The organism is Poritiphilus flavus (assembly GCF_009901585.1).
Taxonomy (GTDB): Bacteria; Bacteroidota; Bacteroidia; order Flavobacteriales; family Flavobacteriaceae; genus Poritiphilus; species Poritiphilus flavus.
Genome location: NZ_WXYO01000002.1, coordinates 634386 through 692056 on the forward strand (window position 1 = coordinate 634386; position 57671 = coordinate 692056).

Annotated in this window: 55 protein-coding genes (2 of these 55 cut by a window edge); 35 read left to right on the top strand and 20 right to left on the bottom strand. The window is 44.6% G+C overall.

Annotation, left to right across the window (positions count from 1 at the left end; translation table 11 throughout):
• From GTQ38_RS06075 to GTQ38_RS06090, 4 genes are all read right to left on the bottom strand, one after another.
• Positions 1 to 327: the beginning of a PspC domain-containing protein gene (locus GTQ38_RS06075; protein ID WP_161434581.1), read on the bottom strand. The gene continues 1461 nt to the left of window position 1, outside the view; the window shows 327 of its 1788 coding nt (coding positions 1-327); its start codon is at positions 325 to 327; its stop codon lies off the left edge, out of view.
• A gap of 2 nt (positions 328 to 329) precedes the next feature.
• On the bottom strand, positions 330 to 665 hold the full coding sequence (locus GTQ38_RS06080) for a PadR family transcriptional regulator (protein WP_161434582.1): 336 nt from the start codon (positions 663 to 665) through the stop codon (positions 330 to 332).
• A gap of 155 nt (positions 666 to 820) precedes the next feature.
• Complete coding sequence (locus tag GTQ38_RS06085; RefSeq protein WP_161434583.1) at positions 821 to 1348, bottom strand: nuclear transport factor 2 family protein; 528 nt, start codon at positions 1346 to 1348, stop codon at positions 821 to 823.
• On the bottom strand, positions 1348 to 1818 hold the full coding sequence (locus tag GTQ38_RS06090; protein ID WP_161434584.1) for a DUF4870 domain-containing protein: 471 nt from the start codon (positions 1816 to 1818) through the stop codon (positions 1348 to 1350). The genes GTQ38_RS06085 and GTQ38_RS06090 overlap by 1 nt, the downstream gene beginning before the upstream one ends.
• Before the next feature lie 165 nt (positions 1819 to 1983).
• On the opposite strand from GTQ38_RS06090, the gene GTQ38_RS06095 reads away from it, so the two are divergent.
• From GTQ38_RS06095 to GTQ38_RS06115, 5 genes are all read left to right on the top strand, one after another.
• On the top strand, positions 1984 to 2439 hold the full coding sequence (locus GTQ38_RS06095) for a DUF4442 domain-containing protein (protein WP_161434585.1): 456 nt from the start codon (positions 1984 to 1986) through the stop codon (positions 2437 to 2439).
• Between the two features lie 249 nt (positions 2440 to 2688).
• Positions 2689 to 3489: a TIGR00266 family protein gene (locus GTQ38_RS06100; RefSeq protein WP_161434586.1), complete on the top strand. Its 801-nt coding sequence runs from the start codon at positions 2689 to 2691 to the stop codon at positions 3487 to 3489.
• Between the two features lie 585 nt (positions 3490 to 4074).
• The gene (locus GTQ38_RS06105; protein WP_161434587.1) at positions 4075 to 4728 is read left to right on the top strand and encodes a DUF2461 domain-containing protein; all 654 of its coding nucleotides are present in this window, start codon (positions 4075 to 4077) and stop codon (positions 4726 to 4728) included.
• Between the two features lie 157 nt (positions 4729 to 4885).
• Positions 4886 to 5470, top strand: a complete 585-nt coding sequence (nudK, locus tag GTQ38_RS06110; RefSeq protein WP_161434588.1) for a GDP-mannose pyrophosphatase NudK — start codon at positions 4886 to 4888, stop codon at positions 5468 to 5470.
• Between the two features lie 21 nt (positions 5471 to 5491).
• Positions 5492 to 5998, top strand: coding sequence for a peptide-methionine (S)-S-oxide reductase (locus GTQ38_RS06115; RefSeq protein ID WP_161434589.1), 507 nt, complete (start codon positions 5492 to 5494; stop codon positions 5996 to 5998).
• Here the strand turns inward: GTQ38_RS06115 and GTQ38_RS06120 are convergent.
• Positions 5992 to 7242, bottom strand: a complete 1251-nt coding sequence (locus tag GTQ38_RS06120) for a D-alanyl-D-alanine carboxypeptidase/D-alanyl-D-alanine-endopeptidase (RefSeq protein ID WP_317169044.1) — start codon at positions 7240 to 7242, stop codon at positions 5992 to 5994. The two genes, GTQ38_RS06115 and GTQ38_RS06120, sit on opposite strands and share 7 nt — an antisense overlap.
• 172 nt (positions 7243 to 7414) lie before the next feature.
• Between GTQ38_RS06120 and GTQ38_RS06125 the strand changes: the two genes are divergently transcribed.
• Positions 7415 to 7612: a hypothetical protein gene (locus GTQ38_RS06125; protein ID WP_161434591.1), complete on the top strand. Its 198-nt coding sequence runs from the start codon at positions 7415 to 7417 to the stop codon at positions 7610 to 7612.
• A gap of 81 nt (positions 7613 to 7693) precedes the next feature.
• On the top strand, positions 7694 to 8107 hold the full coding sequence (locus GTQ38_RS06130; RefSeq protein WP_161434592.1) for a lipocalin family protein: 414 nt from the start codon (positions 7694 to 7696) through the stop codon (positions 8105 to 8107).
• A 3-nt stretch (positions 8108 to 8110) separates the two neighbouring features.
• On the opposite strand, the gene GTQ38_RS06135 is transcribed toward GTQ38_RS06130, so the two are convergent.
• Positions 8111 to 9052 (bottom strand): LysR substrate-binding domain-containing protein, encoded by a 942-nt coding sequence (locus GTQ38_RS06135; protein WP_161434593.1) that lies wholly within the window; start codon positions 9050 to 9052, stop codon positions 8111 to 8113.
• A 98-nt stretch (positions 9053 to 9150) separates the two neighbouring features.
• Between GTQ38_RS06135 and GTQ38_RS06140 the strand changes: the two genes are divergently transcribed.
• The 4 genes from GTQ38_RS06140 (at position 9151) to GTQ38_RS06155 (ending at position 15835) form a co-directional block, all read left to right on the top strand.
• The gene (locus GTQ38_RS06140) at positions 9151 to 9630 is read left to right on the top strand and encodes a Dps family protein (protein WP_161434594.1); all 480 of its coding nucleotides are present in this window, start codon (positions 9151 to 9153) and stop codon (positions 9628 to 9630) included.
• Positions 9631 to 9710: 80 nt separating this feature from the next.
• Positions 9711 to 11549 carry a sigma 54-interacting transcriptional regulator gene (locus GTQ38_RS21105; protein ID WP_161434595.1) on the top strand — a complete coding sequence of 613 codons (1839 nt, stop codon included), beginning with the start codon at positions 9711 to 9713 and terminating at the stop codon, positions 11547 to 11549.
• Positions 11550 to 11723: 174 nt separating this feature from the next.
• Positions 11724 to 12275 carry an OsmC family protein gene (locus GTQ38_RS06150; RefSeq protein WP_238857811.1) on the top strand — a complete coding sequence of 184 codons (552 nt, stop codon included), beginning with the start codon at positions 11724 to 11726 and terminating at the stop codon, positions 12273 to 12275.
• An 83-nt stretch (positions 12276 to 12358) separates the two neighbouring features.
• The gene (locus GTQ38_RS06155; protein ID WP_161434596.1) at positions 12359 to 15835 is read left to right on the top strand and encodes a 4Fe-4S binding protein; all 3477 of its coding nucleotides are present in this window, start codon (positions 12359 to 12361) and stop codon (positions 15833 to 15835) included.
• A 5-nt stretch (positions 15836 to 15840) separates the two neighbouring features.
• On the opposite strand, the gene GTQ38_RS06160 is transcribed toward GTQ38_RS06155, so the two are convergent.
• Complete coding sequence (locus GTQ38_RS06160) at positions 15841 to 19218, bottom strand: tetratricopeptide repeat protein (RefSeq protein WP_161434597.1); 3378 nt, start codon at positions 19216 to 19218, stop codon at positions 15841 to 15843.
• 127 nt (positions 19219 to 19345) lie between these two features.
• Entirely contained in the window at positions 19346 to 19765 is a 420-nt protein-coding gene (locus GTQ38_RS06165; RefSeq protein WP_161434598.1) for a DUF2141 domain-containing protein, read from the bottom strand.
• A gap of 208 nt (positions 19766 to 19973) precedes the next feature.
• Here GTQ38_RS06165 and GTQ38_RS06170 point away from each other — a divergent pair, with 208 nt between their 5' ends.
• The 7 genes from GTQ38_RS06170 (at position 19974) to GTQ38_RS06200 (ending at position 28804) form a co-directional block, all read left to right on the top strand.
• On the top strand, positions 19974 to 22133 hold the full coding sequence (locus GTQ38_RS06170) for a TonB-dependent receptor (protein WP_161434599.1): 2160 nt from the start codon (positions 19974 to 19976) through the stop codon (positions 22131 to 22133).
• A gap of 71 nt (positions 22134 to 22204) precedes the next feature.
• Positions 22205 to 23095 carry an AAA family ATPase gene (locus GTQ38_RS06175; RefSeq protein WP_161434600.1) on the top strand — a complete coding sequence of 297 codons (891 nt, stop codon included), beginning with the start codon at positions 22205 to 22207 and terminating at the stop codon, positions 23093 to 23095.
• 149 nt (positions 23096 to 23244) lie between these two features.
• Positions 23245 to 23616 carry a four helix bundle protein gene (locus GTQ38_RS06180; protein ID WP_161434601.1) on the top strand — a complete coding sequence of 124 codons (372 nt, stop codon included), beginning with the start codon at positions 23245 to 23247 and terminating at the stop codon, positions 23614 to 23616.
• A 157-nt stretch (positions 23617 to 23773) separates the two neighbouring features.
• Entirely contained in the window at positions 23774 to 24967 is a 1194-nt protein-coding gene (locus tag GTQ38_RS06185) for a vWA domain-containing protein (protein WP_161434602.1), read from the top strand.
• 189 nt (positions 24968 to 25156) lie between these two features.
• On the top strand, positions 25157 to 25621 hold the full coding sequence (locus tag GTQ38_RS06190; RefSeq protein WP_161434603.1) for a (2Fe-2S)-binding protein: 465 nt from the start codon (positions 25157 to 25159) through the stop codon (positions 25619 to 25621).
• 3 nt (positions 25622 to 25624) lie between these two features.
• Positions 25625 to 27991, top strand: a complete 2367-nt coding sequence (locus tag GTQ38_RS06195) for a xanthine dehydrogenase family protein molybdopterin-binding subunit (protein WP_161434604.1) — start codon at positions 25625 to 25627, stop codon at positions 27989 to 27991.
• 12 nt (positions 27992 to 28003) lie between these two features.
• Positions 28004 to 28804: an FAD binding domain-containing protein gene (locus GTQ38_RS06200; RefSeq protein WP_161434605.1), complete on the top strand. Its 801-nt coding sequence runs from the start codon at positions 28004 to 28006 to the stop codon at positions 28802 to 28804.
• Here the strand turns inward: GTQ38_RS06200 and GTQ38_RS06205 are convergent.
• A complete protein-coding gene (locus GTQ38_RS06205) occupies positions 28801 to 29478 on the bottom strand; it encodes a haloacid dehalogenase type II (protein ID WP_161434606.1) in 678 nt (225 codons plus the stop codon). The genes GTQ38_RS06200 and GTQ38_RS06205 overlap by 4 nt on opposite strands.
• 45 nt (positions 29479 to 29523) lie before the next feature.
• A complete protein-coding gene (locus GTQ38_RS06210) occupies positions 29524 to 30480 on the bottom strand; it encodes a bifunctional helix-turn-helix transcriptional regulator/GNAT family N-acetyltransferase (RefSeq protein WP_161434607.1) in 957 nt (318 codons plus the stop codon).
• 173 nt (positions 30481 to 30653) lie between these two features.
• On the opposite strand from GTQ38_RS06210, the gene GTQ38_RS06215 reads away from it, so the two are divergent.
• Both GTQ38_RS06215 and GTQ38_RS06220 read left to right on the top strand, forming a co-directional pair.
• Positions 30654 to 31766 carry a glycoside hydrolase family 26 protein gene (locus tag GTQ38_RS06215; RefSeq protein ID WP_161434608.1) on the top strand — a complete coding sequence of 371 codons (1113 nt, stop codon included), beginning with the start codon at positions 30654 to 30656 and terminating at the stop codon, positions 31764 to 31766.
• 30 nt (positions 31767 to 31796) lie between these two features.
• Positions 31797 to 32891 (top strand): adenylate/guanylate cyclase domain-containing protein, encoded by a 1095-nt coding sequence (locus GTQ38_RS06220; RefSeq protein WP_161434609.1) that lies wholly within the window; start codon positions 31797 to 31799, stop codon positions 32889 to 32891.
• A gap of 9 nt (positions 32892 to 32900) precedes the next feature.
• Here the strand turns inward: GTQ38_RS06220 and GTQ38_RS06225 are convergent, their stop codons facing one another.
• The 6 genes from GTQ38_RS06225 to GTQ38_RS06250 form a co-directional block, all read right to left on the bottom strand.
• Positions 32901 to 33851: a sugar phosphate isomerase/epimerase family protein gene (locus tag GTQ38_RS06225; RefSeq protein WP_161434610.1), complete on the bottom strand. Its 951-nt coding sequence runs from the start codon at positions 33849 to 33851 to the stop codon at positions 32901 to 32903.
• Between the two features lie 2 nt (positions 33852 to 33853).
• Positions 33854 to 34243 carry a hypothetical protein gene (locus tag GTQ38_RS06230; RefSeq protein WP_161434611.1) on the bottom strand — a complete coding sequence of 130 codons (390 nt, stop codon included), beginning with the start codon at positions 34241 to 34243 and terminating at the stop codon, positions 33854 to 33856.
• A 44-nt stretch (positions 34244 to 34287) separates the two neighbouring features.
• Positions 34288 to 36315, bottom strand: coding sequence for a S9 family peptidase (locus GTQ38_RS06235; RefSeq protein ID WP_161434612.1), 2028 nt, complete (start codon positions 36313 to 36315; stop codon positions 34288 to 34290).
• A 141-nt stretch (positions 36316 to 36456) separates the two neighbouring features.
• Positions 36457 to 37224: a hypothetical protein gene (locus tag GTQ38_RS06240; protein ID WP_238857812.1), complete on the bottom strand. Its 768-nt coding sequence runs from the start codon at positions 37222 to 37224 to the stop codon at positions 36457 to 36459.
• 26 nt (positions 37225 to 37250) lie between these two features.
• Positions 37251 to 38021: a hypothetical protein gene (locus tag GTQ38_RS06245; RefSeq protein WP_161434613.1), complete on the bottom strand. Its 771-nt coding sequence runs from the start codon at positions 38019 to 38021 to the stop codon at positions 37251 to 37253.
• 231 nt (positions 38022 to 38252) lie between these two features.
• Positions 38253 to 38867 (bottom strand): FMN-binding negative transcriptional regulator, encoded by a 615-nt coding sequence (locus tag GTQ38_RS06250; protein ID WP_161434614.1) that lies wholly within the window; start codon positions 38865 to 38867, stop codon positions 38253 to 38255.
• 171 nt (positions 38868 to 39038) lie between these two features.
• On the opposite strand from GTQ38_RS06250, the gene GTQ38_RS06255 reads away from it, so the two are divergent.
• The 7 genes from GTQ38_RS06255 (at position 39039) to GTQ38_RS06285 (ending at position 43266) form a co-directional block, all read left to right on the top strand.
• Complete coding sequence (locus GTQ38_RS06255; RefSeq protein WP_161434615.1) at positions 39039 to 39665, top strand: hypothetical protein; 627 nt, start codon at positions 39039 to 39041, stop codon at positions 39663 to 39665.
• A 20-nt stretch (positions 39666 to 39685) separates the two neighbouring features.
• Complete coding sequence (locus tag GTQ38_RS06260; RefSeq protein ID WP_317169045.1) at positions 39686 to 41026, top strand: 2TM domain-containing protein; 1341 nt, start codon at positions 39686 to 39688, stop codon at positions 41024 to 41026.
• A 126-nt stretch (positions 41027 to 41152) separates the two neighbouring features.
• Positions 41153 to 41434, top strand: a complete 282-nt coding sequence (locus tag GTQ38_RS06265) for a 2TM domain-containing protein (RefSeq protein WP_161434616.1) — start codon at positions 41153 to 41155, stop codon at positions 41432 to 41434.
• A 49-nt stretch (positions 41435 to 41483) separates the two neighbouring features.
• Positions 41484 to 41786 carry a 2TM domain-containing protein gene (locus GTQ38_RS06270; protein WP_161434617.1) on the top strand — a complete coding sequence of 101 codons (303 nt, stop codon included), beginning with the start codon at positions 41484 to 41486 and terminating at the stop codon, positions 41784 to 41786.
• The gene (locus GTQ38_RS06275; RefSeq protein ID WP_238857813.1) at positions 41777 to 42130 is read left to right on the top strand and encodes a 2TM domain-containing protein; all 354 of its coding nucleotides are present in this window, start codon (positions 41777 to 41779) and stop codon (positions 42128 to 42130) included. The genes GTQ38_RS06270 and GTQ38_RS06275 overlap by 10 nt, the downstream gene beginning before the upstream one ends.
• A 10-nt stretch (positions 42131 to 42140) precedes the next feature.
• Complete coding sequence (locus GTQ38_RS06280; RefSeq protein ID WP_161434618.1) at positions 42141 to 42470, top strand: 2TM domain-containing protein; 330 nt, start codon at positions 42141 to 42143, stop codon at positions 42468 to 42470.
• Between the two features lie 40 nt (positions 42471 to 42510).
• Positions 42511 to 43266 (top strand): LytR/AlgR family response regulator transcription factor, encoded by a 756-nt coding sequence (locus tag GTQ38_RS06285; RefSeq protein ID WP_161434619.1) that lies wholly within the window; start codon positions 42511 to 42513, stop codon positions 43264 to 43266.
• A gap of 75 nt (positions 43267 to 43341) precedes the next feature.
• On the opposite strand, the gene GTQ38_RS06290 is transcribed toward GTQ38_RS06285, so the two are convergent.
• Positions 43342 to 44535, bottom strand: coding sequence for an LETM1-related biofilm-associated protein (locus tag GTQ38_RS06290; RefSeq protein ID WP_161434620.1), 1194 nt, complete (start codon positions 44533 to 44535; stop codon positions 43342 to 43344).
• A 168-nt stretch (positions 44536 to 44703) separates the two neighbouring features.
• Between GTQ38_RS06290 and GTQ38_RS06295 the strand changes: the two genes are divergently transcribed.
• The 3 genes from GTQ38_RS06295 (at position 44704) to GTQ38_RS06305 (ending at position 47837) form a co-directional block, all read left to right on the top strand.
• A complete protein-coding gene (locus GTQ38_RS06295) occupies positions 44704 to 45381 on the top strand; it encodes a DUF4331 family protein (protein WP_161434621.1) in 678 nt (225 codons plus the stop codon).
• Between the two features lie 294 nt (positions 45382 to 45675).
• Positions 45676 to 46464, top strand: a complete 789-nt coding sequence (locus tag GTQ38_RS06300) for a DUF4331 domain-containing protein (protein WP_238857814.1) — start codon at positions 45676 to 45678, stop codon at positions 46462 to 46464.
• Positions 46465 to 46556: 92 nt separating this feature from the next.
• A complete protein-coding gene (locus GTQ38_RS06305) occupies positions 46557 to 47837 on the top strand; it encodes a tetratricopeptide repeat protein (protein WP_161434622.1) in 1281 nt (426 codons plus the stop codon).
• A 486-nt stretch (positions 47838 to 48323) separates the two neighbouring features.
• On the opposite strand, the gene GTQ38_RS06310 is transcribed toward GTQ38_RS06305, so the two are convergent.
• Both GTQ38_RS06310 and GTQ38_RS06315 read right to left on the bottom strand, forming a co-directional pair.
• Complete coding sequence (locus GTQ38_RS06310) at positions 48324 to 49676, bottom strand: sensor histidine kinase (RefSeq protein WP_161434623.1); 1353 nt, start codon at positions 49674 to 49676, stop codon at positions 48324 to 48326.
• On the bottom strand, positions 49673 to 51040 hold the full coding sequence (locus GTQ38_RS06315) for a sigma-54-dependent transcriptional regulator (protein WP_161434624.1): 1368 nt from the start codon (positions 51038 to 51040) through the stop codon (positions 49673 to 49675). Before GTQ38_RS06315 ends, GTQ38_RS06310 begins: the two co-directional genes overlap by 4 nt.
• Before the next feature lie 204 nt (positions 51041 to 51244).
• Here GTQ38_RS06315 and GTQ38_RS06320 point away from each other — a divergent pair, with 204 nt between their 5' ends.
• The 3 genes from GTQ38_RS06320 (at position 51245) to GTQ38_RS06330 (ending at position 54606) form a co-directional block, all read left to right on the top strand.
• Entirely contained in the window at positions 51245 to 52582 is a 1338-nt protein-coding gene (locus tag GTQ38_RS06320; protein ID WP_238857815.1) for a TolC family protein, read from the top strand.
• 14 nt (positions 52583 to 52596) lie between these two features.
• Complete coding sequence (locus tag GTQ38_RS06325) at positions 52597 to 53847, top strand: efflux RND transporter periplasmic adaptor subunit (protein WP_161434625.1); 1251 nt, start codon at positions 52597 to 52599, stop codon at positions 53845 to 53847.
• Positions 53848 to 53910: 63 nt separating this feature from the next.
• Entirely contained in the window at positions 53911 to 54606 is a 696-nt protein-coding gene (locus GTQ38_RS06330) for an ABC transporter ATP-binding protein (RefSeq protein WP_161434626.1), read from the top strand.
• Here the strand turns inward: GTQ38_RS06330 and GTQ38_RS06335 are convergent.
• Positions 54603 to 54758 carry a hypothetical protein gene (locus GTQ38_RS06335; RefSeq protein ID WP_161434627.1) on the bottom strand — a complete coding sequence of 52 codons (156 nt, stop codon included), beginning with the start codon at positions 54756 to 54758 and terminating at the stop codon, positions 54603 to 54605. The genes GTQ38_RS06330 and GTQ38_RS06335 overlap by 4 nt on opposite strands.
• Here GTQ38_RS06335 and GTQ38_RS06340 point away from each other — a divergent pair.
• Together GTQ38_RS06340 and GTQ38_RS06345 are read left to right on the top strand one after the other, a co-directional pair.
• Positions 54757 to 57189: an ABC transporter permease gene (locus GTQ38_RS06340; protein WP_161434628.1), complete on the top strand. Its 2433-nt coding sequence runs from the start codon at positions 54757 to 54759 to the stop codon at positions 57187 to 57189. The genes GTQ38_RS06335 and GTQ38_RS06340 overlap by 2 nt on opposite strands.
• Before the next feature lie 24 nt (positions 57190 to 57213).
• Positions 57214 to 57671, top strand: the 5' end (the start) of a protein-coding gene (locus tag GTQ38_RS06345) for an ABC transporter permease (protein ID WP_161434629.1). The gene runs 1942 nt beyond the window's last position; 458 of the gene's 2400 nt are visible here — the first part of the coding sequence; its start codon is at positions 57214 to 57216; its stop codon lies off the right edge, out of view.

A 57671-nucleotide genomic window follows, 5' to 3' on the forward strand; every position in this document is an offset into this window, starting at 1 on the left:
TTTCTTTACTTTTGGGCGATTGGCGCCTGTTTTTGGTCTGGGCTCATCCTCAAAGATGTCCTCGTCTACCATATAGTCTTCAGGCTGCCCCATGATGTTAATCACTTCGTCTACCTCTTTCAAGGTTACAACCTGTCTTTCGTTTTCCATTTTCTCATGGAAGAGCTCAGCGATTCTGGCTTCTATATCTGCGATGATCTCATCACTTCCGGCGGTCCCTGCAAAGGATTTTTTGATCACTTCCAGGTAACGCTGAAGTTTGTTATACGCCTTCTCATCAATGTGAAAGAGTATATTAGCGAGATTTATATTGACTGTCTTGTTCATTATTAGTTGTTTTTAGCATTGGTAACCAAATTCACTGCATTTCGTAGCTCGTCCCAGGTGGTATTCAGTTCTTTTAAGAACAATGCTCCTGTCTCTGTTAAGGCATAATATTTTCGGGGAGGTCCGGAGGTGGATTCTTCCCATCGATACGTGAGCAATCCCGCATTCTTCAGTCTTGTAAGCAGAGGATATATGGTGCCTTCTACTACAAGCATTTTAGCGTCTTTGAGGGAGCCCAAAATTTCGGAGGCATACTTATCCTCTCCGGAGAGGATGGATAGGATGCAATACTCCAAAACCCCTTTGCGCATCTGTGCTTTTGTGTTTTCTACATTCATAATTTTTAATTCTACTGTACCTGTCTCGATTTTAATGAGCTACGGCACTTGGTTAACTGTTCGTTTTTTGGTAGTCCATTTGATTTTGATTGATGAATAAACTCCGATTTTGGTTGATGAATAACTCCATGTAATCAGTGTGATGAGTACTGATCTTATTTTGAATTTTGTGATTGATGATCATAACTTAACTCTCTTCTTATTTTCCAGTCTCCGTTCTCCAGTATCCATACATGCGTAAATTTCGCAATGTCTCCCTGCTGGTATTCCTGGTTCTCGTCCAGGAACTCAAAGCGGTGAATCCCGTGTTGAATAGCTCCATAAAGGGCTCCCTGCCGATACAGTGGGAAAACCTCAAGACTGTTTGGGATAAGGATGCGTTTTGCCGGTTGCGGCGCACCTGCTTGTCTTTGCGCGCAGCCTTCTTCTACCGGAGACATAAAATTGCCTCGGCCTTCTGTTAGCCCTCCTTTGTCGTGATAGAACTCAAAGTCTTCTGTAAAGAACGACTCCAACACGGCGGGTTCACAAGTATTGAAGGCCGCATTGAACAGTGTGCTGTCTTTTTCCTTCAGGGTTTGATAAAGCTCCGAATCCGTAGATTCCTGACCGTATACCACGCTGATGAAAAGTGATAATATCAAAAAGATCAAAGTGCTTACTATTTCGCCTAACCTGCTCATTACTTTATGAAATTTATAGTGAATGGATATTGGTAACGTTCGCCGTTACCACCTTTTATGGCGGCAAGAATGGTACAAACTACATCGAGTACCAGAAGTCCAAGCCCAAAAATGCCAGCCAGGACCATAACAATAATATGTATTCCGAAACCGGAATAGTGATGTCCGAATTCCGAAAGATCGTGCTCATTGATATCCAGGATGTTGATGAATCCCACAAAATCAAAAGCGAATATTAAAAACATTACAGCGGTGACCACAGCCAGCAGCAATCCGTATAACAAAATGCTGATCTGAAAATTAAGGGCCTGCTTTCCGTTGTAGTCTACAAATTCGTGATCGTTCTTATTGCTCAACCACAACACTAAGGGAACAAGAAAATTCCCAAAAGGAATAAAGTACTTGCTAAAGGTGGACGCATGTATTATGGCCGACAAGTTTCGTTCGTGTTTGGTAATTGCTTCTGCCATGATATTAATTTGTTTACTACAATTCTATGATTAACATAATAACTTCCAATGCAAATATATGGCTAAAAAAAGGTAGTATGCAAAACATAGTACTACAAATTAACATAAAATTAACATTTTAGGTTTCGGCTATTTTCGATATTTTTGGGTCAAACAAAGCTTAGAATGGCAACGAATACGGGCAAATTCAACACTTTTACATTTTTTAAGCTCCCCTCGGCCTGGTGGTGCGGGGTTCGCTTAAGGGAATTGAATGAAAGCAGGGCGGTGGTCACTGTAAAGCATCGCTGGTTCAATCAAAACCCTTTTAATTCCATGTTTTGGGCTGTTCAGGGGATGGCAGCGGAGCTGAGTACAGGGGCCATGGTCATAGATCAGATCCGGAATAGTGGCAAGCGTATTTCCATGCTGGTAGCCAATAACAATGCCACTTTTACCAAAAAAGCGACGGGCAGAATTACCTTTACCTGCGAAGACGGAGGAAAGATCGGGGAAGCGATACAGAAGACCATAGCTACCGGCGAGGGACAAACCTTTTGGATGAGATCCATAGGCGTAAACGAGGCAGGCGTAGCGGTAAGTACCTTTAATTTTGAATGGACGGTCCGTTTAAAACAGTAATTCGCTACAGCATTGAGGAGATAAGGAGTAGATGCGTTGATGTGTTTATTTGTTTAATTACACTGTTCACCAATGAACGGCTTCATAAACCGTGGTATTATTCCAATTCAAAGTATTTTGTAACAAATCACAAAAATGATTTACATATAGGTGTGAGCATAGAATACGCGTTACATCTGCCATAACTCTGGCGCACAAATCCATAAACAAATAATCAAATAAACCCATAAACTTTTAAAACCCACTTTTATGAATGCACATGAAATAGACTACGAGATCTTCGGAGAAGAAATGCAATATGTAGAAATAGAATTAGATCCTCAGGAGGCTGTTGTAGCTGAGGCCGGCAGCTTTATGATGATGGATACGGATATAAAAATGGACACCATCTTCGGAGACGGCTCTAACCAGGACAACAGCGTACTGGGCAAGATATTCTCGGCCGGGAAACGGATCTTAACCGGCGAAAGCCTTTTTATGACCGCTTTCCTAAACATTGGCCAGGGCAAAAAGCAGGTGAGTTTCGCCTCTCCCTATCCGGGAAAGATAGTACCCATCGACCTATCTGAGACCCAGGGTAAATTCATATGTCAGAAAGACGCCTTTCTTTGCGCCGCAAAAGGGGTTTCCGTTGGGATAGAATTTTCAAAAAGACTAGGCAGAGGTTTGTTTGGCGGCGAAGGTTTTATTATGCAGAAGCTGGAAGGTGACGGCATGGCTTTCGTTCACGCCGGTGGAACCCTGGCCAGGAAAGAACTCGCTCCCGGGGAAGTTCTCAAGGTAGATACGGGTTGCATCGTTGGATTTACCAAGGACGTGGATTACGATATAGAGTTTATAGGAGGGATCAAAAATACGATCTTCGGAGGGGAAGGCCTGTTCTTTGCCACCCTGAGAGGTCCTGGAACCGTTTACATTCAGTCCTTACCATTTAGCAGACTGGCTGGCCGTGTTTGGGCGGCAGCGCCACGAGGCGGAGGAAAAGATAAAGGTGAAGGCAGTATCTTAGGTGGCCTGGGTGACCTGCTGGATGGGGATAATAGGTTTTAGTTCAGTGAACAGTCCTCCTTCGCTAAAGCTTCGGAGGATAAATTCAGTGGGCAGTACGTATTGTCAGGTCGAGCGCAGTCGAGGGGGCAATTAATTGGAGTGAACAGTAATCAGTAAACAGTTTGCAGTTCGCGGTTGGCAGTCCTCCTTCGCTGAAGCTTCGGAGGATAAATATTGGACAATGTCTCCCCGAGCGCAGTCGAGACCTCCTACACTAAGGCTTCGGAGGATAAATTCAGTAAACAGTTTGCAGTTAATAGTCGCTGGTTAATAGTCTTCGTAAAACATAAAATCAATTAAGAATTACTACATACGAAATACGAAGATGATGTCGAATTTTTATATTTGGTAAAAAACCATCTGTCTAAAAATCCAATAGTCCAAACGTCCAACAATCTATTAGTCTAAAAATCCAATAGTCTAACCGTCCAAAAATCCATAAGTCTAAAAATCCAATAGTCTAACCGTCCAAAAATCCATAAGTCTAAAAATCCAATAATCGAACCGTCCAACAATCTAATCCTCCAATTAAACTTAAACTTGATCTTAAACTTAATCTTATACTTAAACTTGTACTTCTAACCCATGAACTTTAAAGAACTTCTCCGATTCCTGGGAGAGCTGCAACAAAACAATTCCAAGGAATGGATGGATGCCAACCGCAAACGGTATCAGCAGTTACGTAAGGAATTTATAGCCTGGCTGGATGACATAGACAGAAGCCTGGCCGAAATAGATGATGGGTATTACCCTACGCCTGGTAAGAAAGGCATCAATCGCATCAATAACAATCTGATGTTCCATCCGAATAAACCGATATATAAGGATCATTTTGCTGCAGGTTTAGACAAGGCTCCGGGAACAGGCGATTTTTATGTGGAAATTGGACTACAGGGCTCCCTTTTCGCTGGCGGAATATGGCGACCGGAACCCAAAACCCTCAGAAGTATACGGGAAGCAATAGATTATGATGGGGAAGAGTTTCAGAAGATCCTCAACAAAAGATCCTTCAAGGCGTTGTTCGGGGATTTGTACGAAGACGAAAAACTGACGACCGCCCCGAAAGGCTTTCAGAAGGACCATCCGTACATTGATTTGCTGCGGAATAAATCCTTTGGGGTAGTTCATCGTTTTTCGAATGAGGAGGTCTTTCAACCGGATTTCAAGGATAAGCTGATTAAGGTCTACCTGGAAATGCTGCCGTTCCGGCGTTATCTGAACAAAGCTATTACGGTTTAAAATTTACGGGGTATCGAGATCGATGTTCTATTAGCCTGAAGATGTATAGCACATTTTTTCAAGGCTATGTCCAGCTCATTTTGGCAATTGTTGGTATCTTCATACCTTATTCCCAAAGCTAACAGGATATTTATCTGAATCCATAATTCCAATTGATTTGAAAGACGATAGAGTGCGAAACATCCGGAAAGAACTACTCTCGGATAACTGGTACGTTTTAAACAAATTCAGCTATGAATACCGAAAGGACGACGGCAGTTGGGAAACCCAGCACAGGGAGGCCTATGATAGGGGTAACGGCGCTGCAATTTTGCTTTATAACAAAGAGAAGGGAACAGTGGTGCTTACCCGGCAGTTTCGTATGCCTACTTATGTAAACGGGAATACTGATGGGATGATGATCGAGGTGTGCGCCGGACTCCTGGACGGTGATAACCCTGAGGATTGCATCCGAAAAGAAGTGGAGGAGGAAACGGGTTATAAGATCAGCGAAGTTCAGAAAGTTATGGAATCTTATATGTCTCCGGGTTCAGTAACAGAGATCCTTTATTTCTTTGTCGGCGCCTATGAAGATAGGATGAAAGTTGGGAAGGGTGGTGGAGTCGAAGATGAGACCGAAAACATTGAAGTGCTCGAGATCCCATTCCGCGAGGCCAGGGAAATGATAAGCTCTGGCGAAATCTGCGATGCAAAATCTATCATGTTATTGCAGTATGCCGAGATCAATCGGTTATTTGACTGAGCTGCTTACGACTAATGTGGTATGGCTTTAGAGAAAATTGCTTTTGGAGGCGGCTGTCATTGGTGTACAGAAGCCGTATTTCAATCACTGAGAGGCGTCCATAGCGTGGAGCAGGGTTTTGTATCTCCGGATAGTACGGACCGTAGTTTTTCGGAAGCTGTGATCGTGACATACGATTCCGAGATGATAACGCTTAAAGATCTGAGCCTAATCCATTTGTTTACGCACGAAAGCACCTCTAAGCATTCCATGCGGACCAAGTACCGCTCTGCTATCTATACCTTTAATAAAATGGACGAAGAATTTCTGTTTCAAATCTGGGATGAACTGCAGGCGGAGTTTCAGAGCAAACTGATCACGCAAATATTGCCTTTCAAGGAATTCAGGGCCTCTGATGAACAATTCCAGAATTATTATCGCAAGGATCCCGGGAAACCATTCTGCAAAAGATATATCCACCCTAAACTGGAGCTGCTTAGAAGGCTGTTCTCATCTCATTTGGATACGCGTACATCCGTTACTCAATAGCTGTCCCTCATCGTCTCCAGTACCTTCTGCATACGGTGCTTTATTTCCCCATTGGACAGGCGGAAATGGTTGTTCATAAAACTAAAGATCAAGGTCTTCCCGGATTTTGTGATCAAATATCCGCTTAGGCAATGATTGTTTCCCAGGGTTCCGGTCTTCGCAAAGACATAGGGTCCCTGAACTCCCGGGTACCATTCCTTTAGTGTTCCGGAAATACCGCCAGCCGGAAAAAAATGTAAAAGTCTTTCCCTGGGAACCTCGTGGTATAAGCGGTTCAGCACATATACCATAGACTCAGGAGTAAATAGATTGTAACGGGACAGACCCGAACCATCTACCCATCTTGGCGGTTGTTTTAGGTCCACCAGAAAGCCGTCCATGACATGATTCCTGGCTTTGGCGGAGCTAAGTGTATCTGAAAGGGTGGAGGAGGAGAGGATGAGCAACTGTTCAGCTAAAAAATTGTCGCTGAGGTGCATCATTCGTTTCAGAACAGAATCCAACCGCATACCTGAAAGTACTTTTTTTGGTGTTGGTGCCATGCCGCTGTCAATGCGGATCTCCTTGCCCAGCATCTTCTCCAGCAAACCTTTGGTTGTCAAATTTGCTGTACGATAGGGTATTTCAACAGTATCTGCCGCGTTTATATCATAATAGAACTGATTTCTATCTGGCTCACGGTTTCTTGCTTCCCTAAAGGTGCTAATGCTGTCCCTGAAATAGTCAGGGCTAACTCTTACAGAATCCTGCTGATATAGGGTGGCTACGTTCCCGTACAAGGGCAAACCGGACCTTTCCGGGGAGTAGTACCAATCATAATCCTCCCAGGCCCAACCCGGACCAAACTTGTCTTCCTGAAAATTGGCCGGATATAGCGTGATATTGGAATAACCATTTAGGAATTTGATCAGGGTACTATCCTGAAAATGGGGGTGAAGCGCGGTGGGGTCTCCGGTGCCTTCTATACGAAGCGTATCATTGGAAAACTGATATTTTAGAGCTGGTATATGGTCCGGAAGTAATTTAAGGGAAGTATATAAAGTGAAGATCTTGGTATTACTTGCCGGGGTAAAGTATTTGTTGCTGTTTTTACTGAAAATCGTGTCTTTGGAAGCAGGATCATAGAAAAATATGCCCGTAAAGTGTTTGTCAGAAGTTTCTTCCCCAAGGATTTGGTTGACGGACCTTGCAATTCGCGGATATTTTTGACTTGCACAACTGCCTAAAAGTATGATTATCAGCACATAAAATAAACATAATTTTGTATCTTTGCCCCCCATGCAGATCAGTTGGTTTTTGGTTGTTTGTCGATTTTAACATGAAATTATCCAATTTTTAACTGATCTCATACAATAATGGTTACCTTTTTTTGGTTAACTTTGATAACAACAGTCTAACTTAAAACATTCTGATAATATGGCTAGAGCGATGCTGGAGTACTACAAAACAGTACTCCAAAAAGTAAGTTTTGATGCAAAATTGTTTAGCAAAGAACTTAAAAAAGCAGTTTCCCGACTCTTACCCAACGAAATCGAAGAACTCAAACACTGGTTACAACAGTTCATTACGGATAAACCGGAACTGAGACCCAGCTTAATTTATTTAAAAGCATAAGATAAGCCACCTTCGGGTGGCTTTTTTATTTCGTATTCACGCAACCTAACGATCCCAAGTCCGTCTTCCAATAAAACTATCATGAGATTTTTGGCCATCATTTCCATTGCATTTGTCCTGGCCTGCAATTCCGATGACAGCTTTTCAGATCTTCCGGAAAATGCTGAGGATATCAAATCATCCGAATTAGTGGGTAAATGGGTGCTTGAAGCTACAAGAATTAGCCCGGGTGGCGTAGTGGACTGGACCGAAGATAACAGCGGTTCCAATATAATTTTTGATCTAAACCGTTCCTTTATCTGGGATTACAACAACGGTACCGACCCACTGGAGGGAACCTTCGCGGTTGAGGATAATTTGCTCAGTCTGACTTATCCGGATAACCTGGGTGGAGAAATAGAAAGACAATACTACCTAAGTATAGAAGGCAGCATTTTTCAGATCAATTATATAGGCTGCATAGAAAGCTGCACCTTGCAATTCAGGAGGCAGTAAGGATCAGTTCTTGTTCACAGGGCTGATGATCTTTACATCCTGAAAAGCGATCGCCCCTCTTACAATTCCGGAAATTACTTCCTTAAGCGCTTCGGTGATCTGGATCTTCAACTCCTTTTTGTGATAGATAAGGCTTACTTCCCTGGCCGGTGGCGGATTATTGAAGAATTTCAGGTTCTTCCGTTTTTTCTCGTCCAATTCCAGGGTGTTTAAAAAGGGCAGGAGGGTCATTCCAAGATCCTCGTCGGCCAGGTTGATCAGCGTTTCAAAACTCCCGCTTTGTAATTGAAAATGCTCATCCGGATAACTCTTGCTCGTTTTGCAGAGATTGATCACCCCATCCCTGAAACAGTGCCCGTCCTGCAACAATAAGATGTCATTAATGTCCAGATCTGCCGGGTTTAACTGTACCTCCTTGTTTAAGCGGTGATTCTTGGGGACATAACCAACAAAGGGTTCGTAATACAGAGGTCGCTCCTTGATAAACTCAATTTCCAAAGGAGTCGCCGCAATCCCGGCATCAAGATGCCCATCCTGAATATTTCGTATTAAACTCTCGGTGCTCTGTTCTTTTATGATCAGATTGACCTTGGGATAGCGATTGATAAAAGCTTTCAGGAACATAGGCAAGAGCGTTGGCATTACGGTCGGGATAATACCCAGCACATATTCTCCTCCGATAAACCCCTTTTCCTGGTCAACAATGTCCCTGATCCTTTCTGCCTCATTGACAATGTTTTTCGCCTGAGCCACGATCTTCATTCCGGCATCGGTTATGGAAATTGGCTTTTTGCTGCGATCGAAAATCAGTACGTCCAACTCATCCTCAAGCTTCTGAACCTGCATGCTTAGGGTAGGTTGTGTAACAAAACTTTTCTCTGCAGCCAATGTAAAGTTTTTGTACTCGGCGACCGCGAGCACATACTGCAATTGGGTGATAGTCATCAATACAAGTTTTGAACTATAAAGGTATAAAAACTATCGATAAAATTTATGCAAATTAGCATTTATATTTGATAATTTTATATTAAAATTTAAGAGATATGGAACTTAACAGTATAGGATTAAAAGCAAAAGAGTCGATAGATCTGGCCAAGGGACTCAATGAATTACTGGCCAATTTTCAACAGTACTATATGAACCTTAGGGGGATACACTGGAATATCAAGGGAAAACAGTTTTTTGATCTTCATCAGAAATTTGAGGAATTGTATACAGATACAAATCAAAAAGTAGACGAGATCGCCGAGCGTATACTAACGCTGGGAGGTGTTCCCTACCATACTTTTGAGGACTACCTCGGAAATTCACAAATTTCAGTTGGGAAAAACATTACCGGGGACGAAGAGGCGGTGCAACTGATCGTTGATTCGCTAAAGCAACTTCTGATTCTGGAAAGACGAATTTTGGTCGCCTCCGATGAAGCCAATGACGAGGGTACCAATGCTATGATGAGTGATTTTATCACGGAACAGGAAAAAACCGTCTGGATGATGAAGGCCTGGCTTTCCGAAGAGATATAGGTTCTCCCGGTATCGGCTAAGTCCGGGGGCGTTGTACATCAAATGCGTATATTTATTACGCAGATTGGTAAATACGCTCAATGGACGAGGCTAAGCTTAAGGAAATTACCGGCTTTCTTACTCAGGTACCTTTTTTTGTTGAGGTCGACAAGGCTTCCCTGATCAGACTTTGCAAGGATCTGGAGATCATTAGTTATTACCGCAATGACACCATTTTCAGCAAAGGGGATCAGGGAAGCTCTATGTATGTCATTTATCGCGGCGCCGTAAGGGTCCACGAAGATGAGCATCAGTTCGGTACGCTTGGCAGGGGTGAGTGTTTTGGTGAATATGCGGTAATTGACAATGAAGTAAGATCGGCTTCGGTTACGGCTATTGAAGAAACCCAATTATTGGAGATACCGCAACGGTCTTTTTTAGATCTGATGAAAAAGGACAGCGGTTTCGCCCAGGGAATACTGGGGGTAATGATCAGGCGTCATCGGGAGCTGGATACTATACAGGAGCGGCTTGCCAGTTCCAAGAAGCAATTAGAACTGGCCAATAGCAAAATGAGCGGATTGATCAATGGTGCCATGGACGCCATTATTATGTTCAACCAGGATTTCCGTATCATCCTTACTAACCCTTCGGCAAATGAATTGCTGGAAAATGAAGACGTCCTCCAGCGTAATGTCCTCTTCTTTTTAGACGATACCAGTGCTCAACTCCTGGAATCCCTGGTGGAATCGGTAAAAGCGGAGCACGCCAAATTCCTTCCCCAGCCGATTCGCGTCATCGGATCGGAGGAAACCACTTCACTGAACGAGGGTACTTTAAGCAAATATGGAGTTGGGGAACAGACCTTCTACACCCTTATTTTGAGAAATATCGAGGCAAGGCTGAAAGCCCAGGATACCATTGATCTCCTGACCCAGCAGACCGAATACCTTGAGGAGGAATTGATGGAACTGACCGATAGTTACGGAATTATAGCTGAGGACATCCGAATGCAAAATGTTCTGGAACTGGTGGAGCAGGTAGCGGTAACGGATGCGACTGTGCTGATCAGTGGAGAGACCGGTACAGGTAAGGAATTAGTGGCAAGGGCGATTCACAAGGCGAGCAAGCGAAATGATAAAGCGCTCATCCGCATAAATTGTGGAGCCATACCGGCGAACCTGATAGAGAGTGAACTTTTCGGTCACGAAAAAGGAGCTTTTACAGGAGCTACCGCCAGCAGAAAAGGCCGTTTTTTGCTTGCAGACAAAGGGACCATATTTTTAGATGAGATTGGGGAATTACCTCTGGAACTGCAGCCTAAACTGTTAAGGGTTATTCAGGAAGGAGAATTTGATCCGGTGGGTAGCTCAGAGACCCTAAGGGTAGATGTCCGCATCATTGCAGCGACGCATCGGGATCTTCTCGATTTATCCAAAAAGGGTAAATTCCGCGAAGACCTTTACTACCGGCTAAATGTATTTCCCATTCAGGTTCCGCCACTTCGCGAGCGGGGGAGTGACATCCATTTGATCGCAGGACAAATGCTGCAGCAATACGCTGCTAAGCTCAACAAGACGGTAAAAAAACTTTCAGAAGCGGATAAGGCCATACTTTCCGGCTACCCTTGGCCAGGCAATGTCAGGGAGCTTCAGAATACCATAGAACGCGCCGTGATCCTCAGCCCTAAAGGTGCTATAGACTGGAGGACTTTTGTGCCGGACTCCCGGACTGGTCCGGCAGAAGGGCTACAACCCCCTCAACCCAACATCCTTACCTCGGAAGAATTGGCGGATCTGGAAAGGGAAAACATCAAACGGGCCTTGAAAAAAACCTCCTGGAAAGTTTCCGGAAAGAACGGGGCTGCTGCATTACTTAAACTACCTCCCACCACCCTGGCTTCCAAGATCAAGGCCCTGGGCATATCCCGCCCTGTATAATTCACGAAATTTCGTAAAATTATTAACGACAATTCGTAAATATACGATATATCGTAATAAATTCAATTGTGGTTTACTCACTTAAATAACTGATAATAAGATAGTTGTGATCTTTGGCACAGCAACTGCTTATAGTAAGTCAACAAAAATCGTTTAACATTAAAAATTATCAAAATGACTACAACAGAAAACATTAAGAACGGAGTAAACGTAGACCAACTAATGGGAACAATCGAAGCGGTTCAGGGTAAGCCGGAACTGGCTAAGTTCGAGTTCAGAGCCAAGACCAACTGGATTGAAGGCGGACACTGTGTAACCAGTGCTAAGAGCTTCTACGGAGTATGTGAAGAAGACACTACACGTAAAGAGACCTTTACCATGGAAGCAGACCACCCTGAAGTGCTTTTAGGAAAAGACCTTGCTGCTACACCAGCGGAGATAGTACTTCACGCTTTGGGCTCCTGCCTTACCGGCGCGATGACTTATCACGCTGCTGCTCAAGGTATAGAGATAGAGGGAATGGAGTCTAGCCTTGACGGCGATGTGGATCTTCACGGATTCCTTGGATTGAATCCTGAAGTTCGTAAGGGATTCAAAGGGATCAGAGTGAAATTCAAAGTAAAATCAGATGCTTCTGAGGAGCAACTAAGAGCTTTGTCTCAGTTCTCCCCTGTGTTTGACATCATCACAAATCCTACTCCTGTTTCGATAGAATTCGAAAAGTAGAATTTCCTTCAAAGACCGTCCCCGGGTACAAAAACATCCCTGGGACGGTTTTTCAATTTTCCGGCAACCTTTTAATCAGACCAATGACAACAAGACACAGACTTCTTATGAATGGCAACCAGGCAACTGTAGATGTGGCCTACCGAACCAATGAGCTCTGCGCCATCTATCCGATAACACCTGCATCGGAAATGTCTGAATTAGCGGAAGAATGGCATGCCGGCAAACGAGAAAATATTTATGGTAGTGTACCTGCAGTTGTTGAGATGCAGAGTGAATCTGGTGTAGCCGGAGCTTTGCATGGAGCTTTACAGACCGGGTCTTTGGCTACCACTTTTACAGCCTCACAGGGATTGCTCTTGATGATGCCCAATATGTTTAGGATGGCCGGGGAGCTTTCTCCCCACGTGGTCCATGTTGCCACAAGATCTGTAGCCACCCACGCCCTATCCGTATTTGGGGATCACAGCGATATTATGGCCGTCCGAAATACCGGCTACGCCTTTCTCGCCGCCGCATCGGTGCAGGAGGCTGCCGATATGGCCTTGATATCGCAGGCGGCCACCCTCGCTTCCCGCATCCCCTTTGTTCACTTTTTTGACGGTTTTCGCACCTCTCATGAGATGAGCACCATTGAGCGTATTCCGGACGAGGTAATCCACGCCATGATACAGACAGACTGGATAACAGCACATCGGGAAAGAGCCCTTAATCCGGACAAGCCTTTCATTAGGGGTACTGCCCAAGCCGCGGATGTGTTCTTTCAAAGCAGGGAAGCGGTTAACAGCTTTTACCAGGCATGTCCCGGGATTGTTCAAGACCAAATGGAAAAATTCTCCAGGCTCAGCGGCCGGTCTTATAAACTCTTCGACTATGTAGGTCATCCTGAAGCCGAATACGTGTTGGTGGCAATGGCCTCCGCTACCCAGACACTGGAAGAGACTATTCGTCATCTAAATGCGGTTGGTGAAAAGATTGGTCTTGTCAAAGTAAGACTGTTCAGGCCTTTCAGTCCAAAGCATCTACTGGAGGCGATTCCGGCTAGCTGTAAAGCCATAGCCGTGTTGGACAGGACCAAGGAACCCGGAGCCTCAGGAGAACCCCTTTATCTGGATACTGTTAATGCTGTAGTTCAGGGAACTCAAAAGTTTAACTGCCTTCCTAAGGTAATTGGAGGGAGATACGGACTATCTTCAAAGGAGTTCACACCGGAAATGGCCGAGGCGGTTATACAAAACCTAAAACAGGAAGATCCAATAAACAGTTTTACCATCGGGATCCATGACGATGTTACCCATTTGAGCCTTCCTTATGTTGATAAGGAAACCCCATTGCATACTGCGGACTACCAGGCGATTTTTTATCAAAACAAATCAGAAAAAACGCTAAACAGCTTCAACCGAATGCTTCAAAACTTTTCCTCGAGTTTGCAGGTTCAGGGATATACGGAATGCGATTATAAGAAATCCGCTTCACGAGCCGTTTCACATCTGCGCCTTAGCTCGGACGCTATTAAAGCCCCTTACCTGGTGAGGAATGCGGATTATATCAGTTTGGATTCCGCGAAATTCCTGGAGCAGGAAGACATACTGTCCAGGCTTAATGCATCCGGAACTTTACTAATTAATTCGGACTGCGACCCCTTGGAATTTTGGAATGCCTTGCCCGGCTTAAAAAGAAAATATATACGGGAAAAAGACATTGCACTTTACCTGGTGAACAACAAAGAACTTGGAAGTCAATATGTAGTGGGGGAATATGCGGTTTCCGGCTTACACGCTTGTTTTTTGGCTATTAAGAACAACAAAATTCAGGACGAATCCATGCTGGAATTAAGACGCTATTTGTCCAGGGTGGATACTTCGGTTCTGGTTGAATATTCATCTTCCGAAGCGGAGACCTCTCAGGCTTTTGACGAAACATTTTTGGGAAAACTACTCCGCGACGAAGGAAATGAGATCCCGGTTAGCCAATGCCCTCCCGACGGGACTTACCCGAGTAATACTTCAGGTTTGCTAATGGCTTATACCCAAAACGAACTTCCAATTTGGGATTACGACGCCTGTACTCAATGCGGTGCCTGCAGTATGGCCTGCCCACAGGCCGCTATCCGTATAAAAGTGTACGATGAGGAATATTCGACAACCGCACCGAATAGCTTTGAAACTGTAAAAGCCCTGGAACCCGAATGGGCCATGGACCTTTTAAATTATACCCTACAGGTAAATCCGGATCAATGCAACGGCTGTGCGAATTGCATAGAAGCCTGTCCGGTACAGGCCCTTACCATGGTTAAGGGGGAGACGTTGAAAGACGAAATGACCGCCAACTGGAATCATTTTCAACAGATTCCCGAAATGGATCGGGGCAGGATAAGCTTAAAAAAGATTTCCCAGCAACAGTTAATGGAGCCCTTGTTTAAATATTCAACCGGTGTTATGGGTTGTGGTGAAGCCCCATATCTAAAATTGCTTTCCCAGCTTTTTGGAGATCGCGCGCTGATAGCCAATGCCACAGGTGCAAGTTCCATTTTTGGTGGAGCACTTCCTACTACTCCCTGGTCTAAAAATGAGGAGGGTAGGGGACCCGCCTGGTCCAATTCGCTGTTTGAGGACAACGCGGAATTTGGATTGGGATTTCGACTTTCCCACGATCAGAAAAAAGCACAGGCAAAAAACCTTTTGAGAGCGTTGGAAGCCCGGTTGGATACAAAGTTGGTCCATGGACTGCTTCATGCCAAACAAGGATCGGAATCGGAGATCAGCCAACAGCGGGAACGTGTGGTCCGGCTAAAAAGAGTGTTGGAACTACTGGATGATCAGGATGGCAAGCGATTGCAGACGCTCGCGGACGAGCTCGTAAACCGCAGTGTCTGGATCGTTGGTGGAGATGGTTGGGCTTATGATATCGGATACGGTGGCCTGGACCATGTGCTGGCATCCGGAGAGAATGTCAATATTCTGGTGATGGACAACGAGGTCTATTCCAATACCGGAGGGCAAATGTCTAAAGCAACACCTTCGGGTGCCTCCGCTAAGTTCGCACATCACGGGAAGGCAAAACAGAAAAAGGATCTGGGTTTGCTGGCAATGACCTACGACGATGTCTATGTCGCTTCCGTTGCCATTGGAGCCGATCAGCAACATACTTTAGAAACCTTTTTGGAAGCGGAAAGCTTTGATGGCCCTTCCCTTATAATCGCTTACTGCCACAGTCCGGCTCACGGAATAGACATGAAGCGCCCACAAGGGTATCACAAGGCGGCGGTAAATTCAGGTCAGTGGTTATTGTATAGAAATGATCCACGACGCATTCTACATGGGTTAAACCCCCTGCAGCTAGATTCAAAGGCCCCTTCGCTATCCTTAGAGGAATACCTGAAATGTGAAAAGCGCTTTTCAAATCTCTTTAGATCTACTGATGAAGCCTCGGCCAGGACCATATCTCAATTGCAACACCAGGTAAACAGAAGGTATTTCAAATATCTGCAGATGGCATCGGCAAAAATGTACGGCTCAGCTTTGCAGCCTACTGAAGTTTCGGACTTAGCTATAAATTGAGGTCACTATTTTTGGTCCATGGTATTAATGGCCTCCCAGTCTCCGGGTACGCCGGCGATGGTGTATTCCGCGGACTTGGTCATGAAATACCTGGCTACCCCATCTTCAGGGTTCTTGGAGAGGACCTTGTCGAAGACGGCAGACGCCTTGGGAAATTCATTATTGAGGAAATGATTTAATCCTTTATTGAAATCGGATAATGTCTTTTGTTTAATGGTGATATGCCCTTGCGGATCACCGTCAAAGCACTCGTAAATACCCACTATTTTATCCTTGCCTTTGACCTTTACTTTCCCCAGGGGTCTGAGGCCGTAAGACTTCGGATTTTGCAGGCTTTCAAAGCTGCTTTCGCTTATGATGATGCGTGCACCGTAATACTTGGTTACCCCTTCCATACGCGAGGCGGTGTTTACCGTATCAGCGATGATGGCTGTATCGTTTCTGTTAACATCTCCTATAATGCCCATAACCAGTGGCCCGGTATGCAATCCAATGCCAACTGAAATTGGAATGTTTCCCTCTTTGACCCTTCGTTCGTTATAAGCTTCTATTTCTTTTTGCATACCGATGGCCGCTTTTAGGGCATCTTCGGAAGAGTCCGGGAATAAGGCCATGATCCCGTCGCCCAGATATTGGTTCACAAAGCCTTTGTTTTGCTGAACGATCGGCCCCATTTTGCCCACATAGGAATTCACGAACTTAAAGTTCTGCCTCGGGGTCATACTCTCTGCCAGGTGAGTGTACTCCCGGATATCGCTGAAGAGCACTGTGACTTCCTTTTCCACGTGGTCTCCCAGTTCTACCTCTGTGATCTCATCCCGACCCACGGATTTAATGAATTCGGTGGGCACAAATCTACTTGCCGCCTTGTGGATTCCCTGTAAATTCAGATGGGTTTTAATCCTGCTCAGTAATTCGTTCTTTGAAAAGGGTTTGGTAAGGTAATCGTTAGCCCCTGCGTTAAAGCCGGTGACCAGATCGCTAACCCGGTTTTTGGCTGTTAAAAGTACTACGGGTAATTCACTGGTGAGATAGCGTTCTCTGATCTTTTCACAAACTTCGTACCCCGACAAACCCGGCATCATTACATCGAGTAGGACCAGATCGATCTTCTCGCCCTCTTCCAGCAATTTTAGTGCCTCTTCGCCGTTCGAGACCTCCTTTACTCCATATCCCGAAACCGTCAGATGGTTTTGTAACACTCTTCGGTTAACCGGTTCGTCATCCACAATCAGTATTGTCGTTTCATTTTGGCCACCTTGTACAACGACAGATTCGCCATCTTCCGAGGATTCCTGTTCTATTTGTTGAACTTTTTCGGATGGGTTGATATCCTTTTCCTTTAATTCAGATCGCTTGATCTTGCTCAGCGGCAAAGTAAATACGAATGAGGAACCCTGGCCTTCAACTGAATTCACACTTATGGACCCATGATGTAGTTCTACCAACTGTCTGCTTATGGACAATCCGAGACCTGTTCCTCCATATCGTCTTTCCGTGGAGCCATCAGCTTGTTCAAAAGATTTGAATATAGTCTCAAACTTTTCTTGCGGAATACCTATACCTGTGTCACTTACGGAAATGGCAAGCTGTTTCCCGGATACCTCGGCGCTCACTACAATTTCTCCTTTCTCACTGAATTTAATCGCATTACCTACAAGGTTATACAGGATCTGTTGTACTCTGTTCTCATCTGCTTCAACTATGGCTACATCAGTAGGAACGGAATTGATCAGCCGTAATTTTTTGGTCCCAACCAGCGGCTTGGAGAGTTTTAAAACGATATCAGCTGTAGCGTGAATATCCACAGGCCGCAATACCAGTTTGAGGTCTTTGTTCTTAAGCTTGGAAAAATCCAGGATATCATTCACCAAATGAGTGAGCCTTTTCCCACTGCTTGATATCATATCCAGGTTCTCAATTGCCTTTTGAGACATTTTTCCGGCTACCCCATCTTTAAGGGATTCCGTTAATCCGATAATGCCATTAAGAGGTGTGCGCAACTCATGGGAAGTATTGGCCAGGAACTGATCCTTCAACTGGTCTATTTGCTTTAGTCGGTTGACCATGGTACGCTCCCGCTCCAGTTTTTTACTTTTTTGCCTTGATCCCCAGTAAATACCCAGTATCAGAAGAAGCCCTATGCCACCAAATACCACCAGGTTAAACAGATTTCGCTGTCGGTTCAGGTCTTTCTCAAACAGCAATTCCTGTTCCGCCTTTTGCTTTGTATAGGCAATACTGTCTGCCAGTTGTTGTTTTTCAAACTGATAGCGCATCTCGCGCTGGGTGATCTCTTTGGCCTTTTCGTCATTGAAGAGCGAATCCTTAGCGGCAAATGCTCTTTTGAAATATTGTAGTGATCTTGAAGTGTTTCCCAGTCCTTCCCAGGCTTCACTCAGGCACTCACAATTTCCTAATTCCATGAGTTTGGCTCCCATTTCTTCGGCTAAACTCAAACCTACATTACAATCCCGTATGGCTTGCCGGTAGTTATTCAGGCCCAGGTAGGCCATTCCACGGTAGTAATGCGCTGTTATTAGGCCTTCGCGATCGCCGATCTCATTTTTGATCTGAACGCTTTGATTGAGGTAATTCAGTGCTTCTTCATGCTCGCCCTCCCAGCTATAAGCCTTTCCCAGATTGCTATAGGCCCTGGTCATTGCTCTCATATTGCCTGCTCCTTCGGCTAACTCGGCGCTCTTTAAAAGATTTTCCAAAGCGAGATCATGGTTTTTGAGTTCTATATGACTCAGACCAATGTTGTTGTAGGCATTGGCAAGCGTATTGGGGTTACCTACCTCTTTCTTAAGCTCCAGGCTGTAGGTGTAGTATTCCAGGGCTTTTGCATAATCCTGTTGCCCCACATATACATTACCTATATTATTGGTTACACGTGATAATCCTACTTTATCATCGAGTTCTTCGGAGAGTTTTAAACCTGTTAACAGGTTTTTTAAGGCTTCGGGATAGTTGCCAAGCTCATAGTGCACAGTACCCAGATTACTAAGGGTTGTAGCCATGCCTTTCTTATCGTTCAGGCTGCGGTTCAATTCGTAGCTTTCCTCAAAAGCCTTCAACGCTTCCCTGAAATTGCCCTGAATAGCATAGGTATTTCCGATACGCCTGATCACTGTTGATTCCCAGGCCGGGTTTTTTCTATCCCTGGAGAATTCCAGGATCTCATAACCAAAAGCCCTGGCACTATCCAGATCTTTTCTGAATTTGAGCATGAATAATTCCAAGCCGGCATGGTACCTAAGAGAGTCTATCGCTGCGTTGTCTTGCCAGACATTCTTCAGACTATCCGCTTTAGAGCTTTGCCCTATAATCGAACAGAAGAATGCACTTCCTAAAAACAGGATGTAAAAAAGGTGTCTCATTTTCTAGGGCGGGAGAGCTTTGATCTATCGGTTATCCGGTACTTAAATTTAAGATATAATGCCTAAATCACAAAAAAAGGCCTGCGGTTTAGCAGGCCCTGATTGTTTTTTGATTGATGAGTTTCGCTTAAAAGCGGATTCGAAATTCCAGGTCTTCACCATTCACTTCGAATTTGGCTGATTCAAAATTCGGAGGTCCCATGGCCATTTCATTCCCACTCATTCCAAAGCTTTCCTTAGGCATTCCATTGTCCTGAAAATCCATTCGCTGGTTGTCATTGGCATCCTGCATCACCATTATGGCATAGGTGCCCGGCTTTACGTTTTCAAAGGTCATACTGAGTTCCCCGGCCTTGCTTTTCTCCTTAAGACTTACCAGCCCGGGGCCTTTCATAAATGTCTCCGAACTGTGCAGGGAGGCTAGAATATGCCCTTCGTCCGACAGCACATTTTCAATAGTCACCTTTACGGTTACGCCCTCAGCTTCCTGAGCTTTTAGGACGATACTGCTTAAGAATACGGATAAAATAACTGCTAGTGTTTTCATTGAATATAAGTTTTGTTGTTAACGATGCCCCAAAATTCCGGACTCAGTTCATCAGACTGAAATCAAGTTGCCTGAATTGTCGGTTTTAGCTACCGAATTGTCAAAGGAAAAACGGATTGCGATTCGTCCCTGGAATTCGACAATTCGGTCCATTCGTTTAGGCAATCGCCTCTCAGCTGTAGAATTTTGTACCATCAAAACGCTAAAAATGAAACAGCTACTAACCACAACTTTTTTCATGTTAACTGCCTTGGGCTTTGCTCAAAATGAGGTTTCAGGTACGATTACTGATGAGAAGGGATTACCCTTATCAGGAGCGAATATTTACCTGGAAGGCACTTATGATGGTGCCTCCTCAGATGAAAATGGAAATTTCTCTTTTGAAACCACGGAAACAGGTACCCAAACCCTGGTAGTATCCATGCTGGGTTACGACAGCCATTTAGAGGCTGGGGATGTTTCATACTTTAAAGGACTGAGCATTTCACTTTCAGAAGCCATAAACACCCTGAGCGGGGTCACCCTTACGGCAGGTACCTTTGAGGCTGGAGACAATTCCAAAGCTTCCGTACTGAAACCACTTGATATTGTTACAACGGCTGGTGCGGCCGGAGACTTTGTAGCGGCGCTCCAGACCTTGCCGGGAACCACCACTGTAAATGAAGACGGACGCCTTTTCGTTCGCGGTGGTACAGCAGGTGAGACCCAGGTTTTTATAGATGGCCTCAGAGTCTTTCAACCCTTCAATGCCACGGCCAATAACATCCCTACCCGTGGGCGTTTTTCACCCTTTCTTTTTAAGGGGATCACCTTCAGTACTGGAGGTTATTCCGCCGAGTACGGCCAGGCACTTTCCAGTGTATTGTTGTTAAATACGACCGATATACCGGACCAGGAGAAGACGGACATTTCTATGATGTCTGTAGGTGGCGGACTGGGCCATACAGAGATATGGGGCGATGAATCCTTGAGTATCAATACGTTCTACATCAACCTGGCGCCCTATGAATCGCTGATCCCCTCTACTCAAGGGGTTCGATGGAATAGCCCCTATGAATCCGCTTCAGGTGAGGCGGTATTTAGAAGCAAAGGAGAAAAGAACCTTTTTAAACTCTATACTGGCTTCACACATGCCAACCTGGATATCGAACAGCAGGATATCAATTTTGAGGAATTCGTTCCTTTCAATTTAAAGAATAACAATCTTTACTTTAACGCTTCCTACAAGCACTTTTTTGAAAACGAGTGGACCCTGAACACTGGTGCCAGTATCTCTTTTGACACCAATGATATTGGACTTTTTGAGGATGAAATAGACGGTAAAGAAACGGCATCTCACCTCAAATTGAAACTCAAAAAAAACTTTAGCAGCCGTTTTAACCTGGCATTCGGCGCGGAGTATTTCCTCATCAATTACGACGAGTCTTTTAGGTCCGGGCAGGCAATGGCCTTTGATTACGGTTTTGAAGATCAGTTAGGTGCGGTTTTTACCGAAGCCGACATTTTCTTTAGTAACAAGCTGGCTATGAAACTGGGCTCACGATTGGAGTATTCAGAGCTTACCGGAGATTACCAATTGTCACCTAGGGCCTCTTTCGCTTTCAAGAGCAGTGAGAAAGGACAGTTTTCACTGGCCTATGGGGATTTTTACCAAAATCCGATCACGGAGTACCTCAAATTTGATCAGGATCTAAAGGCTCAGAAGACGACTCACTATATCCTTAATTATCAGTTCCTGGGCGATGGCAAGACACTAAGAGCAGAAGGCTACTACAAACACTATGACCGCCTGGTGAAATTCAATACCGAATTACCGCAGTTTAATTCCGTATATAACAACGACGGCGAGGGATACGCGGCTGGGCTTGATCTCTTTTGGCGGGACAACAAAAGTATTAAATACCTGGACTACTGGATCTCGTATTCTTACCTGGATACCGAACGCGATTTCCGGAATTTTAGAGAGGCTGCTACCCCGAACTTTGCACCAAAACACAACTTTTCTTTGGTTACCAAGTATTGGATGGATAAATGGCGTTCACAAATAGGGTTTTCCTATAGCTACGGTTCGGGCAGACCTTACGACAATCCGAATACGGCGGATTTTATGGCTGAAAAGACCAGGGCCTTTAACAACCTGAGTTTTAACTGGGCCTATTTGATAGACCAGCAAAAGATCCTTTACTTTTCGGTAAACAACGTCTTGGGATTCAATAATATCAATAACTACCAATACTCCCGTACACCCAATGCTAATGGAGTTTTTGAACGACAAGCGCTAAGGCCTGCGGCGGATAGTTTCTTCTTTGTCGGCTTCTTCTGGACCATCAGTACGGACAACAAAAGCAATCAGTTGGATAACCTTTAGGAATCTCCTGTCAAAATTTGCAACAGGCGGCCATTTTGGGTATCTTAAACATCGAATTTGATAATGTTTTTATGCCGCAAAAAGAGTTGGCCGAAATTCAGGAAATGTTCCGGGAACAGGGCTATATCAGTGATGATGCCATTGCGATGTCCGTTTACCTGGCGATGAAGCTGGAAAAACCGCTTCTTGTTGAAGGACCGGCCGGGGTTGGAAAAACTGAGATCGGGAAAGTAATGGCCAAAGCAATGGAAGCAGATTTTATTCGACTTCAATGCTACGAAGGCCTGGACAGTACTCACGCACTATACGAATGGAACTACCAGCACCAACTGCTTCACTTAAAGATGCAGGAGCAAAAAGGACTGGATCCCAAGCAGCTTGAAGCTACCATCTTCGCAGATAAATTTCTTCTTAAGCGACCTGTCTTACAGGCAATTACCCATCCAAAGAAAGCAGTATTACTCATAGATGAAATTGACCGTGCAGACGAGGAGTTCGAGAGCTTTTTGCTTGAGGTACTATCAGATTGGCAGGTTACCATACCTGAGATTGGGACTATTAGCGCCACCCATAAACCTCAGACAATACTCACCGGGAATCGCACCAGGGAACTTTCTGAGGCCCTGAGAAGAAGATGCCTCTATCTCTGGATCGACTATCCGGATTTTGCTAAGGAATTGGCAATCGTAAGGAGTAAAGTGCCCGAAGCCGATGAGAATCTGGGCAAACAGGTCTGTGCCTTTATGCAGGAACTGCGGCAGATGAAACTGGAAAAGACCCCTGGTGTATCAGAAACTATAGACTGGGCCAGGGCTCTTGCTTCCATGCATTTGAAGCATTTAGACAAACAGTTGGTAGAAGACACCCTTGGGGTGGTACTCAAAGACTGGCAGGACATCAGGAAAACCCAGGACGCATTATCTGAACTTCTGGAAAAAACAGGAGTGGAATCGAGATTGTGAAAATGTAGAATTGAGGAATTGAAGAATTGAGGAATCGTGAAATTGTGAAGATTTGAAAATGAGGAATTGAGGAATCGTGAAACAGTAAAAGTGTAAGGATATTGCAGTGTAGGAGAGTACTTTAGTAAGCCAAGCTAAAGGTATGATCTATGTATAAGTATTACTTCGAAAAACTTGATGTATGGAAGTTAAGTCTTAAAGCCTGTCTTGAGATATATGGGCTTACTAAGAGCTTTCCAGATACCGAAAAATTTGGATTGATATCCCAGCTAAGGAGATCCATACTTTCTGTTTCTACGAATTTGGCCGAAGGATTGAGCAGGGCTTCTTATAAAGATCAGGCTCGTTTTACCTCAATTTCCTATGGTAGCCTGATGGAGAGCCTTAACCTAATCATTGTTGCCTACCATTTAGGGTATATAGAAGAACAATCCTATAGTGATTTAAGGAGTAAAATAAATGTAATTTCTAATAAACTTAATGCTTTCCGAAAAACACAAATTAAGAGGATTCCAGAATGATAGTGAAGCTTAAGGAAAAATGAATAACTAGATAAAAACCATGCATTGATCCTAATTTCAGAGTTTTACAATTTCACAATTTTACAATTTCACAGCTTTACAATTTCACACAGCAATCCCCTAATCAATTAACAGAATTACTTTAAACTAAAACCCTTTGCCTCCAGAACTCCATACATATCAAACCTCTCTTTCGGCGAACATCATACAGTTCGGCAGGTTTCTGAGATCAAAAGGTTATTCCATTGGACCCCAGGAGGAATCAGATGCCCTAAACGCCTTGGGTTTTTTGAGTATGCGCAAGGAGGATCTTTTCAGACAGGCCCTGAAGACCGTTTTTTCCAAGAATTTCTATCAGTTCGCTCAGTTTGAGGATTTGTACCGTGAATTCTGGTCTGAACTGGATAGGGCCCAGGATTCTAAGCTCAAAAAAAAACAGGATAAAAAGACACTACAGCAGAGTAGTCTGAGAAAAGAACTGAAGTTCCAGGCACTAAAAGACTGGCTGAACTTAAACCCATCTGAAGAAGAGCAGCCGACTGCTTCTTATAGCGACCTTGAGGTGCTCAGCAGAAAGAACTTCTCTGATCTGAGTCCGGACGAAATGGAACTTATCCTTTCAGCGCTTAAACGGATTGCCAAAAGGTTAGCGCATCAGAAGAGTAGACTTCGCAAAAGAACCAAAAAGAGCTCCCATTTGGATATGAAACAAACCGTACGTCTAAACATGCGCACTGGTGGAGAGATACAGCGGCTGGTCTTCAGTGAAAAAAAGGAACGTAAGTTAAAACTGGTATTGCTCTGCGATGTAAGCCGCTCCATGGAGTTATACAGCAGGTTTTTTGTTCACCTTATATACGCCTTTCAAAATGCTTATGACAAAATTGAAACTTTTGTTTTTAGCACTGCTTTGCACCAGGTAAGTGAGATCCTTAAGAACCATGAATTTGGCAAGGCATTTGCCATGATCTCTGAGCGGGTTCCGCAGTGGTCCGGAGGTACCACCATAGGGAGCTGTCTTATGGATTTTACAACTACCCATGCCCATAATTTGTTAGATAAAAAGACCATTGTCTTTATCCTAAGTGATGGTTGGGACACCGGTGATCATCAGTCAATGGAGAATGCCATGTCTGTGATCTACAAAAAAAGCAAGAAAGTGATCTGGCTCAACCCGCTTGCCGGTAGTCCGAATTTTAGTCCTGAAGTGTTGGGTATGAAAACCGCCCTGCCTTATCTCGATCTGCTGGCCCCTGCACATAACCTTAAAAGCCTAAAACAGGCCCTGTATCTGGCTCAAAGGCGAAGGAATTTGACAACTTCTCCGGTTTTTAGCCAGAATTTTCACTAAACCGGATTTTATGAGGGCTTTTCTTGAAGAAAGTTAAAAAAACAAGGGTTTTTCTATCATTTTTTAGCGGTTATTTTTTTATCTTAAGAATCCAAAATTTTAGACTGTTCACTTTAGCCTGATGGCTTAAACAGGTTCCTGCTGAAATTTTAAGAATACGAATATTTCAACTCATTAAATCGTAGAAAAATGAAAATTTCTATTAAGGTCAATGGCGTTTCACATTCGCATGACATTGAGCCCAGAATAAGTCTTGCGCAATATTTAAGAGAGGAGCTTCAGCTTACCGGCACCCATATTGGTTGCGATACAAGTGGTTGCGGATCTTGTACCATATTAATTGACGGCGATGCGGTTAAATCGTGTACTGTACTTGCGGTGCAGGCAGATGGCTGTGAAGTTACTACTATAGAAGGGATGGCTAACGGAAGTGGGATGCATCCTATCCAGGAAGCGTTTAAGGAACATCACGGTTTACAATGCGGTTTCTGCACTCCAGGTATGGTAATGACTGCCGCAGAGATCATTAAAGCCAACCCAAATCCGACGGAAGCGGAGATCCGGGATGGACTCAAAGGAAATTTTTGCCGTTGCACGGGATATCACAACATAGTCAAATCCATTCAGCATGCTGCTGAACAAATCCAAAGTTAGGTTATGGGAGCATTTGTAGGTAAACCAATAAAGAGAAGAGAAGACGCCCGGTTTCTTAAAGGTGCCGGAAAATATACGGACGACCTTAAGCTGCACGGGATGACGCAGTTGGCCTTTGTTCGAAGTCCGTTCGCACATGCTAAGATCCTTTCCGTGGATACTTCCAAGGCCCTTCAAGCGAAAGGCGTGGTAGCGGTCTATACTGCAGCTGACGGCTGTGGGGAGTTTGGGGTGCCATGTGGCTGGCAGGTAGATTTTAAAAATGGGGAGACCATGCGAGAACCCGTTCACCCCTTGCTGGCGAAAGACAAGATCAGGCATGTAGGAGAAGCGGTGGCGGCTGTTGTGGCTGAGACCCTGGAGGAAGCCAGAGACGCTGCAGAACTGGTAGAAGTAGATTACGATCCACTTCCGGCCGTAACAGATCCTGAGAAAGCCATGAGTAAGGACGCGCCTCTTGTACACGATCAGTGGGAAGACAATGCCGCATTCGACTGGTGCATTGGAAATGACAGGGCGGAAGTTGAGGCAGCCCTGGCAGGAGCGCATCATGTGACGGAGATGGAATTCCGAAATCAAAGGCTTGCGCCTAACGCTATAGAACCCAGAAGCTATATTTCGGACTACGATGTAAATGCAGATAAGTGGACCTTATATACCAGCACCCAAAATCCTCACCTCATACGTTTGCTGTTATGCGCCTTTGTTCTTGGGATACCAGAACACAAAGTTCGCGTGGTAAGCCACGATGTTGGAGGAGGTTTTGGAAGTAAGATATATCATTATACGGAAGAGGCCCTGGTAACCTGGATCTCCAGGGAGATCGGAAGGCCGGTCAAATGGACCGCTGATAGAAGTGAGGCCTTCCTTACCGATGCCCATGGCCGCGATCATATGGTAAGGGCAAAAATGGGCTTTGACAAAGAAGGCAAGATCCTGGGCATTCTCAGTGATGAGTATTGCGCCATGGGGGCTTATCTGTCTACCTTTGCTCCTGCGGTACCCACCTATTTGCACGGGACCTTGTTCCAGGGGGTATATACCACCCCGCTTATTCACCTGAACGTTACGGCACCTTTTACGCATACAGTTCCGGTAGACGCCTATAGGGGAGCGGGAAGACCGGAAGCGACCTATTTGCTGGAGCGCATTATCTCCAAAGGAGCACAGGAAATGGGTATAGATGCGGCAGAAATACGTTTCAAAAATTTCATTCCACCCTTCGATGGTGTGAATCAGGAAGGTTATCAGACCCAGGTGGCTTTGCAATACGACAGTGGTAACTACGAAGCTACTTTAAAGCGAGGCCTGGAAATGCTCGGATACGAAGACTTCCGAAAAGAACAGGAGAAAGCCAGGAACAATGGCAATGGTAAACTTCTTGGAGTAGGGATCTCTACCTATATTGAAGGTTGCGGGATAGCACCTTCTGCCGTGGTTGGAGCCCTTGGAGCACGGGCAGGCCTTTACGAGGTAGGGCAGGTTCGTGTACAACCAACAGGAAAAGTTTCCGTATATACCGGGGCGCATTCTCATGGACAGGGGCATGAAACCGTTTTTGCCCAATTTGTTGCCGATGCACTGGGTATTCCAATGGACGATGTGGAAATAGAGCACGGGGATACCGAGCAGGTAGCCTTTGGTATGGGTACTTATGGTTCGCGCAGCCTCGCGGTAGGAGGGAGTGCTATCATCAAGAGTATAGAAAAGATACTGGAAAAAGGTGCAAAAATTGCCGCGCATAAATTAGAAGCCTCTGAAGCCGATCTGGAATATGCGGATGGAAAGTGGACGGTTAAGGGAACGGATAAATCCATTTCGTTTGGAGACGTATCCCTAACGGCCTACGTACCCCATGATTATCCGGAGGGCCTGGAACCTGGGCTGGACTTCTCCAGTTTCTACGATCCTACCAATTTTACCTATCCCTTCGGAACCCATATTGCCGTAGTTGAGGTTGATAAGGAAACAGGAAAGGTGGATCTCAAGCGATTTGTGGCTTGTGATGACGTAGGAAATGTTATGAACCCAATGATTGTGGATGGGCAGATCCACGGTGGTATCGCGCAGGGAGTAGGCCAGGCACTTCTGGAAGAAGTGATCTATGATGATCAGGGACAGATGATAAGCGGGTCTTATATGGACTATGCCTTGCCGCGTGCAGACGATCTGCCTATGATAGAGACGGACAGAACGGTAACACCATGCCCGCATAACCCACTTGGGGTAAAAGGAGCTGGGGAGGCCGGAGCAATAGGCTCAACCCCGGCGGTTGTCAATGCCGTCGTTGATGCCTTATCGCATCTCGGAGTAACCGATATTCAGATGCCACTAACCCCTCAACGCGTTTGGAAAGCAATGCAGAACTAAAACAGAATAAACATGATACCATCAAAATTTGACTATATAAAAGCATCTTCCGTAGATCAGGCCATTGAGCTTCTGGATCAACACGGTTGGGAGGCCAAAATCCTGGCCGGTGGCCATAGCCTGATCCCCGCAATGAAACTGCGATTAAATAATCCGTCCATCCTAATTGACATTTCAGGTATTGGAGAACTGAACAGCATCACGGAACAGGGAGATGAAATTCATATTGGTGCAAACTGCACTCATAAAGCCATTGCAAACTCCGATCTCGTGCAAAAGCACCTGGGTTTGCTGGCCGATGCCGCCAATACTATTGGTGATATTCAGATCCGAAATCGGGGTACACTTGGGGGAAGTTTAGCCCACGCGGACCCATCGGCAGACTACCCGGCAGTGGTACTTGCCTGCGATGCTACCATAGAGGTGCAGGGCAAGAACGGCGTCAGGTCAGTAGCTGCAACGGATTTTTTTCAAGGCACGTTTACCACGGCACTGGAAGGAGATGAGATCATTACTTCTATTCGCTTCCCAAAAGTGAGCCAGGGGAATTATCAAAAATTCTACCAATCCGCTTCCAGGTTTGCAGTGGTCGGGGTGGCTGTTGTTAAAGACGGAAACGACGTAAGGGTAGGGGTCACCGGGGTTTCTGATGCCCCATACCGCGCTACTGCGGTTGAAGAAGCCTATACCGGAAATGCCGATGCCGCGGAACACGCCGTAGATGGAGTAGAGGTTATGAGTGATCACTTTGCCGATTCCGACTATCGAGCACATCTCGCCAGGGTATTCGTCAGGAGGGCTTTAGAGGCTTAAGTATAGCCTTTAAGGACTGAAGAGAGTTCGGTGAGTGAATTGATCTGCTCTGTAGGCTCCATAGCCCAGGGATCAAGAATCGCGGATTCGCTCCGCTTTACCCAAACGGCCTTCATCCCGTAATTAATGGCTCCGAAGACATCAAAAGCGTTGCCGGAAATAAGCCATGAAGTTTCTTTTTCGGAAGTGGCCCGGTGTGCAAAATATTCGTACACCTTAGGATCAGGCTTAAAGGTCTGTACAGATTTGGCGCTAACAACACCCTGGAAGAAGTTATGGATATTGTTGCTTTCCAAAAGAGTAAGCACAGCTTCTTTACTCCCATTGGAAAAAGCGTAAAGCGTATGTCCCTCCTCCTGCAATTCCCGGAGAGCCTTCCCCACATCCTCAAATACAGGCAATTTGGTATAAGCTGCCATCAGTCTGTCTTTTGCCTGTGGGGTTAAATCCTCGTCGAATTTTAGGCAGCAGTATTCCAAAGCTTCCCGGGTACAAACGGAAAAATCCACATAGGATCCCATCAAACCCCTCCTGAAGGAATACTCTAATTGCTTCTGTCGCCAGCTTTCCATGAAAGCAGTGGCAGAAGGGCCGATAAGTTCTGTCAAGGTTTGGAATACCCCGGATGTATCGATCAGGGTTCCGTAAACATCAAAAGCCAGAGTTTGCTTCAAGATATGGGCCAGTTTATGGGTGATTCCCTTAAAATTACGACATATCTATAGAATTTCAAGCGCCATCTGGATATTGGAACGTTCATATGGGGAAGGCTTGCCCGAGATTTTTTGAAAGCCGAGTTTTCGGTACAATGCGATGGCAGGTTCCAATATGGTATTGCTTTCCAGGTAGATCTTTTCAGCTCCCAACTCTCTGGCTTTATCCACAATGGCGTTTCCCAATTTCCATCCAATTCCTTTGCCTTGCATATTTGGGGAAACGCCCATTTTGGCCAATTCGTAATCGTACTCCTTCTCCGGAGTCCTGATCAGGGCACAAACTCCAACAGCTTCATTTTCATAAAGTGCGACCAATATGTGCCCGCCCCGGTCCAGAATATAATCTTTGGGATGATGCAATGACTTATAGTCCATTTCCTCCATTTTAAAATACTGCTGGATCCACTCCTCATTAAGCGTACGAAAGGCCTCACGGTATTTTGCCTCATAAGGAACGATCTTCACCTTATCGGATTCCCGCTTCTTTTGTACGTCCCGGACCCGTTGGTACATGGAACGTTGCTCCAACTGGTACTCAAACTCGGCCATAGCCGTCCAGAGATTGTGGGTGGTTTCCCTAAGAGCTTCAGCGACCGCCTCGTCCACATCTATATATTGATACTGTATTTTTGATTCCAGAAGCTGACCTTTCTTACTAAGTTGAATGATATTCTTTCGGCCGTCATTCTTATCCGGCATTTCGGTAACTATGCCTGCCTTAGACAGTTCCCGGACAATGTTGCAAACCGAAGGATGTGAATGCCCGATCTCCTGGGCTATCTCGGTAATGGACTTCTTTTGACCGTTCGAAAGCACATAAAACACTGGAAACCACTTGGGTTTCAGATTGACGTCGTAAAGAGCATAAATGCGTTCCGCATCGCTTAACAATCGCTCATTTAGCATCCTTAGTCTGCTTCCGAGCGCCATTTTCCCGACCTTGTTATAAAATGATTCCATATTTAATTACGTAAGTGATTACATAAATATATAATTTCTTTTTTTTCTATGCAAATTGGCTGTTTAATTTGATAATATCATTCACTTGTAAAAGAATTTTCGGCAATTGGGATACACATCGTTTTCGGAATAGTTTTTGGGGTGATGCTAATGAAACCATTAATTATAAAAAAATGCGCATTACACTTCTTTATCTAGGCTTGCTCTTTTTGTGGAGCTTTAACGAACAAGGCTCCTTTAAAGAGCAAAGATCCATCCAGGCATACCAACAGCACGATCAGCTATCAGGCAGTCCGGTTTTTAACGGAGCCAGATCCAGGAAAAACCTACTGGCCTATTTCGATTATCTGGTGACCAACGGCCGCCTTATCGCCGGTCAACAGTGTGGTGACGACCCTGGACAGATCAACGATTACTACCAGGAGTACGTCGGTAGACTGGCTGGGAAAACAAACAAATTCGCCGGGCTGATTGGCGCCGATCTGGGTACCTCTGCAGTAGCGGGCTTTTCCCTCAGTACGCTTATAGACCACTGGGAGCAAGGCGGGTTGATCAGCCTGAGCTGGCAGCCACCCAATCCTTTTAGATCAGCTTATGAAAGTCATTGGAACTCCGTTGAAGGGCGGCAAACCATAAACATGAGGGCATTGCTAAGGCATGCCCCTGAAAGCAAGGCGAAATGGATTTATCGAAATGAACTGGACGAGGTGGCCAAAGTGTTGCAGGATCTTCAGCAGGCTGGGGTAGTGGTTATCTGGAGACCCTTTAAGGAAATGAATTCCCATTTCTATTGGTATGGTATTGATGGCTATGATGGTATGCAGTCCAATGAAGCGGATTTCACGGCCCTTTGGCAGGATATGTACAATACCTTTCGCTATGACTACAGTCTGGATAATCTACTCTGGACCTACTCAGCTAGCCCGGATTACGGATGGAATGCCGGTGTTACCTCGTATTATCCCGGTTCGGACTATGTGGATCTGGTTGGAATAAACTACTATGGCCCCAAGCCAGACTTTCCAAACTACGACAAACTTAAAGGATTGGGAAAAACAGTAGTAATGACGGAAACCGGTCCGTCTGAAGCCGCGGCCGGCTATTGGGATGAGCTTGAACTCATCCGTCAGCTAAGTGGTAAGGTCGCCTATTTTCTTCAATGGCATAGTTGGAATGGTGTTAAAGTGGCCATCAAGGACAATCGGAAGGCAAATTATATGATGAACAGTAGTAAAGTTGTAACCCGGGACGAACTAAAGACAGAAACTATCAATAGCTATGAATAGACTATTGATATTTGCTATATTTAAGGGACCATGCTTCATCCGAAGACCAAAAGAATTGCGAAGCAGATCCTGCCATTTCCCATAATTTGGGTCTTGTTCGCGTTTGCCTATTTGCTGGTGGAAGCTGGTATCATGGGCGATTTGAATATTTATCCTGCCACACAGAATCAATACGATTTTAAAGGTAATCTGGCAGTCACTATCTTCGGCTGCCTTTTTTTCGGTGTTATTCAAGGTGCATTGGAAGTACTTTGGCTTAGAAAACGATTTGAGAATAAGGCGCTCTGGGTCAAGGTGTTACTAAAGTCTTTCTTCTATGCAGGATTCATATTTCTCTTCCTGATTGTTTTGTCAACTGCCAACAGCCTGGTAAACTCTAACGATGGGGACTGGAACGAAGCAATTCAGTCATCCGTAAGGTTTCTGAATAAGTTTGCCTTTTGGAGCGTCATGTTTTATATCGCTTTTACAATTGTTATTGCCTTATTTTTCTCGGAGATAAGTCAATACCTGGGGGATGGGGTCTTTTATAATTTTATTTCAGGCAAATACCATCGCCCGCAGAAGGAGACGCGGATATTCATGTTTCTGGATATGAAATCGTCCACAACCATTGCCGAACAGATAGGGCACGAAAAGTACTTTGACCTTCTGAGTGCTTACTATGGGGACATGACCAGCGCTATTCTACAAACTTCCGGAGAGATCTACCAGTATGTGGGGGATGAGATCGTAGTCTCCTGGCCTGAAAAGACCGGCTTGTTCAGGAACAATTGCATCGAGTGTTTCTATTTGATCACCCGGGCATTTCAGAAGAAAGCAGATCTTTACCAAAGGCAATTCGGACTCCGGCCTAACTTCAAAGCGGGTTGCCATATCGGGCAGGTGACCACGGGCGAGATCGGGATTATCAAAAAAGATATCATCTATACCGGAGATGTACTGAATACGGCTGCCAGGATACAGGCGGAATGCAATACCTATAATGCCCAGCTCCTGCTTTCCGAATTACTGCTCAGCAAATTGACGCTTGAAGATGATATTCAGTTCGCAAAGATCGGAGACCTCTTCCTTAGAGGAAAAAAAGAATCAGTGCTCCTTTACAGCCTGACATTCAATAGGTAGTTAATAGGCTCAATCCAGATTTAGCCAGGTATTTTCTATGAGTTTTTTTGTAGCGATTATGCCATCTGCTTCACTGAGTTCTTCACCTTCATATTCTATACCGATATATCCTTCAAAACCAGAATCCTTGACCAGTTTTAGCAGTTTCTTATAATCCAGAAGAGATTCGTTTCCACTAGCGTCAAAATCATAGGATTTCGCACTCACTCCCTTGGCGAAGGGCAAAAAGTCTGCAACTCCCTGGTAGTGATCATATACTTCTGTGCAGCTATTTCCCTTGGTGCTTCCCCATTCCGCGTTCAGGCACCAATTGCCGAAATCCGGAAGCGTTCCCAAATACGGATTGTTTACTTCTTCAATAATCCCCACCATATATTTCCCGTCTGAAGTGTGGAGGCCATGATTTTCGATGAGCACATGGATGTCTTGCTCGGCGCCGTATGCAGCTAGTTGCCCCAGTCCGTCTACCAATGCCGTTCTTAATTCTGCCTTGCTTCCCTTACCAAATGCATTTACCCTGATGGAATGACAACCCAGAATTTTTGCGGCATGTATCCACTTGTAATGATTTTCAACCGCATTTTTCCGAGCCTTGGACTTGGGATCTCCCAGGTTTCCCTCACCGTCAACCATGATGAGCAAACTTTGAACGTCATGATCTTCCGCGGCCTGTTTCATCTGGCCCCAGAATTTTTGACTGTTTGCCTGAGACACATAGAATTGGTTTACGTATTCAATCGCGCCTATGCCGAATTCGTTTCGGGTAACGGCCGCAAAATCCGCCGCCTTGATGGAACCATTTTGCAGGGCTCTGTGCAGGGACCACTGCGCCAGTGATATTTTAGGGTTCTTCATAGTTTCAATCAAACCGGTATTGGTCGCGTTTAAAGTTAAAGGATTGAGGCTTATTGCCGCGGCTCCTAATGCGGCATTGGCTAAAAATTCTCTTCGTGTTTTCATTGTTAAGAAGTGCGTTCTGAAACCGGGTTATCCCTATTTTTTCCAAGAATTTCAACAATCCAATAGATCAACTGTCCAATACCGCTTACAAATACAAACAGCAATATCCAGACAACCAGTAGGCTGCTATCTGCCAGGTTTTGGTTTTGTACAGCATGAATAATATAGAAAATCAAACTTCCCAGGGAAATGAGCACGGTAAGCAAGACCAGTAGCATAAAGACCCCGATATTCCCCAAAACGAAAAAGGCAGGGTCGCTTCCGGATTGTTCAATCTCTGGCATATTGGTTACTACACTAAAGATAAAGAAGGCATACCCGATCAGGGTTATAACCAACATCGCCAGGGGGGCAATAGCAAAGAATGCTTGCCAGAACTTACTGTTTAGCATGGCTAATAGGGTTGTTTCTATAAAGTTAAGAATTTTTTGGGCGCTTATTCCTTATACTTTTCAAACCAGGCCAATACACCGGCAATTTTAGCCACCAGGTTGCTTGGTTGATTGGCTATACCATGCGAGGCACCCGGGATCCTTACCATGGCAGATTCCACTTTTTCCAGTTTGAGGGCCGCGTAAAACTGTTCTGATTCGGCAATGGGTGTCCTAAAATCTTCCTCACCTGTAAGAAGCATTGTAGGGGTTTCAATATTTCCAACATAGGAGATCGGAGAACGTTTGAGGTAATTCGATGGATCCTCCCAGGGTTTGTTTGGAAACCAGTATTTGTGAAAAAAACTGGGCCCATCCGCATATAACACAAAACTATACCAGTTTATCACAGGCTTTGCCACAACCGCTGCTTTAAAACGGTTAGTCTTACCAACGATCCATGCGGTAAGTACACCGCCACCGCTTCCCCCTGTCACATACAGTCGATTTTCGTCTACAAATCCCTTTTCGAGCACAGCATCCACCCCGGACATCAGGTCCTCATAGTCATGATTAGGGTAATCGTGATGGATCAGGTTCCCGAATTCTTCTCCGTAACTGGTGCTTCCTCTGGGATTGGTATATAGCACAACATATCCGGCCGCTGCATAAAGCTGGATTTCCGCTGAAAACACAGAACCGTAACTGGCAAACGGCCCCCCATGGATTTCCAGGATAAGCGGATACTTTTTGTTGGGATCAAAATCCGGCGGAGTAACCATCCAGCCCTGGATCTCCCGCTGATCAAAGGAGGATTTCCAGCTCAGTTCGCTTACCTTCCCCAGTTTGCGATACGAAAACAGATCCTGGTTTAGCCGCGTAAGTCGCTTTTGTGTTTTGTTATTCCGGACAGCCAGGTCTGCGGGATGATCCGTTGCGCCCAGTGTAAATGCCAGGGCTCCATCCCTTGATACGGAATAAGAAGCTGCATTGTAAGGTCTTCCTAGCGAAAGCCCGCCAAGATTTCCGGCCAGGTTAGTGACCTTGCCTCCCCGGGTTACGTAGCCTATCTTGGTTTCACCTCTATCGTCAAACCTGAAGTACAAACCCTTTCCGTCGCCAGCCCATTTCGGACTTTCAATATCCCGGTCCAGGGTGGTGGATACTTCCGCTGAGCCGCTGCCGTCCGTATTCATCAGATAGAGTTTAGTGAGCTGATATCCCTGGTATCTATCGTCGAAACCCGTGTAAGCGATGGTCTTTCCGTCAGGAGAAAGTACCGGGCCAAAATCCGGTCCCTTCCTGGACGTGAGTGCCTTGATCCCGCCGTCGGACAGCCTGAGTTCGTAAATTTCACTGTTGCGTGGCTCAAACTCGTGATCTTCGTTGAGGTTTGCCGTGAAATACAGTTTCTGATCGTCTCGAGACCAAATGGGCGCTCCGTGATCGTGATCTGAATGCGTTAGCTGCCTTGGGCTTCCGCCGTCCGTCGATAAAACAAACAGTTGTTCATTACCGTTTTTGAGGTAACCCTGACCATCTCCGCGATAGTCCATTTTCTCGATATATATAGGAGGTTTATTCCATTTGGCTCCCTCTGGTTTGGGAGGTAGTTTGATGATGGATCCCGATTTTTTGGGAACGAACATGGAAAAGGCCAGGTATTTATCGTCGTAAGACCAGCTTACCGAGCCGGGGCTTTGAGGCATATTGAGCAGTGCCACGGTTTCCCGGGTATCCATCCACATCATGAATAATTTCATTTTCCGATCCTGCATATTGGACTTAAAAACGATCTTCTTGCCGTCGTGGGACCATTTTGGAGCAAAGTCATTCTGATTCCCACTGGTCAGGGGTCTGTTCTGGCTGCCGTCGAAGTTTACGATCCAGAGATTAGACAGGTTCTTGTCCGTCATTACATCTTTAAAATTCCGCACATAAATGACCTGTTTTCCATCTGGTGATATCTGCGGATCCGAAACGTATTCCATATTAAAGATATCGAGCAGTTCCAGCTTGGTTTTCTGAGACCATAATTGCGAACCGGCAAGGAGGACTAGAAGTGGTAAATAATAGGGTTTGAGCGTCTTCATAATGTTGAATTTAGTCATGTTTTAAAGATAGGCAATTCGGCCTTCTGAGCTTGCCTGAAAAAAGCAAAACCCGGAATTTCTTCCGGGTATTACTCTTTTGGTTAGGTTATGGAGTTTCTTAAGCTCCTGAAATACAAGGATTCAATTTTCCGCGACGGCAGTAACGGATCCATCAGTCCCGCTCAGATCTGCCCTGAACATCCACAATTCCTGACGGTCTCCGTCGGTTGTAGCTTCAATCTCTTTTAGAAATTCAGCAAAAGTCCCTTCTCCGTGAACTTCTTCATACCACTGCGGGAATTTATTGTCGCGCCCCATCCAGGCTGATTTGTCAAAAAAGTCTACCCATACGTAATCCTGTCCGTTATTATTGGCCAACTCGTTAAAATAAGAGCCCCAGGTACGATCCGGATCCTTTGCTTTGAAGACCTTTTGTACCTTGTCCATCAGGGCTACGAATTCCATTGCCTTAAAGCGCTTGATATCCATCATAAAGATGGACAGGTTTTTAAGGGTAAAATCCTTGGAAAAATTAGAGTGTGCAGGATCACCTTTCCAATAGGTTGTTTCCATTTCCGGTAATGCGTGAGCAGCGACGTTGGTATTCCAATCTGCGGTGTGTGCCGCATCCGGATTACCGGCGGCATCCATGGCTTCCCAGGCTGTAGGTCCCATACTCCATATGTATTTCCCGGAGTTTTCACCGCTGGCTACCCAAAATACGTTGACCTGGTTAGGCCCTTCGGCATGGTATTTTTTGTTATGTGCTGCAACACCAGCCTCAAACTCGGCGATCTTTTCGGGATTGGGAGTCATCATAACATTCATAAACAGCGGGGCCGGGGGCCGGCTCTCCTGTGCCAGTATCAGGGCGGGTATCAGCAATAAGGTAAATAGTAAATTCTTCATTTTCGTAGTGTTTGTTATTTTTTTGATTAGTTGGCAGGCGCATAAGCCATGTCTGGCCTCATCTGTCCTTCAAAGGCCTCATACTTCTCCAGGGTAGCCTGGAAGCTGCTATAAAGATCCAGCCATTCTTCTCCCATCATTTCATTATTAGCGGCCACTTTAGCAGCGTAGTCGGCGGCATCTTTAGCAGCAACTGCCACCATAAAGAACTCTCCCCTGGTGCCAAATCCACTTCGGTATACCCTATAGTCCAGTTTGGATCCCTTGTCCTCGAACATTTTTTTAATGGCCACAACTTTTTCTTTTACGGCCGCTCTGTTGCCTGGGGTATAATGGAAGTAATGGAATTTTCGATAATCCTGACCTTCCGGAGTCTGGGTGATCCCTCCAGGCATGTAAGAGAGTTCCGGCTCCAGATGAATAATGTAATTTTGTTCGATGTCGTAGCATTTGTCCATGCGATCGAACAGCGCACCCATTTTTTCAGGACCCATCTTTTCCGCCAGGGTCGCAAAAACAGGCTTGTCCAGTTGAGCCATGTTCTCTATTGGCCCTACCCAGAGGTAGCGGTTGTCTACAGTGTTGGTAACTATAGTGTTCACTTCAGGAATATTGTGTGTTTTCATATTGTCCACAAGTTCCTTGCATACACTTTCGTATTCTGCAGTCATTGAAGGTTTTACAACATCTTCGTGAACCCAGAAAGCCTGAGAGGAGCTTTTTTCCTGGGCCTTTAGGGCGTTAGGTAAAAGCAATAGTGCCCCTACCACAAGTAGTGAAATTTTAGTTTGTCTCATAATCTATGAAGTTGGTTAATACTCAGCTCTTATGATCGGAACAGAGGAGTCAGGCAGATACTCTCAGGAAGGTTCCGACCATTAATAGGGCAGTCTAAGTTTTACAACAGGGGGATTCGTAGGAATGTAAAAATCCATTGAATATACGCATAAATATCTAATTTTCAGAAAATTAAGAGAATAAATTTTGGAAATAAATTCTGTATTTTAGTAGTGAATTAGCCTACAATGCTAAGGTAGCTTCTGCTTGTCTTTCATGGCTTTGGCCACTGCCCTGGACTGTTCCGGTCCTTTCTCTAGATGTCTGATAATCTCCGGATGATCCTGCTCCCGACCTTGGGAAAGTTTATAAGCAGCCTGTATTTCTTCTATAATAATATTGAAGCCAACTACCCCTCTTATCTGCCGCATGGTCTTTGGAGATAATCTGTCTACCGATATGGGGTTATCTGAATTTCTCTCATATTTATCCACAAGCTTTTTCAGAGATTCCAGAACGGCCTCCTGGTCTAAAATCCGAAGTGTCCCGTAAATATGAACCGCGATATAATTCCAGGTGGGTACTTCTTCCTGCTGGTACCAGGAAGAGGAAACATAAGTATGCGGGCCGTTGAAGATACACAATAGCCGTTCTTCTTCTTTGAAGCTTCTCCATTGTGGATTTGCCTTGGCAATGTGGCCGACCAGGACATCGCGCCCTTCCTCGTCGGTATCCAGTTCAAGTGGGATATGCGTAGCCCAAGGCCTGCCGTCAACCGTATTGACAAGAATTCCAAAAGCATTCTGCTTAAGAAAATCCCGTACTTCATCCAGGTTCTTATTTTCGTATTTCGGTGGAATGTACATTGATGCTGTTCTATTTTAATTATTCACCACAAGTGTGAATGATCCTCTAAATTCCCTACGCAGCCCGGAAATTACAATCCATCTCCCAAATTCCACAATTCAGTAGCTGTTTTTTTCGGTTTCCCGACCACTGTTTCAAATTTGCGCTGTAAAACCACTAAAATATTACTGATGAAAAAATTGATTTTGATCGCCGTCTTAAGTTTTGCAACTGTAGGTATGGCCCAGGACAAGTACAGCAAGGGAATGCAAAAGGCATTTCAACTTTGGAAGTCTGAAAAGCCCCAGGAGGCAGCTAATCTTTTTGAACGGATTGCCATGGCAGAAATGGATAATTGGTTACCTTACTATTACGTAGCTCAGGTAAACACTATCATTTCTTTCGGTGAAACGGACAAGGAAAAACTGACCCAACAACTGAACAAGGCACAGGAATTTATCGATCTGGCAAAGGCCATCTCACCAGATAATGCGGAGATCCTGATCCAGCAGGCTATGATCAATACCGCCTGGATAGCCTTTGACGGCGCCACCTATGGTATGACGTTATCCGGACAAAATGTAGCCCTTTATGCAAAGGCAGCCGAAATAGCTCCGGAAAACCCCAGGGTTGTATTTTCCAAGGCAGAATGGGACATGGGTTCCGCAAGGTATTTCGGTAAAGACACCACGCCTTATTGTAAGGATGTTGAGCGCTCCTTGGAACTTTTTGCTAACTTTAAACCAGAAACTGATTTTCATCCCAACTGGGGAAAAGACAGGGCGGAGATGATCCTTAAAGGCTGTAAAGAACTCTAGGATTCTAAAAACCATTTCAAGTGAAAACCGTAAGATTCATTACAAAATCATTTTCCATAGGCCTATTAATAGGCCTTATTTTGAATGTACTATTTACAGGTTTTGAATACCTCTCCGGACAGGCAGTTGTGTTTGATCAGACTTTCTGGAAAGAGTTTGGGTATACCATATTATTCGCTATTGGCCTTACGCTGATCAACGAATCATTTTTCACATATATCCACAAAAAGGTAGTTTGGAAGAAATATGCCAGGTATCGACTCCTGGTAGGCGCCCTAGGTGGTGTAGGCCTCACCATGATGGGTATTTTTTGGTTGCGTATGCTCATTTTTATGGGCTTTGAAGGCTATGACTGGGATACTTTTATAGCGAATGAAAGGGCCATTTACTATGTTATTGCTCTACTTATTACGGTAGTCATATCCGTAATTTTTCACGCGGTATATTTTTACCGTTCCTTACAGGACAAAAAAGTAAAAGAACAAAAGATCATAGCCGGAACAGCCTCGGCGAAGTTCGATGCTTTAAAAAACCAGCTGGATCCGCATTTCCTTTTCAACAGCCTCAATGTGCTTACCAGCCTCATAGACGAAGACCCGGACCAGGCGCAAAAATTCACGACCTCCTTATCCAAGGTTTACCGCTATGTATTGGAGCAAAAGAACAAAGACCTGGTAAGTGTGGACGAAGAATTGCAATTCGCCAGGACCTACGTACGGCTGCTTAAAATGAGGTTTGAAGACAGTATTGTATTTGAGATCCCGGACCAGTGTAGCAATCCTGAGGCCAAGATAGTTCCCTTATCACTGCAGTTACTTCTGGAGAACGCGGTGAAACACAATGTAGTGACAACGGCCAGACCGCTTCATATTAAGGTCAGTGAACACGATGGTATGCTTAGGGTAAGCAATAATCTTCAGGAGAAGCAAGTAGTCAAGAAAAGTAGCGGGGTAGGCCTGCAGAACATCCAACAACGCTACAGCATCCTCACAGACCGGAGAGTGACGATAAATAAGAACGGCACGGACTTCAGTGTAGATCTTCCTATGCTTACCAGGAGGATATCAACCATGGAAACACAGAAAACTTATATCCGGGACAAGCGCTATCAGAAAGCAAAAGAAAAAGTGGAGGCGATAAAAGGTTTTTATGGGAATGTTACTGCCTATTGTATTGTAATCCCCTTTCTTATCTGGCTCAACCTACGGACCACTAGTTTCCCGTGGGTAATATTCCCTATGCTGGGCTGGGGCTTTGGCTTGCTTATGCACGGGATGGAAGCCTATGGTTACAATCCCCTGCTCGGTAAACGATGGGAGGAGAAGAAGATCAAGGAACTGATGGAAAAGGACGATTTTTAATCTCCTTTTTCGCATTACAATTCATCCCTTAAAAATCACAATTCGGGAATTCACTTTTTTAAAACCACCGCGTAATTTGGAAATTTGACATGTATTAATAACCTAGACAAAACGACAAAAAATATCATGGAAAATTTCAGATCGGATGACAAATATTTAAGAGCAAAGGAAAGGGTAGAGGCTATCAAAGGCTTTTACTGCAACCTCACTGCCTATTGCATTATTATTCCGCTTCTTATAATGCTTAACTTATGGACTACCAGTTTCCCCTGGGTCTTATTCCCAATCGTAGGATGGGGCTTTGGACTGGTGATGCACGGTATAGAAGCTTACAATGCCAATCCACTTTGGGGAAAGCGCTGGGAGAATAAGAAGATCAAAGAACTCATGGAAAAAGAGGACTTCTGAATTCGAGACAAACCGAAAATAAATAACAAGATAACAATACTACAATACCATGGAAGACCTGAACAAACAGAATAAATATCTAAGAGCAAAAGAACGCGTAGACGAGCTAAAGAAATTCTACGCCAACCTCACAGCCTATGTCCTGGTGATCTCACTGCTGGCGGCCATAAACTACTGGACCAACGATTGGAGATATATGTGGTTCCTATGGGCCGCATTTGGATGGGGAATCGGACTGTTTTTTCACGCGATAAACACCTTTAACCTTAACCCTTTCTTTAACAAGGATTGGGAAGAACGAAAGATCAAGGAGTTTATGGAAAAAGATGAGCAAAAAGGAAGATGGGAGTAAACCAGATCACTAACAACTACATCGTTATGGAAAATTATGACCAAGATAAACTGAGACGCGCCCGCAGAAGGGTAGATGAACTCAAAGGTTTCTATATCCACTTTGTAATATATCTGGCGGTAAACGCCTTTATCATGGTGAATATATTTATCCGCTCCCTGGAGGATGGAGAGAGCTTCTGGAGGTTCGGAACCTTTGCTACCGCGTTCTTCTGGGGGATAGGTGTTGCATTTCACGCCTCCAAGGTCTTTAATTTAAACCCATTCCTTGGAAAAAAGTGGGAAGAGCGGCAGATCCAGAAATATATCGATAAGGATAAGGAAGAAGCTGAGAAATACCAGTAAGCAAGCGATCATGGAACAGAATCAATCAGACAGCTATTTAAGGGCTAAAAAGAAAGTAGACAGGATCAAGGGGTTCTATAGACACCTGGGTATTTATATTGTGATAAACCTTGTATTGTTGGGTCTTAAGGTGTATTTTTTCAAAATAGTTCCGAACGATAATTTTTCGGAAAGTTTTGTGTATTGGCTTGATTGGAATATCATTTCCACTCCAATTATCTGGGGAGTCGCGATCATCATTCACGGCCTTGTGGCATTTCAGCACGCCTTCACCTTCATCGATAGATGGGAAGACCGGAAGATCCGCAAATTTATGGATGAAGACCAAAACGAGATCTAAATAAATCAACAAGAAGAGAAGAAACAGACTGCAGATTGCCATGAACGTATTGATCATAGAAGACGAAAAACCCGCGGCCCGAAGACTGGCCAGATTGTTAGCAGACCTGGGCGTAGAAGTTGCACATATGTTACACTCGGTAGAAGAATCGGTAGATTGGTTCCAGCGTAACGAACATCCGGATCTGATCTTTCTCGATATTCAGCTTTCAGACGGCTTGTCTTTTGAGATCTTCGATATCATCGAGGTGAACAGTTCCATCATCTTCACCACTGCCTATGATGAATATGCGCTTCAGGCCTTCAAATTAAACAGTATAGACTATCTGTTGAAGCCTATAGACGATGAGGAGCTGGAATCTGCGGTAAAAAAGTACAAAAGTCTCAATAATTCGGATCAGAAGATCGCCCTGGATTTTGAGGACATCAAAAAGCTATTGGTAAATCCACTGGAGCGGGAATATAAAAAAAGATTCACCGCGAGGGTAGGGCAGCATCTAAAGATCATCAATGCGGAAGAGATCGAGTGTTTTTACAGCGAGAACAAGGGTACTTATGCAGCGACTTCGGATGGAAGAAACTATTTGTTGGATACCACCCTGGAAAACCTGGAGGCTGATTTGGCACCTGAAGTATTCTTCCGTGTGAGCCGGAAATTTTATGTCAACGTAAACCACATCAAAGACATAGTCGCCTATACCAATTCCCGACTTCAAATCAAGTTAAATCGCTTTAATGAGCAGGAAATCATTGTAAGCCGTGAACGCGTAAGGGATTTCAAGTTATGGTTGGAATAAATTAATTTAAAATATTGACTTTTAAATTTTTAAGTATCACCATAGATTTTTCTTATACACGGTTTTAGCGGCAATTTAGCCGCTTTTTTCTACCCTGTTGTCATCAAAAGATGAAGGCAGCAGCTTGGGGATCAGTTTTATAAATATCGGTAAGAGTACAGCTCCTCCGGGAAGCATAAAGATGGCCAGTGAAGGAATGCTTTTAAAAATATCCAGCAGCTGGTTTTGCACTTTTTTCTTTTCCTCTGTACTGAGTTCCCTCAAGGTAGATTGTGTGAGTAAAGCCACAAGTTCTTTGCTTTCGGACAACTCCTTTTGTAGCCTCTTGCTGTTTCTTAAGATCAGTTTTCGAACGGCCTTAGACATGCTGTTGTAAAACTGCATGGCCATATTGGTATCTCTAAGAAAGGGGATGTTGGCCGAGTTCGTATCAAAGAAAACGGTGATCTCGTGGAGTGCGGCTTCAATCTGTACTTCTTCAAAGCCCAGATCTTTTCCAATGCCATAGATGAATTCAGACTCCTGGTAATCCAGGGTCTTATCCTCCCAGACTGTAAGGCAGGCCACGTCCAGAAAATACTGATTCTCCATAACCGCGGTATGTTGAACAAGTTCTTCCCTGTAACTGCCGTCGAAGTTTTGTTTTTCACTATCTATAAAGGTCAGTGAAGATTCCAGCAGCTGTAGCAGTTTTTCGTCGTTTTTGTTGGGTTCTTTTGAACTCAGGGCATGATATGAGATGTTAATGGTGAGGTATTCCATGGTTTGGGCGTAGGCCCTGATATTCCCATCGTTAGTGAGATAATGCTTAAAGGTGAGTACATCTATAAATAACAGGGAATTGGTGATACTGCTGTTAAAGGCCTTACTGATCACATTGTCTTCAAGGTACACCCTGGAATTAATTAGCTTTTCGAGTTGAGAAGAGGTTTTGCTCCCTGTGACGATCTTGTGAAAGAAGGACATCTGGTTGACTGCCAGGTCCCGGTAGAATTGAAAAATACTCTTGAGAAATGTTCTAAAATCAGTGTCTTTCTGTTCCAGCCTAAAAGTAAAATACAGGGCTGCCAGCAAATTGATCTTCGCCTTTTCGTCTTCTGATAATGTGTGCTCGGTAGTTATGAAACCTGGTATCCCAAGGTTTATCCCATAGACAAAGCCCGTTTCCTTGAACCCCATATAAAGATGCTCAAAGTCCTGGTAAACGTCCTGGTGCGCCTTTACCAGATGCCCGAACTTGTCTATCCATCCTGAGGCCGAAGGGTTCATGAGATTGATTTTAAGCTCTAAAAATAAAATAAATTATGGGACCTCAGGCCCGCGTCAGCTGGATTTACCCAGCCCTGATTTTTTCTTAAGAATATTTTAACATTTAAAACCAAACCCCCCGGAATGGCCCTTCGTAGGTAGGGGTGTTTTAACCTAAAAATATATACAATGAAAAAGACAAGACTTATTACGGGAATCGGGGTTTTGGTAGCAGCCGGGGCCTTCCTGATCTCAGCGGATCACATTGATGCGCCTTCATCCATGGGTACAACCGCGGACATTGCGGACTTCTACGCCTTTGAGCCTACAGAGGGTTCAGATCTTACCACTTTTGTGGTTGACCTGCAATCCAACGTATTGCCAGATCTGGCCTATGGCACTTTTGACGAAGACATACTGACTGAGATCAATATCGATCTGGATGGGGACCTGGTAGAGGATAAGGTCATACAGGCCATACCCAGAAACGGAAGAATGTACTACTTCTATGGAGATCCGGGACAAACAGGACTTTCAAGCTCCATTCTGGAAAACAATCCCCTTGGCGATGTGGAGATCTCATCTAGTTCGGCGGTAATAGAAACCACTTCCGATGGAGTGAGAATATTTGCGGGGCCAAGGCAGGATCCGTTCTTTTTTGATTTTTTCCAGTTCAATGCGGTAATCGGGGGTATGGCCCCTGAAGGATTTAAAACTCCGGATGAGGCGGAAGACACTTTTGACGGGGCCAATACGCTATCCATTGTGGTTGAAATGCCCAATGCCATGTTAGGTACACCCACTGGTACAAATGCCCTGGGGCTTACCGTCTATAAGGCCTGGGTTACTACGAACAGGAAACAGTAGTCGGCAGCCCTCCTTCGCTAAAGCTACGGAGGATGAATCCAGTGGGCAGTGGGCGGTTTGCAGTTGGCAGTTGGAAGTCGAGAACTATTTATGGCAGTGAACAGTAAACAGTAAACAGCGAACAGTGAACAGTTCTCCATCTATTTATCTAGCTGTCTAACCATCTAACTGTCCAACCGTCTAAATGTCTAACCATCTAACCGTCTAACAATCTAACAATCCGACATCCTTAAACTTAATCTTACACTTAAACTTTATCAATAAATAATTATTAACAATTCTAATTCCTTTAAAATGAAATTCAATAAAATATTATTCAGTTTTTTAATCTTATTAACTGTGATAAGCCTCAGTAGCTGCAGTGATGACGACAACGATTTGGAGCCGGTTGCCATGAGCAGCTGTTCTGATGGCATTATGAACGGAGACGAGACCGGCGTGGATTGCGGAGGTTCCTGCGACCCTTGTAACGACGGGGATGGTATGATGAATGAAGATCCTGACTTTTCAGGGACTTTCGTACAACAAGATCATATGGGCAGACCGGGAATCAATACGGTACTAAGTTTTGATATGGATGGCATGCCAAGTGTAAAGGATGCACATAACAATACCATTCCTTCGGAAATGACCGCGGCATTTCAGGCGGGTTTTGAAGCCCGGTTGGAACAGTATCACGATGTATATGCCAACCTGCTCGGGCTGGATCCTGCAACTGTGAATTATGAAAACAACATCCTAGGACTGGATGCGGCCACCCTAACCGGATACCTGGCTGCCGATGTACTGGAAATATCCCCGGACCTGCCTACAACTTATTTTGATCCCGGAACGGATGCAGATATGGATGGAAGGCTTTTGGTACCCGATGGGGACGAGGTAGCCCTGACCGGACGTACACCTCAGGACGACATCATTGACGTTTCTTTGATCTTGTTGTTTGGCGGTGCTGAGGGAACTCGTTTTAGCGGCCAGGATCTGGACGACGACGGCATGGCAGACCTGCCAAGGCTAACTTCGGATGGGGTAGGGCTTACAGCGACCATCTCAACAGACTTTCCCTACCTGGGCTCACCCGAATAACAAAATGCTGTGAAAAAGAAAGAGGGAGGGAAGCCTTAGCGTTTAACTCCCTCTACTTTAAAAGATTAAAACAAACTCAAAATTCAGAAAAAATGAGAACATCTTTGTTGCTTATACTACTTATAACGGCTCTGTCCTGCAAACAGGAAAAGCAGCTAGCCATGGTTACCCAGGGTGCAGTCTATGAGAAATACCTTGAAACTGCGAAACCCGGAACGGATTCTAAACATTTCAGACTTTGGAATGACAAAATAAAACCGGATAGCATGCAACTCACAAGCCTGGGAATTGCTGCTTCCTATTACGGCTCTTATTTTCAGAATACGGGGGATATTAGCTTTCTAAAGCAGTCTGAACAAGCCTTGAAAAAAGCGGTTTCTATAGCAGCCGTAGGTAAGGCCGGTTACGAACGAAGCCTCGCGAGAACTTATATATCTCAGCACAATTTTCCGGAAGCGTTAAGATTAGCGGAATTAGCATATAAGCGAGGCAGTGGTCTTTCACAATCCAGAAATTTACTTTTTGATGTACATATGGAACTTGGAAATTACGAACTGGCCGAGGAGTATCTGGACAGTATTAAGGATATGTCCAGCTTTGATTATCTGATCAGACTATCCAAATGGAATGATCATCTCGGAGATCTTGATTCTGCGATCAGGTTCATGGAGTTAGCTACAAAAAGGGCGGAGACAGCCAGGAACAGGGACCTGATGATATGGTCTTATACCAACCTCGCGGATTTCTATGGTCATGCCGGCAGGATCGCGGATGCGTACGCCCACTATCTTAAGGCACTGAAGATAGATCCGCAAAATGCATATGCCAAAAAGGGAATTGCATGGATCGTATTTTCCTACGAGAAACGGCCTGAAGAGGCTTTGCGGATCCTCGAGAGGGTGGAACAAAACTTCAATTCCCCGGATATTCATCTGTTAAAGGCTGAAATCTATGAATATCAAAATAATGAGTATGCCAGGTCTAAAGCCTTAAAGGTATACAAGGAGCTGGCCAGTCAACCGGAATATGGAATCATGTACCATAAATCCAACATCCTTTTCCGTCTGTATGAAGAAAACGACACTGAAGGTGCGCTAAAGCTGGCGAGGGAAGAAGTGGAGAACAGACCGACCCCGGAAACTTACAGCCTGTTAGCCTATACTGAATTTAAAAGGGGGAATCTGGATATTGCCTTACAGATCGCGGATGAGCATGTAAACGGAAAAACCGGTGAACCTGAAGTGTTGCTTCAGCTGGCGGAAATTTATAAAGCCGCTGGCCGGACAGCGATCGTTAGTGATTTAAGAGATGAACTTCTTAGTGCGATATTTGAATTAGGCCCTTTGTCGGAGGCGAAAATACGGCAATTGTGATCTGTTTTTGAGTGATTGGAGTTTGTTGATGAGGTGCACCACGATCTTATTGTGGTGCATTTCACCGATCAGGGCAAGCGGGCCGGAAGGGCTCGGAGCTCACTTCCCCCTTTCGCCGGCAATTTCAGTAATGCAGTTCATCGATTTTTTGCAGTTCTGTTAACTTTTTTTAGGAAACTCTAGATGAAATGCTTAAATTTCTCGTTCAATTGCATAGAAAGTCTCTGAAATACCCGGTGTATAACAGAAAAATTTATAAAAATTGTTTCCAAATCATTAACCTATAAAAGCCCCCAGCGTTATGGAATACTTCCTCTTCTTTATCTGGATTACGATTATGTTGAGTTTGTTCTTTAGGGTCGTGGCTGCCCATAAAGCTTTGCAAAATGCCTTGAAGAAAAGGCAGTTTAAATGATAACCATCTACATGAACTAGCGTATAGCGAGATCACTACTTCACCAACGTTTACTTCCTAAGCTCTTACTTTTAAGGAAATTCTAAAATGAACACAGTACCGTGTTCAGCTTCCGAATATACATCCAGTGAGCCACCGTGCATCTGAACAAGTCTTTTAGAAAGACTAAGGCCGATTCCTGTCCCTTCGGATTTGGTAGTAAAAAAGGGTACAAATATCTCATCCAGCAACTCGGCGGGAATGCCCGGTCCATTATCCTGCACTTCCACATACTTAATACCTGATTCCCTTACTCCGGCTAGTAGTTGCAATTGCGAGTCATCAGTATTGCCTAATGCCTGTATGGCGTTTTTTGAAAGATTGACCAATACCTGTGTCATTTGCCTTTCGTCTATAAAGAGTTCGAGGTCTTCAGGATGGGCTTGGACCACTAAGCTGACCTTGTTAGCTGCCAGGGCCTGATCCATCAAAACTCCAACCTTATCCAAAAGCACTTTGGCTTTGATGAGTTCTTTATCAGGTGCCGCAACATTGAGCAGGCTTCGGTAAGATTGCACAAATGCCATAAGATTACCACCTTGTTCCTGAATGACCTCCAGTCCCTTTACGGTACTTTCTATATGAGAGGTCTTAAAGGAATCCAGGGATACCAGCCCTCCCGGAGTTCGGAAATATCCAAGTATGGAGCCGGAAATAGAGGTGATGGGCGTTATCGTATTCATGATCTCATGGGTGAGTACACGGATAAGCCTCACCCAGGAATCCGTTTCCTTCTCATCCAGTTCACGGTGAATGTCCTGGGCCACAACTAGTAGAAGGTCCTCTTCCTCGAGGCGAAGGGCGGTAGACTTTATGGCCAGCTGGGTTTTTTCCCTTTCGTTGGTCAGCGGAACCATTTTTCGCTCGAAGGGCTCAAACTTAGCGAAGGTTTCATAAAGCAGGGGATCTACCTGGTTCAATTGTTTGATATGATTTAACGGACTGTGATTGAACAGGCGTTCCATAGTAGGGTTCGAAAACAGAATATGCCCCCTTTGATTATAGGTCAAAATCCCTATAGTGGCCTGTTTTATGATTTCCTGGTAGTACTGCTCCTGCTCTTGCTTTTTCAGGTGAACTTCCTGTATCAGTTCATTAACCCGGTTTAAGCTGTGGTTCAGATTTTTAAAGGACTTGATGATGTCTTTTTCCGGAAAGCGAAGTGTAAAATCCTCATTCCGGATCGCATCAAAGAAATAGGCCAATTTGCGGTTGATGTGGTTCAGGTGATTGGCCATCATTCCTGCCTGAATAACAAAAAGTATGAGGAACAAAACACTCAGGAAGTAATTCTGTCCGAAGAACAGAAATGCGGTAATTATCGCTGTTAAGGCTAAAAATATTACCCTTAGGATCAGCTGAAAGTAAAAGTTCCGGCTGATCATTTTTCCTTGCGTTTTCTCATCTTATTGTACAATGTCTGCCTGGTGATACCCAACTGTTCTGCGGCAGCGCTATAGTTTCCGTCATGCTGTTCCAGTGCATGGGAAATCATTTGTTGCTCCATTTCATCCAGGGTCTTTGGAGAAGTATCCGGCAGTGCTCCGATCTTGGCCTGTAAAATGAAATCTGTGGGTTTTAGTACATTGCCCTCATTGAGGATAACGGCCCGCTCCATGGTGTGCTGTAACTCGCGGATGTTGCCCGGCCAATTGTATTGCATCAGCTTTTCCTGGGCTGCCTGGTTTATTCGTAAACCGGCCTTGTCGTATTTCTGGGTGAAGCGCTTCAAAAAGAAATCCGCCAGCAATAGAATATCCTCCCCGCGCTCTCTCAGCGGTGGTACTTCAATGTGGATGGTGTTTATACGATAGAGCAGGTCTTCACGAAAAAGTCCTTCCGACACCATTTTTTCCAGGTTGCAGTTTGTGGCGCAGATCAGACGGATGTCCACTGGAACCGCCTGATTGGATCCTACCCTTACCACGGCCTTGTTCTGTATGGCAGAAAGCAGTTTTGATTGCGCCTGTAATGAAAGGTTTCCCATTTCATCCAGGAATAAACTCCCCTCATTGGCTGCTTCAAACTTACCCATTCGGTTTTCCTTGGCATCTGTAAAGGCACCTTTCATATGCCCGAAGAGTTCGCTCTCCAGCAGGTTTTCCGAAATAGAGCCCATATCCACACCTATAAAAACTTCATTTTTTCTTTTTGAAGTTCGATGGAGTTCCCTCGCGATTAGTTCTTTACCAGTTCCGTTTTCCCCGGTGATCAACACATTAACATCGGTCTTACCCACCTTGCGTACCAGGTTTAGTACATTGAGGATGGCCCTGGAGTTGCCGATGATATAATTTCGGTCTTCATTGATCAGCTGTTTCAGGCCGGAATGTTTCTTCTTTAATCTCGATATCTCTTTTTTGGATTGCCGAAGCTGAAAGGCGGATTTTACCGTGGCCATCAGCTTGTCATTATTCCAGGGTTTGAGAATAAAATCCGCGGCACCTTCCTTCAGGGCCTCTACCGCCAGATCCACAGCTCCGTAAGCCGTCATCATGATCACAGACGTATTCGGGGTCTTTTTGCGGATCTCTTTAAGCCAGAATAAACCTTCATTTCCCGTATTGACACCAGCCGAAAAATTCATGTCCAGCAGAACCAGATCCACCTCATTTAGTTGTGGGTAGGAACTTAGCTGGTTTGGATTGGAAAGGGTTTCTACCTGGCTGAACTCAAACTGCAGCAGGATTTCAAGCGCGCTGAGCACGCTTTTATTATCGTCTACCACTAAGATTCTGGCGTTGACCATGGTTAGTTTAAAAGAATCAGCTTAAAGCTACGAATTGGATTTGAATGAAATTGGCCTCTGTAAAATATTTTGACATATTTTGTACAATATTTTTACAAGATGTAAAACTTTTTTTTGAACCATAAGTTATATGTATTTGTAAATCAATCAATTAAAATCATGGCACAGCAATGGCATATAACATGGCACACCAAATGATGAATTTTGAAACAATTGCTCTACATACTGATTTTCCTGATCTGTTCCGCAAGTTTTGCGCAGCAAAAATGGACACTCGACGATTGTGTCGCCTATGCCCTGAAACACAATCTGCAACTAAATGATTTTGAGTATTCCCAGGAATCTGGTAAAGAAACTTACAGACAATCTATCCGTAATCTTTTGCCCAGTGTTTCCGGAAACGCGGATTACAGCATACGCTTTGGTAGGTCTGTTGACCCGAATGACAACAGTATTGTCAATACGGATTTCTTCTCGAACAATTATTCCATTGAAGGTTCAGTAGGTTTGTTTCAGGGATTTCAGCGGATCAATTCCCTGAAGGCTTCCAAATTCATATATAACGCTACAAAACAAGAAACCCTTCAGCAAAAGTATCTTCTTGCTTTTAGGGTAATGGCGGCCTTCTACGACATTCAATTCTTTGAAGGCTTATTGGAAATTTCCAGGGAACAGCTACAGGTATCACAGACCAACTACGAGTTGGTAGAAAAACAAATATCCCTTGGATTGATGGCAGGCGCGGACCTTTACGAAGCGGAATCCGCCTTATTAACGGACAAGTTAAATGTTACCCAAAGCGAAAATCAGCTTGCTGCAGCCAAACTGGTACTCATCCAGGAAATGAATCTTGAGGGTGAAACGGATATTTCAGTGATCGCGGATCTCAAAAGCAAAAGTCAGGCCATCGATACTTTAGAGGTTGAATCTGATATCATCTTTGACAAGGCTATGGAATTCATCCCTATAATCAAAGCCCAGGAACTGCGAACCAAAGCCGCCAAAAAAAGTGTGGCAGCCGCAAGGGGTACCTATTATCCTTCATTGACCCTGTTTGGCGGTTATGGAACCGGTTACTTTGAGACGATCACGGATACTTTAGGAACCACTATCCCATTCAGGGACCAGTTTCGCGATAATACTTTTCAATTTGTAGGAGTGTCACTGTCCGTCCCCTTGTACACCAGAGGCGCCACACGCTCTCAGGTAAAGCAGCAGAAAATTGCTCTTATGCGGGAACAAAATAACCTGGAGATCCAGGAGCAGGTACTCTATCAGACCATACAACAGCTGGTACAAGAGTACAACGCGCTGGAAGCAGAGACTGCTCAAAGTGAGAAACAAGCAAAGTCGCAGGAATTGGCCTTCCAGATCGCGCAGAAACGATACGAGAAAGGATTGATCAACGCCATAGAACTCATAACGGCAAAAAATCTGTTCGCAACAGCACAGAACCAGAACCTGCAGGCGCGTTTACGCCTGGAAGTAAATAAGAGTACCCTGGAGTTCTACAGCGGCATTCAGGTCTTTAACATTAACTAGAGAAAGCAAAAGCAATGGATATACAATTAGAAAAAAAGAAAGGCCTTAGACCAAAGCACTACGCCTATATCGGTGCTGGCTTGCTCATTCTTTTTGTGGGATGGAAGTTGATTTCCGGAAGTTCTCTCAGCACTTTTAGAACCGACAAGGAAAGACTGTCTATAGCCCAGGTAACCGAGGGTAAATTCGATGATTTCATCACCATCAATGGCTATGTTGCTCCAATAGCGACCATTTATATGGACGCCTATGAAGGTGGTAGGGTATCCGAAAAACTGATCGAAGAGGGTGCCATGGTGAAAAAGGGCGATATCATTTTGAAACTTGAAAATATGGGCCTTTACGAGCAGATCCTACAGAGTGAAAGTAATCTGGCACTAAAACAAAACGACCTCAGGTCTACAAGACTCAACTTTGATTCCAGACAGGTTGAAGGCAGAAGAAATCTGGCTACAGCCCAATACGACCTTCAGCGCGCAAAAAGGAATTACGACCAGAATCAGGCCTTGTACCAGGACGAATTGATCTCCAGCGAAGTTTATCTCACATCCAAAGAAAATTACGAACTCGCTCAGAAGCAGTACGAGATCGTCAAACTCCAGACAGAACAGGACGATGCCCTCCGTAAAACCTCTCTGGCAGGACTGGATACGGATCTGCAGCGCATGCGCAAAACGCTTTCAATGGTTTACGAACGACTGGATCACCTGAATGTTCGGGCACCGGCAGACGGACAACTCGGTTTTCTGGATGCTGAAATAGGGCAGAGCATCGCCCAGGGACAAAGGATGGGCCAGGTTAACGTGCTCACCGATTACAAAATTGAAGCAGACATTGACGAACACTATATAGACCGGGTAAAAAGAGACCTGGTAGCCACCCTGGAACGGAATGAGAACGAATACCCTCTACGTGTGAGGAAGGTATATCCCGAGGTAAGGAACGGGAGATTCAGGGTAGATCTGGTCTTTACAGCAGACAAGCCCGTAACCATTCGGTCTGGACAGAGTTATAATATTAAACTCCAATTGGGAGAATCTAACGATGCGCTATTGGTTCCGAAAGGAAGCTTTTTCCAAAGCACCGGTGGTCAGTGGATCTTCGTAGTGGACGCGGCAGGCAATGAAGCACTGAAAAGACCGATCCGCATAGGAAAACAAAACTCCAGGTTTTATGAAGTACTGGAGGGGTTAGAGCCGGGAGAACAGGTCATTACCAGTAACTACGACAGTTTTGGTGATGCAGAAAGAATTGTATTAAAATAAAAAAAGTGTAACAAATCGGGGAAAAAGCCTATCGCTATTATACCAGAGGAAAACAATCAAAAAATGATACAGATAAAGGACCTAAAAAAGAGTTTTAGAACGGAAGAAGTAGAAACACTTGCCCTTAATAAGGTAAACCTTACCGTAGAGGAGGGAGAGTTTGTGGCTATCATGGGGCCATCCGGTTGCGGAAAATCCACCCTTTTGAACATTATTGGAATGTTGGATAATCCGACTGAGGGGAGCTATCAGTTTGCCGGGCACGAGGTGAGTGGACTAAAGGAAAGACACCGTACTCAATTGCGTAAGGGGAACCTGGGGTTTGTATTTCAGAGCTTCAATCTCATTGACGAACTCACGGTTTACGAAAACGTGGAACTTCCGCTGATCTATCTAAAAATGAGCAAATCTGAACGCAAAGAGAAGGTAAAGACCGTATTGGAGCGTATGAAGATTGCCCATAGGGAAAAACACTTCCCTCAACAGCTATCCGGGGGTCAGCAACAGCGGGTAGCCATTTCAAGGGCTGTAGTGACTACTCCAAAACTTATCCTTGCAGATGAGCCTACAGGAAACCTGGATTCCAAAAACGGGATAGAAGTTATGAATCTCCTTACAGAACTAAATCAGGAGGGAACCACCATTATTATGGTAACACACTCAGACCGCGATTCCAACTACGCCCACAGGGTAGTCAATCTATTTGACGGTCAGATCGTGACAGAAAGCAAAAACAAACCTTTAAAGGCCACCGTCTAGGGGCCAATATAATCTATCATCATCATGATAAAGATTGGAGACCATGCCGAAGTCGGCTGTTGTATTAGCGCTTCCGATAGTCCAAAGGCAATCACCTTTGAGGAGGCATTCATACAGAGAACACCATAGATCATCAAAAAACGAACAGTCATGTTTAAAAATCAACTTAAAATAGCATGGAGAAATCTCACTAAGAACAGACTGCAGACCATCATCAACCTCCTGGGACTTACCGTAGGAACTGTAAGTTGCCTGGTAATTCTCCTCTACGTATTCGACCAAATGGGCTACGATGAGCACCATGTAGAGGCCGAATCCATATACAGGGTAAAGACTTTCATCGATGGAGCTAGCCTGGGCACCGAAGACATCAATTCCGCAAATTCATCACCACCTATAGCTTTTGCCCTTAAGGAAGACTTTCCGGAGATTGAAGAAGCCTGCCGGGTGGTCCTCGTGGATAACTTCAATGTAGACCTCATAAGTTCAACTGAAAGTGAAGACAGCTTTTTTGAATCCAGGGCCTATCTGGCGGATTCCACTTTTTTCAAGATCTTCAATTACAAATTCATAGCCGGAGACCCTAAAACTGCGCTGAATGAACCTAGCACTCTGGTACTCTCTTCTGCTCTTGCTAAAAAAATGTTTGGCAACGAAAACGCTGTTGGTAAGAGTGTTGAAATATCCGGTTACAGTGGAGATCCCACGCCACTGGTCGTAACAGGCGTTTACGATGAGACCTTTGGGAAATCCCATCTGAAGCCCAATTATGTCATTAGCATGAACAATCCGGGATTGGGAGCTTTTGTGCGGTCTTACAACAATTTTGCTTACAATAATTTCGTCAGAGCCTATGTAAAATTGGTGCCAGGAACCAACGCGGCTGCACTGCAGCAAAAATTTCCGGAATTTTTGAGGTCCAGGGGAGGATCCGACCTCGATGCCGTTAATATGAAAAAAGAACTTTCGCTACAGCCGGTGAAAGATATCCACTTATATTCCAAAGGTATTGAAGGGCAATTGGACCGGGTTTCGGATATACAGTATTTGTACTTACTGCTTACCCTTGCTTTCTTCATTCAGTTGGTGGCTTGCATAAACTTTGTGAATCTAAGTACCGCGAGGGCGAACAAAAGGGCCAAAGAGATTGGTGTCCGAAAGGTAGTGGGAGCCGATAAGGGATCTTTGGTATTTCAGTTTTTAGGGGAGTCCTTATTACTATCCGTGTTCTCCGTCTTGATAAGTCTTCCTATAGTCCTTTTACTACTACCTTATATAAATGATCTTGCTCAGAGCAACCTGGCATATCCGGATCTGTTCAATGGGAATATTGTCTTTTCCCTGCTGGCTTTGGGAACACTGACCGGACTCCTTGCGGGAATTTATCCCGCATTGGTTTTATCTTCCATAAAGCCGATTGTCGTACTCAAAAGCGTAATAAACCTGAAATCCGGAAGTGGCAACTTAAGAAGGGCACTTGTGGTATTCCAATTCATTATTTCCATTGGCTTAATCACAACCGTTATCATAGTTTTCCAGCAATTCAACTATACCCAGCGAAAAAACCTGGGATTCCAGAAAGACGATCTAATTTCGGTCCAGCTCAATACCCAGCAGGGAAGAACAAGCTTTGAGGCTCTCAAAACCCAGGTAAGGGAGATTCCCGGGGTAAGTCAGATAGCCGGTACCTGGTTTTCCCCATCCGAACAAGTTGTAAATGATATGGGTCTTTACCTTCCCGGAAAGAATCCGGAAAACCGTACGCTTGTCAAAATAAACTGGGTAGGGGACAATTATCTCGAGACCATGGGAATCCCATTGTTACAGGGGAGAACCTTAAAGGAAATTGATTCTAATCAGGTTATAGTAAATCAAGCAACACTAAAGGCTTTCAATATCAGTGAAGAGAAAGCCTTGAGTTCCAGGCTGCTGTATACCGATAATGAAGAAACTTCGGAATTCGAAATTGTCGGGGTTACCGGCGACTACCATTTTGCCTCTTTAAAAGAACCTATTGAACCCATCATGCTCTTTAGTCTTAATGAACCAAGAAGGATGGTAGTGCGCATGAATGCTGCGGATTATGGGTCAATCGTTGGGCAATTGGAAAGTATTTGGGAATCTACCGTTACTTCATCTCCCTTTGTACATTCCTTTGTGGATAGGGATGTGGAGCAGATGTATGAGGAAGAAAAACGGATTGGAGAGATCGCCGTGCTTTTTACCATACTTGCCATCCTCATTAGCTGCCTGGGTCTGTTTGGGCTGATATCATATATCGCGGAACAGAAAAAGAAGGAGATCGGCATTCGAAAGGTTCTGGGAGCCAGTATAGATGCTGTAGTAAGAATGCTTACCACAGATTTTGTCAAGCTTATTCTTATTGCCTTTGTGATCGCTTCGCCCTTGGTATATTTTCTTATGCAAAGCTGGTTACAGGATTTCGCCTATAAGATCGAGATCAGTTGGTGGGTTTTTGTATTGGCCGGAAGTATTACTTTATTGATTGCTTTGCTTACAGTTGGTTTTCAGTCGATTAAATCGGCTATGGTAAACCCTGCAAAGAGTTTGAGAACGGAATAGATCATCTTTAAAAAACGAATAATCATGTTCAGGAATTATTTAAAAATCGGTTGGAGAAACCTTCTAAAGAACAAGGCCTATACCCTAATCAACATTGGTGGACTTGCCCTGGGAATGGCGGTCACTTTGGTCATTGGTCTTTGGGTGGAAGACGAGCTTACCTATAACGATCATTTTGAGAACCGCAGTAAGATCGCTCAAATGTTTCAGTCCCAGACTTTCAACAGTCAGACCGGCACAGGACCGGCTATGCCAAGACCTTTAGAGAAGGCTTTGAGAGAAGGCTATGCAGACAACTTCAAATACCTGATGATGTCTTCCTGGAACTTCCCTCAATATCTCAAGTATGGAGAGATAAGTATTTCCAGGACGGGTAGCTTTATGCAAAGAGAAGCCCCGGATTTATTAGAATTGGAAATTCTAAGAGGGGAGAAAGACGGTGTCCGTGAGATTAATTCTATAATGCTCGCCGAATCTTCCGC

What these genes read in the sequence shown, in the direction of transcription:
- GTQ38_RS06245 (WP_161434613.1), bottom strand. Translation starts at nt 38,021, where the DNA reads ATGAGACAAACTAAAATTTCACTACTTGTGGTAGGGGCACTATTGCTT.
- GTQ38_RS06240 (WP_238857812.1), bottom strand. Translation starts at nt 37,224, where the DNA reads ATGAAGAATTTACTATTTACCTTATTGCTGATACCCGCCCTGATACTG.
- GTQ38_RS06225 (WP_161434610.1), bottom strand. Translation starts at nt 33,851, where the DNA reads ATGAAAACACGAAGAGAATTTTTAGCCAATGCCGCATTAGGAGCCGCG.
- GTQ38_RS06340 (WP_161434628.1), top strand. Translation starts at nt 54,757, where the DNA reads ATGTTTAAAAATCAACTTAAAATAGCATGGAGAAATCTCACTAAGAAC.
- GTQ38_RS06130 (WP_161434592.1), top strand. Translation starts at nt 7,694, where the DNA reads ATGAGATTTTTGGCCATCATTTCCATTGCATTTGTCCTGGCCTGCAAT.
- GTQ38_RS06080 (WP_161434582.1), bottom strand. Translation starts at nt 665, where the DNA reads ATGAATGTAGAAAACACAAAAGCACAGATGCGCAAAGGGGTTTTGGAG.
- GTQ38_RS06175 (WP_161434600.1), top strand. Translation starts at nt 22,205, where the DNA reads ATGCCGCAAAAAGAGTTGGCCGAAATTCAGGAAATGTTCCGGGAACAG.
- GTQ38_RS06100 (WP_161434586.1), top strand. Translation starts at nt 2,689, where the DNA reads ATGAATGCACATGAAATAGACTACGAGATCTTCGGAGAAGAAATGCAA.
- GTQ38_RS06250 (WP_161434614.1), bottom strand. Translation starts at nt 38,867, where the DNA reads ATGTACATTCCACCGAAATACGAAAATAAGAACCTGGATGAAGTACGG.
- GTQ38_RS06115 (WP_161434589.1), top strand. Translation starts at nt 5,492, where the DNA reads ATGGCTTTAGAGAAAATTGCTTTTGGAGGCGGCTGTCATTGGTGTACA.
- GTQ38_RS06230 (WP_161434611.1), bottom strand. Translation starts at nt 34,243, where the DNA reads ATGCTAAACAGTAAGTTCTGGCAAGCATTCTTTGCTATTGCCCCCCTG.
- GTQ38_RS06085 (WP_161434583.1), bottom strand. Translation starts at nt 1,348, where the DNA reads ATGAGCAGGTTAGGCGAAATAGTAAGCACTTTGATCTTTTTGATATTA.
- GTQ38_RS06310 (WP_161434623.1), bottom strand. Translation starts at nt 49,676, where the DNA reads ATGATCAGCCGGAACTTTTACTTTCAGCTGATCCTAAGGGTAATATTT.
- GTQ38_RS06285 (WP_161434619.1), top strand. Translation starts at nt 42,511, where the DNA reads ATGAACGTATTGATCATAGAAGACGAAAAACCCGCGGCCCGAAGACTG.
- GTQ38_RS06315 (WP_161434624.1), bottom strand. Translation starts at nt 51,040, where the DNA reads ATGGTCAACGCCAGAATCTTAGTGGTAGACGATAATAAAAGCGTGCTC.
- GTQ38_RS06330 (WP_161434626.1), top strand. Translation starts at nt 53,911, where the DNA reads ATGATACAGATAAAGGACCTAAAAAAGAGTTTTAGAACGGAAGAAGTA.
- GTQ38_RS06265 (WP_161434616.1), top strand. Translation starts at nt 41,153, where the DNA reads ATGGAAAATTTCAGATCGGATGACAAATATTTAAGAGCAAAGGAAAGG.
- GTQ38_RS06170 (WP_161434599.1), top strand. Translation starts at nt 19,974, where the DNA reads ATGAAACAGCTACTAACCACAACTTTTTTCATGTTAACTGCCTTGGGC.
- GTQ38_RS06220 (WP_161434609.1), top strand. Translation starts at nt 31,797, where the DNA reads ATGCTTCATCCGAAGACCAAAAGAATTGCGAAGCAGATCCTGCCATTT.
- GTQ38_RS06270 (WP_161434617.1), top strand. Translation starts at nt 41,484, where the DNA reads ATGGAAGACCTGAACAAACAGAATAAATATCTAAGAGCAAAAGAACGC.
- GTQ38_RS06140 (WP_161434594.1), top strand. Translation starts at nt 9,151, where the DNA reads ATGGAACTTAACAGTATAGGATTAAAAGCAAAAGAGTCGATAGATCTG.
- GTQ38_RS06180 (WP_161434601.1), top strand. Translation starts at nt 23,245, where the DNA reads ATGTATAAGTATTACTTCGAAAAACTTGATGTATGGAAGTTAAGTCTT.
- GTQ38_RS06200 (WP_161434605.1), top strand. Translation starts at nt 28,004, where the DNA reads ATGATACCATCAAAATTTGACTATATAAAAGCATCTTCCGTAGATCAG.
- GTQ38_RS06125 (WP_161434591.1), top strand. Translation starts at nt 7,415, where the DNA reads ATGGCTAGAGCGATGCTGGAGTACTACAAAACAGTACTCCAAAAAGTA.
- GTQ38_RS06165 (WP_161434598.1), bottom strand. Translation starts at nt 19,765, where the DNA reads ATGAAAACACTAGCAGTTATTTTATCCGTATTCTTAAGCAGTATCGTC.
- GTQ38_RS06300 (WP_238857814.1), top strand. Translation starts at nt 45,676, where the DNA reads ATGAAATTCAATAAAATATTATTCAGTTTTTTAATCTTATTAACTGTG.
- GTQ38_RS06150 (WP_238857811.1), top strand. Translation starts at nt 11,724, where the DNA reads ATGACTACAACAGAAAACATTAAGAACGGAGTAAACGTAGACCAACTA.
- GTQ38_RS06195 (WP_161434604.1), top strand. Translation starts at nt 25,625, where the DNA reads ATGGGAGCATTTGTAGGTAAACCAATAAAGAGAAGAGAAGACGCCCGG.
- GTQ38_RS06215 (WP_161434608.1), top strand. Translation starts at nt 30,654, where the DNA reads ATGCGCATTACACTTCTTTATCTAGGCTTGCTCTTTTTGTGGAGCTTT.
- GTQ38_RS06235 (WP_161434612.1), bottom strand. Translation starts at nt 36,315, where the DNA reads ATGAAGACGCTCAAACCCTATTATTTACCACTTCTAGTCCTCCTTGCC.
- GTQ38_RS06280 (WP_161434618.1), top strand. Translation starts at nt 42,141, where the DNA reads ATGGAACAGAATCAATCAGACAGCTATTTAAGGGCTAAAAAGAAAGTA.
- GTQ38_RS06105 (WP_161434587.1), top strand. Translation starts at nt 4,075, where the DNA reads ATGAACTTTAAAGAACTTCTCCGATTCCTGGGAGAGCTGCAACAAAAC.
- GTQ38_RS06295 (WP_161434621.1), top strand. Translation starts at nt 44,704, where the DNA reads ATGAAAAAGACAAGACTTATTACGGGAATCGGGGTTTTGGTAGCAGCC.
- GTQ38_RS06290 (WP_161434620.1), bottom strand. Translation starts at nt 44,535, where the DNA reads ATGAACCCTTCGGCCTCAGGATGGATAGACAAGTTCGGGCATCTGGTA.
- GTQ38_RS06095 (WP_161434585.1), top strand. Translation starts at nt 1,984, where the DNA reads ATGGCAACGAATACGGGCAAATTCAACACTTTTACATTTTTTAAGCTC.
- GTQ38_RS06210 (WP_161434607.1), bottom strand. Translation starts at nt 30,480, where the DNA reads ATGGAATCATTTTATAACAAGGTCGGGAAAATGGCGCTCGGAAGCAGA.
- GTQ38_RS06160 (WP_161434597.1), bottom strand. Translation starts at nt 19,218, where the DNA reads ATGAGACACCTTTTTTACATCCTGTTTTTAGGAAGTGCATTCTTCTGT.
- GTQ38_RS21105 (WP_161434595.1), top strand. Translation starts at nt 9,711, where the DNA reads ATGGACGAGGCTAAGCTTAAGGAAATTACCGGCTTTCTTACTCAGGTA.
- GTQ38_RS06255 (WP_161434615.1), top strand. Translation starts at nt 39,039, where the DNA reads ATGAAAAAATTGATTTTGATCGCCGTCTTAAGTTTTGCAACTGTAGGT.
- GTQ38_RS06155 (WP_161434596.1), top strand. Translation starts at nt 12,359, where the DNA reads ATGACAACAAGACACAGACTTCTTATGAATGGCAACCAGGCAACTGTA.
- GTQ38_RS06190 (WP_161434603.1), top strand. Translation starts at nt 25,157, where the DNA reads ATGAAAATTTCTATTAAGGTCAATGGCGTTTCACATTCGCATGACATT.
- GTQ38_RS06135 (WP_161434593.1), bottom strand. Translation starts at nt 9,052, where the DNA reads ATGACTATCACCCAATTGCAGTATGTGCTCGCGGTCGCCGAGTACAAA.
- GTQ38_RS06305 (WP_161434622.1), top strand. Translation starts at nt 46,557, where the DNA reads ATGAGAACATCTTTGTTGCTTATACTACTTATAACGGCTCTGTCCTGC.
- GTQ38_RS06275 (WP_238857813.1), top strand. Translation starts at nt 41,777, where the DNA reads ATGGGAGTAAACCAGATCACTAACAACTACATCGTTATGGAAAATTAT.
- GTQ38_RS06090 (WP_161434584.1), bottom strand. Translation starts at nt 1,818, where the DNA reads ATGGCAGAAGCAATTACCAAACACGAACGAAACTTGTCGGCCATAATA.
- GTQ38_RS06325 (WP_161434625.1), top strand. Translation starts at nt 52,597, where the DNA reads ATGGATATACAATTAGAAAAAAAGAAAGGCCTTAGACCAAAGCACTAC.
- GTQ38_RS06335 (WP_161434627.1), bottom strand. Translation starts at nt 54,758, where the DNA reads ATGACTGTTCGTTTTTTGATGATCTATGGTGTTCTCTGTATGAATGCC.